The sequence below is a fragment of the Microbacterium sp. ET2 genome (assembly GCF_030347395.1).
Taxonomy (GTDB): domain Bacteria; phylum Actinomycetota; class Actinomycetes; order Actinomycetales; family Microbacteriaceae; genus Microbacterium; species Microbacterium albipurpureum.
Map to the genome: position 1 here is coordinate 57672 of NZ_CP128170.1, position 56971 is coordinate 114642.

At 68.9% G+C, this 56971-nt stretch carries 52 protein-coding genes, 4 tRNA genes and 1 pseudogene (2 of these 57 only partly in view); 21 read left to right on the forward strand and 36 right to left on the reverse strand.

The window, feature by feature from the left end; genetic code table 11:
• Window positions 1-1009 carry the final stretch of a M3 family metallopeptidase gene (locus QSU92_RS00260; protein ID WP_289264032.1) on the forward strand. Its footprint begins 1043 nt before the window's first position, so only the last 1009 of its 2052 coding nucleotides appear in the window; the start codon falls outside the window, past its left edge; its stop codon occupies window positions 1007-1009.
• A 24-nt stretch (window positions 1010-1033) separates the two neighbouring features.
• On the opposite strand, the gene QSU92_RS00265 is transcribed toward QSU92_RS00260, so the two are convergent.
• From QSU92_RS00265 to QSU92_RS00290, 6 genes are all read right to left on the reverse strand, one after another.
• On the reverse strand, window positions 1034-2155 hold the full coding sequence (locus QSU92_RS00265; RefSeq protein WP_289264034.1) for an epoxide hydrolase family protein: 1122 nt from the start codon (window positions 2153-2155) through the stop codon (window positions 1034-1036).
• A 41-nt stretch (window positions 2156-2196) separates the two neighbouring features.
• Complete coding sequence (gene clpX / locus QSU92_RS00270; protein WP_289264036.1) at window positions 2197-3465, reverse strand: ATP-dependent Clp protease ATP-binding subunit ClpX; 1269 nt, start codon at window positions 3463-3465, stop codon at window positions 2197-2199.
• A gap of 146 nt (window positions 3466-3611) precedes the next feature.
• Window positions 3612-4295, reverse strand: a complete 684-nt coding sequence (locus tag QSU92_RS00275) for an ATP-dependent Clp protease proteolytic subunit (protein ID WP_289264038.1) — start codon at window positions 4293-4295, stop codon at window positions 3612-3614.
• A gap of 29 nt (window positions 4296-4324) precedes the next feature.
• Entirely contained in the window at window positions 4325-4915 is a 591-nt protein-coding gene (locus tag QSU92_RS00280; protein WP_248243040.1) for an ATP-dependent Clp protease proteolytic subunit, read from the reverse strand.
• 176 nt (window positions 4916-5091) lie between these two features.
• Window positions 5092-6525 (reverse strand): trigger factor, encoded by a 1434-nt coding sequence (gene tig, locus QSU92_RS00285; protein WP_289264042.1) that lies wholly within the window; start codon window positions 6523-6525, stop codon window positions 5092-5094.
• Window positions 6526-6598: 73 nt separating this feature from the next.
• A tRNA-Pro gene (locus tag QSU92_RS00290) sits at window positions 6599-6672 on the reverse strand.
• 128 nt (window positions 6673-6800) lie between these two features.
• On the opposite strand from QSU92_RS00290, the gene QSU92_RS00295 reads away from it, so the two are divergent.
• Window positions 6801-6874: transfer RNA gene (locus tag QSU92_RS00295), tRNA-Gly, on the forward strand.
• Window positions 6875-6892: 18 nt separating this feature from the next.
• Here QSU92_RS00295 and QSU92_RS00300 read toward each other — a convergent pair.
• Together QSU92_RS00300 and QSU92_RS00305 are read right to left on the reverse strand one after the other, a co-directional pair.
• Window positions 6893-7432, reverse strand: a complete 540-nt coding sequence (locus tag QSU92_RS00300) for a gamma carbonic anhydrase family protein (protein ID WP_289264046.1) — start codon at window positions 7430-7432, stop codon at window positions 6893-6895.
• Window positions 7433-7463: 31 nt separating this feature from the next.
• Window positions 7464-9599 carry an acyltransferase family protein gene (locus QSU92_RS00305; RefSeq protein ID WP_289264047.1) on the reverse strand — a complete coding sequence of 712 codons (2136 nt, stop codon included), beginning with the start codon at window positions 9597-9599 and terminating at the stop codon, window positions 7464-7466.
• A gap of 153 nt (window positions 9600-9752) precedes the next feature.
• Between QSU92_RS00305 and QSU92_RS00310 the strand changes: the two genes are divergently transcribed.
• The gene (locus QSU92_RS00310; RefSeq protein ID WP_289264049.1) at window positions 9753-10238 is read left to right on the forward strand and encodes a Dps family protein; all 486 of its coding nucleotides are present in this window, start codon (window positions 9753-9755) and stop codon (window positions 10236-10238) included.
• Between the two features lie 87 nt (window positions 10239-10325).
• On the opposite strand, the gene QSU92_RS00315 is transcribed toward QSU92_RS00310, so the two are convergent.
• The 5 genes from QSU92_RS00315 to QSU92_RS00335 form a co-directional block, all read right to left on the reverse strand.
• Entirely contained in the window at window positions 10326-11831 is a 1506-nt protein-coding gene (locus tag QSU92_RS00315; protein WP_289264050.1) for an amidohydrolase, read from the reverse strand.
• Complete coding sequence (locus tag QSU92_RS00320; protein ID WP_289264051.1) at window positions 11828-12475, reverse strand: FMN-binding negative transcriptional regulator; 648 nt, start codon at window positions 12473-12475, stop codon at window positions 11828-11830. The genes QSU92_RS00315 and QSU92_RS00320 overlap by 4 nt, the downstream gene beginning before the upstream one ends.
• A gap of 65 nt (window positions 12476-12540) precedes the next feature.
• The gene (locus tag QSU92_RS00325; RefSeq protein ID WP_289264052.1) at window positions 12541-13542 is read right to left on the reverse strand and encodes an Fpg/Nei family DNA glycosylase; all 1002 of its coding nucleotides are present in this window, start codon (window positions 13540-13542) and stop codon (window positions 12541-12543) included.
• Between the two features lie 5 nt (window positions 13543-13547).
• On the reverse strand, window positions 13548-14111 hold the full coding sequence (locus QSU92_RS00330) for a ribose-5-phosphate isomerase (protein WP_289264053.1): 564 nt from the start codon (window positions 14109-14111) through the stop codon (window positions 13548-13550).
• A 61-nt stretch (window positions 14112-14172) separates the two neighbouring features.
• The gene (locus tag QSU92_RS00335) at window positions 14173-15378 is read right to left on the reverse strand and encodes a ferrochelatase (RefSeq protein WP_422880399.1); all 1206 of its coding nucleotides are present in this window, start codon (window positions 15376-15378) and stop codon (window positions 14173-14175) included.
• Window positions 15379-15499: 121 nt separating this feature from the next.
• On the opposite strand from QSU92_RS00335, the gene pepN reads away from it, so the two are divergent.
• The 4 genes from pepN to QSU92_RS00355 all read left to right on the forward strand — a co-directional run bounded on the left by pepN (window position 15500) and on the right by QSU92_RS00355 (window position 21369).
• A complete protein-coding gene (gene pepN / locus QSU92_RS00340) occupies window positions 15500-18046 on the forward strand; it encodes an aminopeptidase N (protein WP_289264054.1) in 2547 nt (848 codons plus the stop codon).
• Window positions 18047-18110: 64 nt separating this feature from the next.
• Window positions 18111-19295, forward strand: a complete 1185-nt coding sequence (locus QSU92_RS00345) for a mechanosensitive ion channel family protein (protein WP_422880400.1) — start codon at window positions 18111-18113, stop codon at window positions 19293-19295.
• A complete protein-coding gene (locus tag QSU92_RS00350; RefSeq protein WP_289264055.1) occupies window positions 19292-19702 on the forward strand; it encodes a globin in 411 nt (136 codons plus the stop codon). Before QSU92_RS00345 ends, QSU92_RS00350 begins: the two co-directional genes overlap by 4 nt.
• Window positions 19702-21369: an FAD-binding dehydrogenase gene (locus QSU92_RS00355; protein ID WP_289265961.1), complete on the forward strand. Its 1668-nt coding sequence runs from the start codon at window positions 19702-19704 to the stop codon at window positions 21367-21369. The genes QSU92_RS00350 and QSU92_RS00355 overlap by 1 nt, the downstream gene beginning before the upstream one ends.
• 18 nt (window positions 21370-21387) lie before the next feature.
• On the opposite strand, the gene QSU92_RS00360 is transcribed toward QSU92_RS00355, so the two are convergent.
• Window positions 21388-22065 carry a DUF8185 domain-containing protein gene (locus QSU92_RS00360; RefSeq protein ID WP_289264056.1) on the reverse strand — a complete coding sequence of 226 codons (678 nt, stop codon included), beginning with the start codon at window positions 22063-22065 and terminating at the stop codon, window positions 21388-21390.
• A gap of 144 nt (window positions 22066-22209) precedes the next feature.
• On the opposite strand from QSU92_RS00360, the gene QSU92_RS00365 reads away from it, so the two are divergent.
• Window positions 22210-23061, forward strand: a complete 852-nt coding sequence (locus tag QSU92_RS00365) for an acyl-CoA thioesterase (RefSeq protein WP_289265962.1) — start codon at window positions 22210-22212, stop codon at window positions 23059-23061.
• A 19-nt stretch (window positions 23062-23080) separates the two neighbouring features.
• On the opposite strand, the gene QSU92_RS00370 is transcribed toward QSU92_RS00365, so the two are convergent.
• From QSU92_RS00370 to ssb, 4 genes are all read right to left on the reverse strand, one after another.
• Window positions 23081-23578 carry an acyl-CoA thioesterase gene (locus tag QSU92_RS00370; protein ID WP_289265963.1) on the reverse strand — a complete coding sequence of 166 codons (498 nt, stop codon included), beginning with the start codon at window positions 23576-23578 and terminating at the stop codon, window positions 23081-23083.
• A gap of 19 nt (window positions 23579-23597) precedes the next feature.
• Window positions 23598-25277, reverse strand: a complete 1680-nt coding sequence (gene ettA, locus QSU92_RS00375) for an energy-dependent translational throttle protein EttA (RefSeq protein WP_289264057.1) — start codon at window positions 25275-25277, stop codon at window positions 23598-23600.
• Between the two features lie 101 nt (window positions 25278-25378).
• The gene (locus QSU92_RS00380; protein ID WP_289264058.1) at window positions 25379-25900 is read right to left on the reverse strand and encodes a DUF6993 domain-containing protein; all 522 of its coding nucleotides are present in this window, start codon (window positions 25898-25900) and stop codon (window positions 25379-25381) included.
• Window positions 25901-25944: 44 nt separating this feature from the next.
• Complete coding sequence (ssb, locus tag QSU92_RS00385) at window positions 25945-26499, reverse strand: single-stranded DNA-binding protein (RefSeq protein ID WP_289264059.1); 555 nt, start codon at window positions 26497-26499, stop codon at window positions 25945-25947.
• A gap of 202 nt (window positions 26500-26701) precedes the next feature.
• Between ssb and QSU92_RS00390 the strand changes: the two genes are divergently transcribed.
• Entirely contained in the window at window positions 26702-26962 is a 261-nt protein-coding gene (locus QSU92_RS00390) for a hypothetical protein (RefSeq protein WP_289264060.1), read from the forward strand.
• A gap of 5 nt (window positions 26963-26967) precedes the next feature.
• On the opposite strand, the gene yczR is transcribed toward QSU92_RS00390, so the two are convergent.
• Complete coding sequence (yczR, locus tag QSU92_RS00395) at window positions 26968-28392, reverse strand: MocR-like transcription factor YczR (protein ID WP_289264061.1); 1425 nt, start codon at window positions 28390-28392, stop codon at window positions 26968-26970.
• Between the two features lie 61 nt (window positions 28393-28453).
• On the opposite strand from yczR, the gene yczE reads away from it, so the two are divergent.
• Window positions 28454-29071: a membrane protein YczE gene (gene yczE / locus QSU92_RS00400; protein ID WP_289264062.1), complete on the forward strand. Its 618-nt coding sequence runs from the start codon at window positions 28454-28456 to the stop codon at window positions 29069-29071.
• 20 nt (window positions 29072-29091) lie between these two features.
• Here the strand turns inward: yczE and QSU92_RS00405 are convergent, their stop codons facing one another.
• A complete protein-coding gene (locus QSU92_RS00405; protein ID WP_289264063.1) occupies window positions 29092-29304 on the reverse strand; it encodes a methyltransferase in 213 nt (70 codons plus the stop codon).
• 108 nt (window positions 29305-29412) lie between these two features.
• On the opposite strand from QSU92_RS00405, the gene QSU92_RS00410 reads away from it, so the two are divergent.
• From QSU92_RS00410 to QSU92_RS00435, 6 genes are all read left to right on the forward strand, one after another.
• Window positions 29413-29485: transfer RNA gene (locus tag QSU92_RS00410), tRNA-Arg, on the forward strand.
• Between the two features lie 52 nt (window positions 29486-29537).
• Window positions 29538-30164 carry an oligoribonuclease gene (gene orn / locus QSU92_RS00415; RefSeq protein ID WP_289264064.1) on the forward strand — a complete coding sequence of 209 codons (627 nt, stop codon included), beginning with the start codon at window positions 29538-29540 and terminating at the stop codon, window positions 30162-30164.
• A 37-nt stretch (window positions 30165-30201) separates the two neighbouring features.
• Window positions 30202-30277, forward strand: a tRNA-His gene (locus QSU92_RS00420).
• Between the two features lie 35 nt (window positions 30278-30312).
• Complete coding sequence (locus QSU92_RS00425) at window positions 30313-30663, forward strand: metallopeptidase family protein (protein ID WP_289264065.1); 351 nt, start codon at window positions 30313-30315, stop codon at window positions 30661-30663.
• Between the two features lie 8 nt (window positions 30664-30671).
• Complete coding sequence (clpS, locus tag QSU92_RS00430; protein ID WP_422880401.1) at window positions 30672-30959, forward strand: ATP-dependent Clp protease adapter ClpS; 288 nt, start codon at window positions 30672-30674, stop codon at window positions 30957-30959.
• The gene (locus QSU92_RS00435; protein WP_289264067.1) at window positions 30956-31456 is read left to right on the forward strand and encodes a DUF2017 family protein; all 501 of its coding nucleotides are present in this window, start codon (window positions 30956-30958) and stop codon (window positions 31454-31456) included. The genes clpS and QSU92_RS00435 overlap by 4 nt, the downstream gene beginning before the upstream one ends.
• A gap of 3 nt (window positions 31457-31459) precedes the next feature.
• Here the strand turns inward: QSU92_RS00435 and QSU92_RS00440 are convergent, their stop codons facing one another.
• The 6 genes from QSU92_RS00440 to gatC all read right to left on the reverse strand — a co-directional run bounded on the left by QSU92_RS00440 (window position 31460) and on the right by gatC (window position 36979).
• Window positions 31460-32053, reverse strand: a complete 594-nt coding sequence (locus QSU92_RS00440) for a nucleoside/nucleotide kinase family protein (RefSeq protein WP_289264068.1) — start codon at window positions 32051-32053, stop codon at window positions 31460-31462.
• A complete protein-coding gene (locus tag QSU92_RS00445) occupies window positions 32028-32348 on the reverse strand; it encodes a hypothetical protein (RefSeq protein WP_124293385.1) in 321 nt (106 codons plus the stop codon). The genes QSU92_RS00440 and QSU92_RS00445 overlap by 26 nt, the downstream gene beginning before the upstream one ends.
• Before the next feature lie 25 nt (window positions 32349-32373).
• Entirely contained in the window at window positions 32374-33612 is a 1239-nt protein-coding gene (dinB, locus tag QSU92_RS00450; protein WP_289264072.1) for a DNA polymerase IV, read from the reverse strand.
• Window positions 33613-33645: 33 nt separating this feature from the next.
• A complete protein-coding gene (gatB, locus tag QSU92_RS00455) occupies window positions 33646-35160 on the reverse strand; it encodes an Asp-tRNA(Asn)/Glu-tRNA(Gln) amidotransferase subunit GatB (protein WP_289264073.1) in 1515 nt (504 codons plus the stop codon).
• On the reverse strand, window positions 35160-36614 hold the full coding sequence (gene gatA, locus QSU92_RS00460; RefSeq protein ID WP_289265965.1) for an Asp-tRNA(Asn)/Glu-tRNA(Gln) amidotransferase subunit GatA: 1455 nt from the start codon (window positions 36612-36614) through the stop codon (window positions 35160-35162). The genes gatB and gatA overlap by 1 nt, the downstream gene beginning before the upstream one ends.
• A 65-nt stretch (window positions 36615-36679) precedes the next feature.
• On the reverse strand, window positions 36680-36979 hold the full coding sequence (gene gatC / locus QSU92_RS00465; protein ID WP_289264075.1) for an Asp-tRNA(Asn)/Glu-tRNA(Gln) amidotransferase subunit GatC: 300 nt from the start codon (window positions 36977-36979) through the stop codon (window positions 36680-36682).
• Between the two features lie 86 nt (window positions 36980-37065).
• Between gatC and QSU92_RS00470 the strand changes: the two genes are divergently transcribed.
• The gene (locus tag QSU92_RS00470; protein ID WP_289264077.1) at window positions 37066-38793 is read left to right on the forward strand and encodes a long-chain-fatty-acid--CoA ligase; all 1728 of its coding nucleotides are present in this window, start codon (window positions 37066-37068) and stop codon (window positions 38791-38793) included.
• Here the strand turns inward: QSU92_RS00470 and ligA are convergent, their stop codons facing one another.
• The 3 genes from ligA to QSU92_RS00485 all read right to left on the reverse strand — a co-directional run bounded on the left by ligA (window position 38794) and on the right by QSU92_RS00485 (window position 43460).
• Window positions 38794-41040 carry an NAD-dependent DNA ligase LigA gene (gene ligA, locus QSU92_RS00475; protein ID WP_289265967.1) on the reverse strand — a complete coding sequence of 749 codons (2247 nt, stop codon included), beginning with the start codon at window positions 41038-41040 and terminating at the stop codon, window positions 38794-38796.
• A gap of 104 nt (window positions 41041-41144) precedes the next feature.
• Complete coding sequence (gene mnmA / locus QSU92_RS00480) at window positions 41145-42251, reverse strand: tRNA 2-thiouridine(34) synthase MnmA (protein WP_289264078.1); 1107 nt, start codon at window positions 42249-42251, stop codon at window positions 41145-41147.
• A gap of 9 nt (window positions 42252-42260) precedes the next feature.
• Window positions 42261-43460 carry a cysteine desulfurase family protein gene (locus tag QSU92_RS00485; protein WP_289264080.1) on the reverse strand — a complete coding sequence of 400 codons (1200 nt, stop codon included), beginning with the start codon at window positions 43458-43460 and terminating at the stop codon, window positions 42261-42263.
• Window positions 43461-43532: 72 nt separating this feature from the next.
• On the opposite strand from QSU92_RS00485, the gene glgX reads away from it, so the two are divergent.
• From glgX to glgB, 3 genes are read left to right on the forward strand one after another with little or no spacing between them, the layout of a single operon-like run.
• Window positions 43533-45620 (forward strand): glycogen debranching protein GlgX, encoded by a 2088-nt coding sequence (gene glgX, locus QSU92_RS00490; protein ID WP_289264083.1) that lies wholly within the window; start codon window positions 43533-43535, stop codon window positions 45618-45620.
• Between the two features lie 57 nt (window positions 45621-45677).
• Window positions 45678-47765, forward strand: a complete 2088-nt coding sequence (locus tag QSU92_RS00495; RefSeq protein WP_422880402.1) for an alpha-1,4-glucan--maltose-1-phosphate maltosyltransferase — start codon at window positions 45678-45680, stop codon at window positions 47763-47765.
• Entirely contained in the window at window positions 47762-49948 is a 2187-nt protein-coding gene (gene glgB / locus QSU92_RS00500; protein ID WP_289264085.1) for a 1,4-alpha-glucan branching protein GlgB, read from the forward strand. Before QSU92_RS00495 ends, glgB begins: the two co-directional genes overlap by 4 nt.
• A gap of 92 nt (window positions 49949-50040) precedes the next feature.
• Here the strand turns inward: glgB and QSU92_RS00505 are convergent.
• Together QSU92_RS00505 and QSU92_RS00510 are read right to left on the reverse strand one after the other, a co-directional pair.
• Window positions 50041-51001, reverse strand: a pseudogene (locus QSU92_RS00505) (tetratricopeptide repeat protein).
• Window positions 50998-52878 carry a DUF8094 domain-containing protein gene (locus QSU92_RS00510; RefSeq protein WP_289264087.1) on the reverse strand — a complete coding sequence of 627 codons (1881 nt, stop codon included), beginning with the start codon at window positions 52876-52878 and terminating at the stop codon, window positions 50998-51000. The pseudogene QSU92_RS00505 and the gene QSU92_RS00510 overlap by 4 nt, the downstream one beginning before the upstream one ends.
• A gap of 192 nt (window positions 52879-53070) precedes the next feature.
• Here QSU92_RS00510 and QSU92_RS00515 point away from each other — a divergent pair, with 192 nt between their 5' ends.
• Window positions 53071-54144 (forward strand): AI-2E family transporter, encoded by a 1074-nt coding sequence (locus QSU92_RS00515; RefSeq protein ID WP_289264088.1) that lies wholly within the window; start codon window positions 53071-53073, stop codon window positions 54142-54144.
• Window positions 54145-54156: 12 nt separating this feature from the next.
• Here QSU92_RS00515 and QSU92_RS00520 read toward each other — a convergent pair whose 3' ends face one another.
• The 5 genes in view from QSU92_RS00520 to QSU92_RS00540 are tightly spaced (at most 48 nt apart) and all read right to left on the reverse strand, a layout consistent with a single transcriptional unit that may run on beyond the window.
• A complete protein-coding gene (locus tag QSU92_RS00520) occupies window positions 54157-54885 on the reverse strand; it encodes an alpha/beta hydrolase (protein WP_289264090.1) in 729 nt (242 codons plus the stop codon).
• Window positions 54885-55169 (reverse strand): hypothetical protein, encoded by a 285-nt coding sequence (locus tag QSU92_RS00525; RefSeq protein ID WP_289264092.1) that lies wholly within the window; start codon window positions 55167-55169, stop codon window positions 54885-54887. Before QSU92_RS00525 ends, QSU92_RS00520 begins: the two co-directional genes overlap by 1 nt.
• Before the next feature lie 4 nt (window positions 55170-55173).
• Window positions 55174-55983 (reverse strand): aggregation-promoting factor C-terminal-like domain-containing protein, encoded by an 810-nt coding sequence (locus QSU92_RS00530; protein WP_422880403.1) that lies wholly within the window; start codon window positions 55981-55983, stop codon window positions 55174-55176.
• A gap of 48 nt (window positions 55984-56031) precedes the next feature.
• A complete protein-coding gene (locus tag QSU92_RS00535) occupies window positions 56032-56625 on the reverse strand; it encodes a DivIVA domain-containing protein (RefSeq protein ID WP_289264094.1) in 594 nt (197 codons plus the stop codon).
• Window positions 56622-56971: the 3' end of a phosphatidate cytidylyltransferase gene (locus QSU92_RS00540; RefSeq protein WP_289264096.1), read on the reverse strand. Its footprint extends 700 nt past the window's final position; only the last 350 of its 1050 coding nucleotides appear in the window; the start codon falls outside the window, past its right edge — the gene reads right to left on this strand; its stop codon occupies window positions 56622-56624. The genes QSU92_RS00535 and QSU92_RS00540 overlap by 4 nt, the downstream gene beginning before the upstream one ends.

The following is a 56971-nucleotide window of genomic DNA, read 5'->3' on the forward strand; positions in this document are numbered from 1 at the left end:
GTACGACCTCGACCGTGCGGCGCTTCGACCGTGGTTCGAGGCGGAGCGCGTTCTGAAGGACGGCGTGTTCCGAGCGGCCGCCGAGCTCTACGGCGTGAGCCTCACCGAGCGGCCCGACCTTCCCGCCTACCACCCGGAGGCGAGGGTGTTCGAAGTCCACGATGCCGACGGCACCCCGGTCGGGCTCTACATCCTCGATCTCTACACCCGCGACACCAAGCGCGGCGGCGCGTGGATGAACTCGATCGCGGTGCAGTCGCGGCTGCGGGAAACGGCGGCCGTGGTGGTGAACAACCTCAACGTGCCCCAGCCCTCCCCCGGCCAGCCGACGCTTCTCACCCTCGACGAGGTCACCACGCTCTTCCACGAGTTCGGCCACGCCCTCCACGGTCTTTTCGCCACCGTGACCTACCCGTCCCTCGGCGGGACCAACGTGTTCCGCGATTTCGTGGAGTTTCCGAGCCAGGTCAATGAGATGTGGATCTACTGGCCGGAGATCCTCAGCACCTACGCCCGGCATGTCGACACCGACGAGCCGCTGCCCGCAGAGGTCGTCGCGAGGCTCCACGCGTCCGAGGCCTTCAACCAGGGCTTCTCGACCAGCGAGTACCTGGCCGCGTCCTGGATCGATCAGGCGTGGCATCGTCTGGGGCCCGAAGAGGCAGGGGCGGACCTCGATGTCGCGAGCTTCGAGACCGGCGCCCTGGCCGAGATCGGCCTCGACAACCCTGCCGTCCCGACGCGCTACTCGTCCACCTACTTCGCCCACGTGTTCTCCGGCGGCTACAGCGCCGGGTACTACTCCTACATCTGGAGCGAGGTGCTCGACGCCGACACCGTCGAATGGTTCCGCGAGAACGGCGGGCTTACCCGTGAGAACGGCGATCGGTTCCGACAGCGGCTGCTGGGAGTCGGCGGGTCGAAGGATCCGCTGGAGGCCTACCGCGACTTCCGCGGCCGGGATGCCGAGATCGCCCCGCTTCTCCGCCGCCGCGGCCTCGACGTCTGAGGTCGCTGCGGATCCGCGCAGGAACTAGGGGACGAGGTCCAGGCTACGCGCGAAGCTCCGCACCCGCACAGCCATGTCTTGGGGGACCTCCGCGACCGTGAAGTGCCCGCCCTCGGTGAGCCGCTCGAAGACCCGGAGATCCCGGTAGAAGCGTCGTGCGAGCGATTCGGGATAGTCGGCCTCGTGACGCTGGATGTGAACGGCAGCCGGCACGCGCACCGGCGGGATCGTGTCCGGCTGATCGGCCCCCTCGTAGTACGGACGGAACGATGTGCCGATGCTCTGGGACACCCAGTAGATCATCGCCTCCGTGAGGATCCGGTCCCGACTGATCCTCCTCTCCACGAGGCTCGGGTCGCCCTCGGGCGTGTCGCTCCACTCCACGAGTTTCTCGCAGAGCCAGGCGAGGAGCCCCGCCGGCGAGTCGTTGAGAGCGACGGCGAGCGTGTCGGGCCGGGTGGCCTGAACGTGTCCGTACGCGCCGTGCAGCTCGTGATCGCGCGCGAGCCGATCGAAGAACGCCCGCTCGCTCGGGTCATCGAGACTGTCGCGCTCGCGACCCGTCGGAAAGTGGGCATGCGTCGCCACCACGCCGCCGACGACCTGTGCGCGTGTGGCAGCGAGGAGATCATTGACGTTCGCAGACACATCCTCGCCGTACGTGAGATACGTCTTGTAGCCGAGGACCTCGGTCATCAGGGTATGCATGGTCGAGGCCAGGCGATGCTCGGTCATCGGTCCCGTCGCGTACGGACGGGAGAAGGCGAAACCCGGCAGGCTCGGGACGACGACGTGGAAGTCGGGAAGCAGCTCGGCGAAGTCGAGTTGCAGCGCGAAGGTGTGCGGCCAGCCGTGCATGACGAGCAGCGCGGGCGCGTCGACTCGATCCGACCGGAGGTGCACGAAGTGGAGTGTGGTGTCCTCCATGTCGACCAGGAACTGGGGGAAACTGTTGAGGCGGGCTTCGTGCGCACGCCAGTCCCACACGCGCCACGAAGCTACCAGATCGGCGAGGTACCCGGCCGTGATGCCCGCTCGCGGTGCACGTGGCGAGTCGGGGAGCAGGCGTGTACGTCCGAGACGATCTCGCAGGTCATCGAGGACGTCGTCGGGAATCTCGATCGCGAAGGGTGTGGGTGCACTCATACCGCGACGGTACGCGGCACCTCGGACAACGACCTCCGCGGTCAGGCGCTCTTGCGCTTCTCGCGCAGCACGAAGGTCGGCGCGGCGCGCTCTTCGACGGCGGCCCGCGTCACGATGACCTTGTCGACATCCTCGCTCGACGGGATCTCGAACATGATCGGCCCGAGCACGTCCTCCAGGATCGCGCGCAGACCGCGCGCTCCCGTCTTTCGTTCCACGGCCAGGTCGGCGATCGCCTGGAGGGCCTCCGCGTCGAACTCCAGCGACACACCGTCCAGCTCGAACATGCGCTGGTACTGCTTGACGAGTGCGTTCTTGGGCTCGGTCAGGATCTCCATCAGAGCCGCCTGATCCAGGGGGTTCACCGAGGCCACGACCGGGAGCCGGCCGATGAACTCGGGGATGAGCCCGAACTTGTGCAGATCCTCTGGACGCACCTCGCTGAAGAGGTTCAGATCCTGGCCCTTGCTGTGCAGTGGTGCGCCGAAGCCGACGCCGTGCTTGCCGACACGGGAGGAGATGATGTCCTCGAGCCCCGCGAAGGCGCCCGCGACGATGAACAGCACATTCGTCGTGTCGATCTGGATGAACTCCTGATGCGGGTGCTTGCGACCGCCCTGCGGGGGGACGGATGCCACCGTTCCCTCGAGGATCTTCAGCAGCGCCTGCTGCACGCCCTCACCGGAGACATCGCGTGTGATCGAGGGGTTCTCGGCCTTGCGCGCGATCTTGTCGACCTCATCGATGTAGATGATGCCGGTCTCTGCCCGCTTGGTGTCGAAGTCGGCTGCCTGCAGGAGCTTCAGCAGGATGTTCTCGACGTCTTCGCCGACGTAACCGGCCTCCGTGAGGGCGGTGGCGTCGGCCACCGCAAACGGAACGTTCAGTCGTTTCGCGAGGGTCTGGGCGAGGTAGGTCTTGCCACAGCCGGTCGGACCGAGCAGCAGGATGTTGCTCTTGGCAATCTCGACCTCATCGGCGCGCTGCTCGGCGGGCTGCAGGGTGCCCTGGGCACGCACGCGCTTGTAGTGGTTGTACACCGCGACCGACAGCGCGCGCTTGGCGTCTTCCTGACCGACGACGTACTCCTCGAGGAAGGAGAAGATCTCCCGGGGCTTGGGGAGGTCGAATTCCGAGACGACACCGGTCGAGGACTCGGCCATCCGCTCTTCGATGATCTCGTTGCACAGCTCGACGCACTCGTCGCAGATGTACACACCAGGGCCGGCGATCAGCTGTTGCACCTGCTTCTGGCTCTTCCCGCAGAAAGAGCACTTGAACAGGTCGGCGCTTTCACCGATGCGTGCCATCACGGCTCCTCTTCGTCGCCTCGGGGTTGCCTCCCCCGTCGTCTCCGTCGAGCCTAACCTCTGCTGGGGACATGCGCGGGGATTGAGTCGGTGCGAACGCGATGACGCCCCCGTCGCGGGAGCGCGGGGGCGTCATCGTCGGTTGCTCAGCGGGTCAGCGCCGGCGCTCCCGCCGTTCGCTTGCGCGTGGTGAGGACCTGGTCGACCAGGCCGTAGGCCACGGCATCCTCCGCCGAGAGGATCTTGTCGCGGTCGATGTCCTTGTTCACCTCGTCGATGGACTTGTTCGAGTGGGCTGCAAGGGTCTGCTCGAGCCACGTGCGCATCCGCATGATCTCCGCGGCCTGGATCTCGATGTCGGAGGCCTGGCCGTGGCCCGCCTCGCCCATCGCCGGCTGGTGGATGAGGATCCGGGCATTGGGCAGGGCCAGGCGCTTGCCCGGTGCACCCGCCGCGAGCAGGACGGCCGCGGCCGACGCCGCCTGACCGAGCACGACCGTCTGGATCTGCGGCGAGACGTACTGCATCGTGTCGTAGATCGCCGTCATGGCCGTGAACGACCCGCCGGGCGAATTGATGTACATCACGATGTCCCGGTCGGGATCCTGGCTCTCGAGCACGAGGAGCTGGGCCATGACGTCATCGGCCGACGCGTCGTCGACCTGGACGCCGAGGAAGATCACACGATCCTCGAAGAGCTTGTTGTACGGGTCCTGACGCTTGTAGCCGTACGCCGTGCGCTCTTCGAACTGGGGCAGGACGTAGCGGCTGCCGGGCATCTGAAGGCCCTGCGGCGCCGACGGGGCGCCTCCGAAGGTGGGGGTCTGCATTCCTACTTCTCTCTCTTTCGCCGTCGAGCTCAGCTGTCGGTGGCGGTTCCGCCGCCACCGACGACGTCCGTGGCGGACTCGCGGATGTGGTCGACGAAGCCGTACTCGAGCGCCTCTTCCGCACCGAACCACCGGTCCCGGTCACCGTCGGCATTGATCTGCTCGACCGTCTTGCCCGTCTGCTTCGCCGTGATCTCGGCGAGGCGCTTCTTCATGTCGAGGATCAGCTGCGCCTGCGTCTGGATGTCGCTCGCCGTGCCGCCGAAGCCACCGTGGGGCTGGTGCAGCAGGACGCGGGCGTTGGGTGTGATGTAGCGCTTGCCCTTCGTGCCCGCCGTCAGGAGCAGCTGGCCCATCGAGGCGGCCATGCCGATGCCGACCGTGACGATGTCGTTGGGCACGAACTGCATGGTGTCGTAGATCGCCATGCCGGCCGTGATCGAGCCGCCGGGCGAGTTGATGTAGAGGTAGATGTCCTTCTCGGAGTCCTCCGCGGCGAGAAGAAGGATCTTCGCGCAGATCTCGTTGGCGTTCTCGTCACGCACCTCCGACCCCAGCCAGATGATGCGGTCCTTGAGCAGTCTGTCGAAGACGCTCGTGGCGACAAGTGGTTCGGCCATGTGTACTCCTGTTTCCGTGGTCGTGTCCTCGAATCTACCGGCGCGCGATTCGCACCCCGCCCGTGTTCGCCGTCGGCAGATCGCGCGCGTCGTACCGGCAGGCGCTCCCGTGAAGCGGGGACGAGAGAGGGACGGATGCCGCGGCATCCGTCCCTCTCATCAGTCGGCGCGTGCGCTTACTCGGCGGCGTCGGCCTTCTTCGCCCGGCTCTTGCGAGCGGGCTTCTTGGGAGCCTCGGCCTCCTCGGCTGCGATGACCTCGTCGGCGTCGGCGGCGGCATCCGCGATCTCCTCAGCCTCTTCGACCACCTCGTCCTCGGCGGTCTCGTCGTCCTCGAGCGCGACGAAGCCGGTCAGGTCGACGGTCTTGCCGTTGGTGTCGACGACGGTGACCTTGCCGAGGGCGACCGCGAGGGCCTTGTTGCGGGCGACCTCGCCGACCATGGCCGGAAGCTGGTTGCCCTGCTGCAGGGCGTTGATGAAGTCCTGCGGCGACATGCCGTACTGCGCAGAGGACTGGATGAGGTACTGGGTGAGCTCTTCCTGCGAGACCTGCACCTCGTATTTCTCCACGACGGCGTCCAGCACCATCTGGGTGCGGAACTGCTTCTCGCTGGCCTCGGTGACCTCGGCGCGGTGGACGTCGTCCTCGAGACGGCCTTCGCCCTCGAGGTGGTTGTGCACCTCGTCCTCGATGAGCTGCTGGGGCACGGGGATCTCGGCGCCGGCGAGCAGAGTCTCGACGAGCTTGTCGCGGGCTGCAGACCCCTGGGTGAACACCGACTGCTCGCCGGCACGCTCGCGCAGGCTGTCACGCAGCTCGGCGATCGTGTCGAACTCCGACGCCATCTGGGCGAAGTCGTCATCGGCCTCGGGAAGCTCCCGCTCCTTGACCGCCTTGACCGTCACCGCGACCTCGGCCTCCTGGCCGGCATTGTCGCCACCGATCAGGGTGGAGCGGAAGGTCGTCTCCTCACCTGCGGTCAGCGAGTCCACGGCCTCGTCGATGCCTTCGAGCAGCTCGCCGGAGCCGACCTCGTATGACACGCCCTCGGCCCGGTCGACCTCGTGGCCGTCGATCGTGGCGACGAGGTCGAGCTCGACGAAGTCACCGGTAGCGGCCGGACGGTCCACGGTCACCAGGGTGCCGAAGCGCGAGCGCAGCTTGTCCAGCTCTGCGTCCACCGCGGTCTCGTCGACCTCGACGGCGTCGACCTCGATGGTCGTGCCCTCGAACGCGGGAAGGTCGAACTCGGGACGAACGTCGACCTCGACGTCGACCAGCAGGTCGCCGCTGAAGTCCTTGGCGTCAGGCCACTCCACGACGTCGGCGCTGGGGCGGCCCATGACGCGGATCTCGCTGGCGGTGACGGCCTCGCGGTAGAACGCGTCGAGCCCTTCGCTCACGGCGTGCTCGAGCACCGCGGTGCGACCGACGCGCTGGTCGATGATCGGTGCGGGCACCTTGCCCTTGCGGAACCCGGGGATCTGCACGTCCTGGGCGATGTGCTCGTAGGCGTGGGTGATGCTGGGCTTCAGCTCTTCCGGGCTGACCGCGATGCGGAGCTTCACGCGAGTCGGGCTCAGCTTCTCGACGGTGGTGGTGACCATGCCTTGTGTCTCTCCTCGTCTGCCACCGCACGCGGACGCGTGGGCGTAGGTCTTCGTGATGGGGGGCCGAATGTCGGGGCGACAGGATTTGAACCTGCGGCCTCCCGCTCCCAAAGCGGGCGCTCTACCAAGCTGAGCTACGCCCCGGGCGGGTGCGCACGCATGCGTGCGCCGATCGGGCCTGTTGCAGTCTAGCCGACACTCCCCGAAGCCTCATCGTCAGGCGGCGCCTCTCGCGTCCATTACACTGGACAGGCTGCGGATCAGTCCGCCGCGGGGATGTAGCTCAATGGTAGAGCCTCAGTCTTCCAAACTGATGGTGCGGGTTCGATTCCCGTCATCCCCTCCATGGCCTTTCGAGGCCGCGTCACCCCATCGATTCGGCCTCCCCGTGTGTCGCCAGATGCCGAAGGTAGATCGCCGCGTTCTGACGGATGCCCTCGCGCTCCTCCTCGGTGAGCGGCCGACGCACCTTCGCCGGTACGCCCGCCACGAGCGACCCGGGCGGCACCACCGTGCCCTGCAGCACGACGGCTCCGGCGGCCACGAGGCAGCCCGCGCCGATCTGCGCACCCGAGAGCACAACGCTTCCCATTCCGATGAGCGAGCCGTCGCCGATCGAGCAGCCGTGGACGACCGCGTTGTGACCGACCGACACGTTCGCACCGACCACGACCGGGTGATCGGCGTCGACGTGCACCGAGACGTTGTCCTGCAGATTGCTCCCCGGGCCGATGCTGATGGAGGCACTGTCGCCGCGCACCACGGCGTTGTACCAGACGCTCGCCCCCTCGCCCAGGGTCACGTCGCCGACCACCCGCGCGCCCGCGGCGAGGAAGGCCGAATCATGGAGCGACGGACGACGGTCGCGGAGGGAGAGGACGGATGCTGCGGGGTCGATGCTCATGCCGGGAGCCTAGACGTCCGGCGGCGCGGGATCAGCGAGCGGCGAGCGCGTCGCGGATGGCCGCCTCGTACCAAGGCTCGAGGGTGTCGGCGAAGGTGACCGTCAGGTGGTCCTGGTCGCGGTAGACGTTCGCTCCCCCCACGACGGGCCTGCACACCTCGTCGTCGCAGAACACGTCGGTGAAGTCCAGCAGGGTGACCCCGGCCATCCCCTCCGCTGCCTCGCGCAACGGATCGTCCGCGACGAGAACGTCGGCGCGCCCACCGTTGCACTCGGCGGCGTCACGCGTGCGCAGACACTTGTTCGGATCGGTCTCCCACACGGGGTTGTCCACCACCGTCACGACGGGGGTGCCGCGGTCGATCATCTCGCTCCACGCCTCGCGGTAGCCCGCGACAGCGGCCTCGCGCGACGAGTCGAAGCCGTCCGACGCGTACGGGGTCGTGGCGAGCGCGGAGGTGAAGACGACATCGACGTCCCGATCGGCGAGAGCGGAGCTCACGCCCTCGCGCCAGTCGGTGCACGCCGCGCCGAAGGCGCCCGGCGTCGACAGCGGTGTGGTGTTCCAGGGGCACGCCCCCTTGAAGAACGTCGTCAGGTGCCAGCCGTTGCGCTCGGCCATCCGCTCGAATGTGGGCAGGAGCTGGAAGGCGTGGCTGTCGCCGATGAGCGCCACGCGCGGGGCGTCATCGGCATCGGACCCGAACTCGCACGAGACCGGGCGCGAATCGTTCAGCTGCACGAAGCACTGATCATCGGATGGTCGGTCCGCCCCCGCGAAGCCCGGTGCGGGCAGGATCGTCTCGGGCGCGGCGGCGTCGTCGCAGGCCGGATCGAGAACAGCTGCCGCGCCGAAGCACTCCGGCGGACTCTCCCGGAGTTCCGCCAAGGCCCGCACGCCGGCGTTGTAGGCGGGAGCGTTCACCGCCCACGCGGCACCCGCGGTGCTCGCCACCAGGATCATCGCCACCAGCGACGCCCACAGGGTGACCCGTGGCGGACGGGAGGTCAGCACTTTCCAGCTGCGGAAGGGATCCTCGACGAGGGTCTTCGTCAGCCACGCGAGCACGAAGCAGAGGACGAGCAGGGCGACGCGGTGGTAGATCGTCAGTCCCCAGAACGGCACCGATGGCGCGATGATGATCAGCGGCCAGTGCCAGAGGTACAGGGAGTAGGAGATTCCGCCGATGAACTGCGCGGGCCGAAGGGACAGCACGCGGGTCGGGTACCACCAGCGGTCGGTGTTCGACGCCGCGATGATGAGTCCGGCGCCGAGCGTCGGCACGAGGGCGGCGTACCCGGGGAAAGGCGTCTGTCCGTCGTAGGCGAAGGTCGCCCAGACCAGGGCCACGACCCCCACCCAGCCCGCCACGAAGCTCGCCCCCGCGGAGCGCAGGCGCAGCAGCGGCACGAGTGCGATGAGGGCGCCGACGCCGAACTGCCACATCCGGCCGAAGGTCACGAAGTACGCCGGCGCCGGGTCTGTGATGGTGTACACGACGCAGAAGACGAAGGATGCTGCGGAGACGACCGCCAGCACCGCGACCACGCTGCGGCGGACCGCGCCGCGCGCCCACTTCACCGCGGCCCACGCGGCGAGGAGCATCAGCAGCGGCCAGATGACGTAGAACTGCTCCTCGAGCGAGAGCGACCAGTAGTGCTGGACGGTGGTGGGATCGCCGCCGTTGTTGAGGTAGTCCGCGGATGTGATCGCGAGGTACCAGTTCTCGACGTAGAAGGTCGACGCGAGGATCTCGCGCACTTCGTTCGGCAGCGCCGAGGTCGGGGTCAGGTACGGCGTCATCGCGACCAGCGCGCAGAAGAGCAGCACGAGAAGGGACGCGGGCAGCAGCCGCCGTGCTCGTCGCGCCCAGAACTGTCCGAGGCGCACGGTGCCGGTCGCGGTGAGCTCGCGCATCAGGTGGGAGGTGATGAGGAAGCCCGAGATGACGAAGAAGATGTCCACGCCGATGTAGCCGCCGGGGAAGCGGCCCGGCCAGAAGTGGTAGAGCACCACGCACAGCACCGCGATGGCGCGCAGACCCTGCACGTGCGGGAGGAATCGAGTGGGCTCGGCGTGCTCGGGTGAGTGCTGTGCGCGACGGCTGCGTCGACCCTCGGCGTCGCCCGGGAGGCGCGGCTCGAGCGCGGGGTCAGCGGATGGCACGGTAAGACGGTAACCCCTGGCGGCAGCCGCCTCGCTCAGCGACCTGCCAGTGTGACGGGTTAGCGGAGCCTTCTCTTGCTTGCGGAATAGGGTGCGCGCACTAGCGTTGGATTCACTGGACCGCCGCGTGGCGGTTCGAAGGGAGCCGACAGAATGACCGACATTCAGACCACCCCCGCCACCGCCGCCGATCCCACGGTCGCCGCCGGCTCGGCGCAGTTCCTCGCCCCGGTCGTGCTGGGCCTGCAGGCTCTCGCCGTGAACGGCAAGCAGGCGCACTGGAATGTGCGGGGCGCGAACTTCATCGCCATCCACGAACTCCTCGATCAGATCGTCGACCACGCCCGACAGGCGGCAGATGACGCCGCCGAGCGGATCGTCGCTCTCGGGCTTCCGGTCGATGCGCGCACGTCGACCATCGCGCAGAAGGTCGCGCCCACAGCGGTGCCCGCCGGGTTCACCCCGTGGCAGGAGATCGTCCGCGACATGATCGCCGACATGGACGCGGTGATCGTCGATGTCAAGGCCGCGATCGAGGGACTCGACGAGGTCGACCTCACCAGTCAGGACGTGGCATTGGCCATCATGCAGACGCTCGAGAAGGACCGCTGGTTCCTCTTCGCACACCTCGCCGAGTGACAGCGCTCGCGTGACGACCAGGGCCCCGGATCCTCTGCGGAGGAATCGGGGCCCTTCGTCGCTGCGGGCGGATCATCCGTCTCAGGCTCAGGCCAGATGCGTGAGTCGCCCCGCGAGAAGGGTCGCCGCGACCGTCATCCCGCGCAGCTCGCTCTCCGTCGCGGTGAGCGGGTCGCTGTCGCACAGCACCAGATCGGCCGGGGCGCCGGGGCGGATCGCCGCCGGATCGGTCGAGCCGCCCCGTGTGGACGCCGCCAACGCCGTCTGCGGATCCAGCGCCTGCTCCGGGCGCCAGGCCGGCCTGCCGTCGCGCGTGCGGTGCACGGCGGCGGCCAGGGCGGCCCACGGGTCCAGAGGCGAGACCGGGGCGTCCGAACCGAACAGCAGTGTGGCGCCGGCATCGGCGAGGGCGCGGAGCGGATAGGGAGTCGCCGTCTGCGCCGCCCAGATCTCGTCGGTGAGATCCCGATCATCCACGGCGTGCTGGGGCTGCACGCTCGCGCCGACCCCGAGTCGCGCGAACCGCGGGATGTCCGAGGCGCTCACGAGCTGCGCGTGCTCGATCGTGCCGGTCGCTCCACTCAGCGCGAAGGCATCCAGTGCGTGCGAGTTGGCGACATCCCCGATCGCATGGATCGCGCAAGACAGGCCCGCCGCGGTAGCCCGTGTCATCATCTCGACCAGAGCATCCGGTGCGACAGTGAGCATCCCGCGGTCGTCGGGAGAGCCGGCGTACGGGTGCGAGCATGCGGCTGTGCGGGTCCCGAGGGAGCCGTCGGTGATGACCTTGAGTGGTCCGACGCGGACGAGGCCGGACCCTTCGCGGACGGGATCACCCGTGCGAAGGCCTGCGGCGATCGCACGTTCGAGGTGTTCGGGATAGATGCCGAACGCCACCTGCAGCGTGTCGAAACCTCTCTCCACGCGCCGGACCCATGCGTCTTCGTTCCAGGCCATGTCGAGATCCACGAGGCCCACCACGCCGCGGGCGGCTGCACGACGCGCCGCCGCTTCGACGAGAACGTCTGCGTGGCGGGCGGGCACGGCATTCAGTCGACGTGACACCTCGAACGCGGTGGTCTCGCGCAGGACGCCGCTGTCATCCGCCGTCAGCGACTCGCGGCGCAGGGCAGCGGAGTTGAGCCACACGCTGTGGACGTCGGCATTGATGAGGTAGGTGGGAACGTCTCCGGCGTGCTGGTCGAGCAGCGCCACAGTCGGCGAGTCCGGCCAGAGCGCATCGCGGAATCCGACCGCCACCCGACGCCCGTCGGGGAGCACCGGCGACGCCGCTGCGCGGCGTGCGGCCTCGACCGCCGTGTTCGCATCGACCACCGATGCCCGCTCCGCGGCGAGGGCCCACTGGGTGACGTGGACGTGGTGATCCCAGAGCCCCGGAATGAGGATGCGCCCGTCGGCCTCGAGCACCGACCCCTTCGGGCGGATGACGCCGGTCGGCGCGATGTCGACGATGGCGCCCTCTTCGAGGAAGACGTCCACGCGGTCGTTCGCATCGGCGACCGGCACAAGCTCGCGGCCAGGGCCCCGGACCCGCGCTCCGCGGACGACAGCGACCGACTCGCCGACGTTCACGCGGTCCGCCCGGATTCCGTCCTTGCCCGCAGTGCCCGCTCCATCTCTGCGGCCAGGGCGGGATTGTGGTGCGGGCCGTCGCCCGCGAGGCCGTCGATCACGGCGCGCACGACCTCTTCCGGCTTGTTCTGGCTGAGCTTTCGCTTGGCCACGACGCGGGTCGGCGTCAGCCGGAACCCGACGGTACCGCGTTCCAGCCGTTCGACGAAGGCGGCGTCGTTGGGTCGCTCCCACATGAGGCGGGGCTCGGGCATACCGGCTTCGAACCGCGCGACCAGTCGATCGAGGACGCGCAGGTTCTCGTCCGCGTCGAGGATCTCAGGGACGCCGGCAAGGTGGACGGCTGCGAAGTTCCACGTGGGAACGGACGGCACATCGCCGTACCAACCGGGCGAGACGTACCCATGAGGACCCTGGATCACGACGAGCATCTCGCGCGTGCCCAGGCCGTGGATGAGGTCATCCGGCTTGCCGACATGGCCGACGATGGTGAGGTCGTCACGGTCGCCCTCGAGCAGCACGACGTAGTGCGAGGCGACCAGTCCTTCGTCGCCGGCGCTCATGACAGTCGCCCAGGGATTGAGGTCGATGAGGCGACGCAGCTCCGCGACATCCGTCATCGCGAAGCTCGGATTCTGACGCATGGTCCAAGCCTAGGACGAGCGGGCGAACCGGCCGTCGCGTCCGCCTGCGGCGGGATGGCGCCCGGTCACGCCTGACAGGACGGACACCAATACAGCTTGCGAGAAGCTGCTTCCTCCACCACGATCGACGTGCCGCAGACCCGACAGGGCAGACCCGCGCGACCGTAGACCCAGTGCCGATGCTCGCGGCGGGCCATCGCACTGCGCCTCTCCTTCGCGGTGAGTCCGTCGCGCGTCATCATCTGACCCGTCTCGACGCCGATGAGCAGGAGCCGCGACCAGTCGCGCCAGATCTCGCGCACAGTCTCCTCAGGCACCTCCCGGCCCGGCGTGTGCGGGTTGAGCCTCGCGCGGAACAGCAGCTCCGCACGGTAGACGTTGCCGATGCCGCTGACCACGCTCTGATCCATGAGAAGCAGTCCGATCGGCGTCACGGTGCGCCGCACCCGTGCGATGAAGCGCTCCTCCCCCTCGTGGGCATCGTCGACGAGGGGGTCGGGTCCGAGCTTCGCCAGAGACTGCTGCACCTCATCGGGGGTCTGGATCACGCATGCGGTCGGACCCCGCAGATCGGCGCAGGTCAGCTCCGTCAGCAATCGCAACCGCACCTGGCCGCGCACCGGCGGAGGCCACTCGGCCGGGTCGCCCTCCCCCGCCAGGCCCGTGGTCTCCTCCGACATGCGCACACGACCGCGCGCGCGACGGGGCGCGCCGATCGAGGTCAGGGAGTTCTCGCCCGCTGCATCGAGGATCGCCTCCTCGGGCGTTCCGCGCTGATTGGTCTGCCCCATCCGACCATTCGAGGCGGCGATGGTCGGGTCGGAGACGATCTCACCGGCGAAGTCCCACGCTCCGTACAGACCAAGGTGCACGCGTAGCCAGAGGTCACCGTCGAAGGCGACGAACATCTGCTTCCCGACGGCGCGGGATTCGATCGCTTCACGCCCGTCGATGAGCGCGGCGCCCTCGGCGAAACGACCCTGGGGGCTCGATGCCGACACCGTTCGCCCGACGAAGTTCTGCGCGATCTGACGGGCGATGCGGTGGACGGAATGGCCCTCCGGCACCGGTGTCAGCCGGCCTCGGGGTCGAACGAGCTGGTGTCGTCGGCCAGGACGTCGGGCTGCACGTCATCCGCCGTCCCCGGACCGGTCGCGCGGGGATCGGGGCCGAGGCTCCCGTCGGTCTCGAACGCCGCGATCTGCGCGATACGGCGCTCATGCCGCTCCTCACGGGAGAACGGCGTCTCGATGAAACGGTCGATGAACGCCGACGCCTCGTCGAACGTGTGCTGCCTTGCACCGATGGCGATCACATTGGCGTCGTTGTGCTCGCGTGCGAGCTCCGCCGTGGCGATACTCCACACCAGCGCCGCGCGGATGCCGTCGACCTTGTTCGCGGCGATCTGCTCGCCGTTGCCCGAGCCCCCGAACACCACCCCGAGCGCCTCGAGTCCCGCTGCCTGGTCACGCACGACGGCCTGAGCGGCGCGGATGCAGAAGGCGGGGTAGTCGTCGAGCGCGTCGTATTCGATCGGACCGTGATCGATGACCTGATGCCCCTGCGCGGCGAGGTGATGCTGAAGCTGCGTGGAGAACTCGAGACCGGCGTGATCGGTGGCGATGTGGATGCGCATGGCCTTCATCCTAGGGAGGCGGGATCGGGCGTCGGGATCCGACGGGGACGGCGGCGCCAGGTCAGGGCGCGATGCCCGAGACCGCAGGCTTGAAGCCGGCTCGGACGTTCTCGCAGCACCCCGGGCGACACACGTCGAACCAGGGCCCGAGATCGGTCCGATGCGGCCGGTCAGCTGCGGGCATGCCCGTCAGTCGCTCCTCGATGAGGTCGACGAGCCCGCGCACGTACGCCGGATCGATGCCCGGTGTCTGCGTCCGCACCGCGCGGAGCCCCGCCTCCTCGGCGGCTTCCATCGCTTCGGTGTCGAGGTCCCACATGACCTCCATGTGGTCGCTGACGAACCCGAGCGGGACGATCACCACCGCCTGCGCTCCGGCGTCGGGGAGCCCTTCGATGACGTCGACGACGTCCGGCTCGAGCCAGGGCTGGGTCGGCGGGCCCGACCGCGACTGGTACACGAGCTGCCAGGGGACCTCTGCCGCCGCCGGGATCTCGGCAGCGATATCGGCCATCACGACCTCGGCGACCGCGAGGTGCTGTGCTTCGTAGGCGCCTCCCGGACCGAAATCACGGTCTCGGGGGCCTGAACGCTCGGCATCGGCGGTGGGGATGCTGTGCGTGGAGAACAGCACCCGGATTCGCGACGGGTCGATCCCGTCCTCGAGCAGCTGCGAGACGGCCCTGTGCACTCCATCGACGAACGGCCGGACGAACCCGGGGTGGTCGAAGAACTGGCGCACCTTGTCGATGGTCACGGTGTCACCCAGGCCCGTCTCCTCGAGTGCCCGGGCGAAGTCCTCGCGGTACTGCCGGCAGCTGGAGAAGGAGCTGTACGCGCTGGTCGCAAGTCCGAGGAGGGTCGTGTGCCCGGCGTCTGCCGCCTGACAAACCGCCTCGTCGAGGTAGGGTGCCCAGTTCCGGTTGCCCCAGTACACCGGCAGGTCGATGCCCCGCGAGGCGAGCTCTGCTTCGAGGGCGGCCTTCAGTGCGCGATTCTGGGCGTTGATCGGACTGACACCGCCGAAGTGGCGGTAGTGGTGAGCGACTTCCTCGAGACGCTCGTCGGGGATGCCGCGACCGCGCGTGACGTTGCGCAGGAACGGGATGACGTCGTCCTGCCCCTCGGGGCCGCCGAAGCCGGCGAGCAGCACGGCGTCGTAGGCCACGGGTGTCTCGACGTGCGGCGATCCCGAGGCGGCGGCCGGGGAGGCGAACAGAACCGTGGGCGTGTCGGAGGCGGCATCCTGGGGGGCGAGATCGGTCACCCTGCCATCCTCGCACCGCGCGACGGCACTGGCGCCGGGCGTAGGCTGGTGCAGTTGTCAGCGGTGCCGGTGCCACAGGGCCGCGCCGTTTCGCTACCCCCACAACCCCGGGAGAACAGCCGTGCCAGGAGAGAACCTCACCCGCCTCGAGGCGCAGGAGCGTCGTGCCGCCGTCGACACCGACTCCTACGAGGTCGACCTCGACCTCACGCGGGGTGCCGAGATCTTCGGTTCCCGCACCGTCGTCCGCTTCCGCGGGCAGTCGGGGAGCTCGACCTTCATCGACCTCATCGCGCGCGAGGTCCGTGAGATCACCCTCAACGGCCGCTCGATCGATCCCGCCACGGCATTCGCCGACTCGCGCATCGCGCTGGATGCTCTCGCCGAGCACAACGAACTGGTCATCGACGCCGATTGCGCCTACACCAACACCGGTGAGGGTCTGCACCGCTTCGTCGATCCTGTCGACGGCGAGGTCTACCTGTACTCCCAGTTCGAGGTTCCCGACTCTCGCCGCATGTTCGCCGTCTTCGAGCAGCCCGACCTCAAAGCCACCTTCCGATTCACGGTGACTGCTCCCGAGACCTGGGAGGTCGTCTCCAACTCGCCCACCCCCGAACCGGCCCGTCACGACGACGGGACAGCGACCTGGGAGTTCGAGCCGACACCTCGCATCTCCTCGTACATCACCGCTCTCATCGCCGGACCCTACGAGAAGACCTTCTCCGAGCTCACCAGTTCATCGGGTCGGGTCATCCCGCTCGGCGTCTACGCCCGCAAGAGCCTGTGGAACCACCTCGACGCCGACTACGTCTTTGACAAGACGCGACAGGGCTTCGCCTACTTCGAGGAGAAGTTCGACTACCCCTACCCGTTCGCCAAGTACGACCAGCTCTTCGTTCCGGAGTTCAACGCCGGCGCCATGGAGAACGCGGGCGCGGTGACCTTCACCGAGACCTACGTGTTCCGCAGCAAGGTGACCGACGCCGTCCGCGAGCGCCGTGTGGTCACGATCCTCCACGAGCTCGCACACATGTGGTTCGGCGACCTCGTCACGATGAAGTGGTGGAACGACCTCTGGCTGAACGAATCGTTCGCCGAGTGGGCCTCCACGATCGCCACCGCCGAGGCGACCGAATGGACAGAGGCCTGGACGACCTTCAACGCCATGGAGAAGACCTGGGCGTACCGGCAGGATCAGCTCCCCTCCACCCACCCGGTCGTCGCCGAGATCAACGACCTCGAGGACGTCCAGGTCAATTTCGACGGCATCACCTATGCCAAGGGCGGATCGGTTCTCAAGCAGCTCGCCGCATGGGTCGGTATCGAGGCGTTCTTCGCCGGGGTGGCGGCCTACTTCACGAAGCACGAATGGTCCAACACCGAGCTGTCGGATCTTCTGACCGAGCTCGAGGCGACGAGCGGTCGGGAGCTGACCACCTGGTCGAAGAAGTGGCTCGAGACCGCCGGGGTGAACACCCTCTCCCCCGTCATCGACGAATCCCCCGACGGCACGATCCGTCGATTCGCGATCATCCAGACCGCCCCGGCGGACTACCCCACGATCCGCCCGCACCGTCTCGGCGTCGGCTTCTACTCCCTCCGGGGCGACGACCTGGTGCGCACCCACGCGGTGGAGCTGGACGTCGACGGCGACCGCACCGAGGTGCCGGAACTGGCGGGCATCGTCCGCCCTGACCTGGTGCTGCTCAACGACGGAGACCTCGCCTACGCGAAGATCCGGTTGGACGAGCGTTCCCTCCAGACCGCCATCGACCACCTCTCGAAGATCTCCGATCCGCTGGCGCGATCGCTGGTGTGGGGCGCGGCGTGGGACCAGACTCGGGATGCCGAGGCCTCAGCCACCGACTACGTCGATCTCGTCCTGCGCAACATCGCCTCCGAGACCGAGTCGACCACAGTGCGCACGACCCTGGCGCAGCTGCTGCTGGCCGCGACGTCGTACGTCGCGCCAGAGAAGCGCGACGACACCCGTCGCCGGGTCGCCGGACACCTGTGGGCTCTGGCGCAGAATGCCGCGGCCGGCAGCGACAGCCAGCTGCAGTTCGTCACCTCCTTCGCGGCGGCGGCCTGTACCGACGAGCAGTGGGCGGCGGTGAAGACCCTCCGCGAGGGCGACGTCGTGCTCGACGGTCTGCAGATCGACACCGACCTCTCCTGGCAGCTTCTGGTCTCCCTCGCCGCCGGCGGGGTCGCCTCCGTCGGCGACATCGAGACCGCCCTGGCCGCGGACAACACCGCCAAGGGCGGCGAGTTCGCCGCCCAAGCCCGCGCCGCCCTGCCCTTCCCCGAGGCCAAGCGTGCCGCGTGGGCGTCATTGATCGACCGTGACGACCTTCCCAACACGGTCGTGCGGTCCGCCTCCCTCGGATTCGTCAACCCCGCCGGCCGCGACCTCCTCACCGATTACGTGCAGCCCTACTTCGAGATGCTGCTGCCGGTCTGGGAGTCGCGCACCTACAAGATCGCGGAGTACCTGATCTCGGGGCTCTACCCGGCGCCGCTGGCAGACGCCGCCCTTCGCGACGCCACCCGCGCGTGGCTCGCCGACCACGCGGACGCCCCGGCCGCTCTTCGCCGACTGGTGCAGGAGAACCTCGCCGGCGTCGAGCGGGCATTGGCTGTCCAGGAGCGCGACGCGCAGTAAGCAGCATCCCTGACGACGCGGCCCCCAGGAGATCCTGGCGGCCGCGTCGTTAGGATCTGGGACGATGACCTTCACCGCTGTCTCCGAGAACGACGCATCCGTCGAAGAGCCTCCCGCCCTTCCTGCGCCCTGGGACGCGATCGTCCCCGTCCTCCAGGAGGTCGGGTGGCGCGCCCTCCAGGTCGCGATCATCGTCGTGGCCGCGCTGCTCATCGCCATCATCCTCCGCGCCGTCATCCGCAGGGTCGTCGATCGCATCGTCTCGGGGGCGAAGAACCGCGCCCGCGTCGATGACACGCAGGCGCTGGAGCGCTCTCCCGTCGCTCAGGTGCGCGTCGTCCAGCGGACCCGCACGCTGGGGTCCATCCTGCAGAACATCGTCGGGGTCACGATCATCATCGTGGCACTGCTGCTCATCGTCTCGGTCATCAACCCGGACATCCTCGGGTCGCTCACCCTCCTCACCGCCGCCATCGGCGCAGGCCTGGGCTTCGGCGCCCAGAACATCGTCAAAGATGTCCTCAACGGCATCTTCATCGTCGCCGAGGATCAGGTGGGGATCGGCGACGTCGTGGATGTGGGGCTCGCCACCGGCATCGTGGAGTACGTCAGCGTGCGAGTCACACACGTACGCGACGTCAACGGCACCCTGTGGTACGTCCGCAACGGCGAGATCACCCGCATCGGCAACCTGTCGCAGGGATGGTCGCGGATCATCGTCGACGTCGGGGTTCCCGTCGACTCCGACGTCGACGAGGTCGAGCATGCTCTGCAGGATGCCGCGGCGGGCCTCGCGAAGGACCCGAAGTGGCGCTCGCGGATCGTCGACCGTCCGGAGGTCTGGGGGTTGGAGGCCGTCACCGGCGAAACCCTGGTCCTGCGCGTGGTGATCCGAACCCGGGCCCACTCGAAGGACGATGTCGCCAAGGAGCCTGCGTGTGCGCGTGAAGCGGGCGACCGACGACCTGGGACTGGCCGCCACCATCTCCTCGGTGCGGCTCGAGGGCCACGACGGCGCACACCGCGTACGCGGCGCGAATCCGCCCAAGACGAAGCCCACCCCGGTGCCGATCGCGACGGAGCGGCCTGTCTGGCGCCCGAAGCTGCGCCCCCGCCGGTCGCGGGAGAACCCGCCGCCGCCGGGCACGACACCGCGCCCCGACCCCACGACCGGCCCCGATGCGGACGCGTAGATTGGAGGTCGGCGCCGCGGAGGGCGCCGCCCGCGGAAGGAGTGCCGAGCCGGTGAGTGACGCCGAGACATCGCCACGGTCGTTCTACGACGAGGTGGGCGGTCATCCCACCTTCGTCCGACTCGTAGACGTCTTCTATCGCGAGGTGGCCGCCGACGAGGTCCTGCGGCCGATGTACCCGGAGGAGGACCTCGGGCCGGCCAAGGAGCGCCTGACGTTGTTCCTCGAGCAGTACTGGGGCGGCCCGCCGACATACAGTCAGCAGCGTGGCCACCCGCGCCTGAGGATGCGGCACTCCCCGTTCCACGTCAACCCGGACGCGCGGGACCGGTGGCTGCGCCACATGCGGACCGCCGTCGACGAGCTCCGCCTGCCTCCCCTGCACGAGGAGACGCTCTGGGACTACCTCCACCGGGCAGCCTTCGCGATGGTGAACACCTTCGAACAGACTCGGGGGTCGTGATGGCAGCGGCGTCGACGATCCAGACCGATGTCCTGGTGATCGGGTGGGGCCTGGCGGGCCTGGTCGCCACCGCCGAGGCGGTCACCGCCGGAAAGCACGTGATCCTGCTGGACCAGGAGCCGCGCACCAATGTCGGCGGTCAGGCCTGGTGGTCCTTCGGCGGGCTCTTCCTGGTCGACACCCCCGAGCAGCGGCGGATGGGAGTGCGGGACTCCCTCGCCCTTGCCGAACAGGACTGGTGGGGAACCGCCGGCTTCGACAGACCCGAAGACCTGTGGCCGAGGCGCTGGGCACAGGCCTACCTCGACTTCGCCGCGGGCGAGAAGCGCGCGTGGTTGCGCGGCAAAGGGATGTCTTTCTTCCCGGTGGTCGGCTGGGCCGAACGCGGCGGGTACGGCGCGACCGGCCCCGGCAATTCGGTTCCGCGCTTCCACATCACGTGGGGCACGGGGCCCGGCGTCGTGGCGCCCTTCCTCCGAGACGTCGAACGCGCGGAGTCGGAGGGTCGGGTGACGATCCTGCCCCGCCACCGGGTCACGGGGCTCATCGCCCGCGAGGGAGGGATTTGTGGGGCGGAGGGCGAGATACTCGCACCCTCAGGCGCGGCTCGCGGGCGCCTGAGTTCGCGCGAGGTGGTCGGCGACTTCCAGATCACAGCCGGTGCAACCATCGTCTCGTCGGGAGGGATCGGCGGCAACCACGATCTCGTCCGTCAGGCGTGGCCGGATCGCCTGGGCGCCCCGCCGCAGCGGATGCTCGCAGGCGTCCCCGCCTACGTCGACGGTTCGATGATGCACACAGCCACCGCCGCGGGTGCGCGCGTGATCAATCGCGATCGGATGTGGCACTACGTCGAGGGACTTCACAACGTCGAGCCGGTCTGGCCGGGCCACGGGATCCGCATCCTGCCCGGGCCCTCGTCGCTGTGGCTGGACGCCCGCGGAACCCGCCTTCCCGTGCCCCTCTACCCCGGATTCGACACCCTGGGGACGCTCGCCCACCTGCGCCGGACAGGATTCGACCATTCCTGGTTCGTGCTCTCGTCCCGCATCGTGGAGAAGGAGTTCACACTGTCGGGAAGCGAGCAGAATCCCGACCTGACCGGCAAGGACCTCCCGCTTCTGATCCGATCGCGTCTGGGCAAGGGTGCCGCCGGGCCGGTGAAGGCGTTCCTCGATCGCGGTGAGGACTTCGTGGTACGCGACACCCTCGACGATCTGATCGCAGGCATGCAGGCCCTTCCCGGCGGCGATGTCCTGGATGGCGCACAGGTGCGGCGCGAGGTCGAAGCCCGCGACCGCGAGGTCGAGAACGCCTTCACCAAGGACGCGCAGATCGCATTGCTGCGCTCCGCTCGCGCATTCCGCGGTGACCGGCTTATCCGCACCGCCGCACCGCACCGACTCCTCGACCCCAAGGCCGGTCCCCTCATCGCGGTGCGTCTCGGTATCGTCACGCGGAAGACCCTCGGTGGGATCGAGACGGATCTGGATGGACGCGCCCTGGGCGAGCACGGTGCCGCCGTGCCGGGCCTGTTCGCCGCGGGCGAGGCGAGCGGCTTCGGCGGGGGCGGCGTCCACGGATACCGGGCGCTCGAGGGAACCTTCCTGGGCGGATGCCTCTTCAGCGGCCGGGCGGCGGGACGGGGCGCCGCCGCCGCAGTGTAAGGGAAGGCGCTCAGCCGTTCAGCCGTCTGCGCGCCCAGTGGGCCGGACAGCGGTGAGTCCTTCGCGAGGTGGGCGACGCACGAGCACATGCCCGCGCCGAAGGCTCAGACGCGTCCAGGACGGTGCCGTGAAGAGGCGAACCGTCTCCTCGCCTCCGATGAAGCCCAGGCCGAACGCGGCGAAGGCGACGCCGAGCGGCAGGTCGGCCAGTTCCTCCGCAGGGGCGCCCCAGACATCCGATCTGACCACGCGCACCACGTCGTCGCCGGCGTCCGCCGGAAGCTTGTTCGCAACCGCCGCCATCCCCCACTGCGCGCGGGACGCGAGTTCGGATGCCGCGATTTCCTCCCCGGGGACCCACCCGGTCTGAGGTGGCGAGATGCCTGCCCATGAAGGGGCGAGAGCCGTCTCCGGCAGAGCGAGGGCCGTGTCGTCGTCGGCGTCGGCTGTGAGTGCGGTCGCGTCCACGACGAGATCGCACTCCAGTTCCGGATCGGCGCGGACCGCACGCATTCCGAGGATCGTCGGCGTGCTGTCGAACAGTCCTCGCGGCGCCAGCACGGCCGCCCACATCGTCAAGGTTCCCGCCGACGAACGCAGGCGCACCGCGCCGTCGCCGAGTCGGGCGGCGCGTCCGGCGAAGGTCAGGGCATCGGCGGCGGCGTCGCGATCTGCGAGGAGGAGGCGCTCGGGCATCCGACCTAAACTACCAACGAACGGGCGCCGCGCCCGGACAGGAGGAACAGGCGCGTGACCGACCCCGCCCACCCGGCGCCCCCCGCCCACCCGGCTCAGCGCGATCCGGGACACCCCGTGTCAGACGCCGACCCCGTCGCCTCGATGCTCGCCGTGCTCGATCTGAAGGATTCGTCGGCTCGGACCACGGAGGACATCTTCACCGGGGTGTCGCAGCGGATGCCACTGGGCCGCGTGTACGGCGGCCAGGTGCTCGCGCAGTCGCTCGTCGCAGCAGAGCGCACGATCCCCGAGGTCCGAACGGTCCATTCGATGCACGGCTACTTCCTTCGTCCCGGCGACGCAGGTCAGGGCATCACCTTCTCGGTGGACCGCATCCACGACGGCAGATCCTTCTCCACGCGACGCACCCAGGCCTTCCAGTCGGGAGTGCCCATCTTCTCCGCGATCGCCTCCTTCCAGGATGACGATCCCGGCCTCGAGCACCAGGCGGCTCTTCCCGACGACCTTCCCGCACCGGAGGATCTGCCCGACATCGAGGAGCAGCTGACCGGGCTTCACCCGATGTCCAAGCGGCTGTTCACCGACCGACCCGTGGACGTGCGCCATGTGCCGTCGTCGATCTACCTGCGGGTGGAGGGCGAGAGGGTGCCGCGACAGGCGGTGTGGCTGCGCACCCGCCGCCCGCTGCCGGAAGCACCGGCACTGCACCGGGCCGTCCTCGCCTACGTCAGCGACCTCACCATCCAGGAGTCCATCCTGCGGGCTCATGGGGTCGCCTGGGCGACGCCCGGCCTGAAGGTGGCGAGCCTCGATCACGCGATGTGGTGGCATCGTCCGGCGCGGGTCGACGAGTGGCTGGTGTACGTCCAGGAGTCCCCGAGCGCCCGCGGCGGGAGGGGCCTGGCTCAAGGCAGGATCTTCACCCGCGAGGGTGTCCTCGTCGCGAGCGTTGCCCAGGAGGTCATGGTTCGGGTTCCGACCACGGAGGGATGACCTCGCCGCACGAAGTGGTCTAACGGCGGTGCGCGTAGATCAGCGGAGGGCCGACGTACGGTTCCCACGCCGCGCGCTCCTCAGCGCTCAGCCGGAGCGGTGCGCCGGAGCGGGCATCGACTTTGACCACGACCGTGGTCGCGCGGGCATACACCGTCTGGGTTCCGTCCGGCGCGGCGCTCTCGCGAGGGCTGCACACCTCGTAGCAGACCTCGATGCTCGAGCCGCCCAGCCGGCCGAACCACATCTGGACATCCAGGGGGTGGCGCTGGTACGGCACGGGCGTCAGATACTCGATCTCCTGGCGGGCGATGAGCGTGAGGATGCCGGCGGAGATGCCGGAGGACAGCACCGCGGTGTCGGGGGCGGTCTCACCGGCGTCGGGAAGCCAGAAGGCGCGAACGCGCGCCTCTTCGAGAAGCTTCAGCATCGCCGTGTTGTTGACATGGTTGAAGGCATCGAGATCGCCCCAGCGCAGGGGAATGGGGATGTGCAGCCGACGCCCGAGCGGTGTCATCTCAGTCGCGACGACAGGGTCAGTCACGGGTGAGCTTGCGGTAGGCGGAGCGGTGCGGGGTGGCCGCGTCGGGTCCGAGCCGTTCGATCTTGTTCTGCTCGTAGGCATCGAAGTTGCCCTCGAACCAGTACCACTTGTCCGGGTGTTCGTCGGTGCCCTCGTAGGCGAGGATGTGGGTGGCGATCCGGTCGAGGAACCACCGGTCGTGCGTGATCACCACGGCGCAACCGGGGAACTCGAGCAGAGCGTTCTCCAGCGACTGGAGCGTCTCGACATCGAGGTCGTTGGTCGGCTCGTCGAGGAGGAGGAGGTTGCCGCCCTCCTTGAGCGTCAGTGCGAGGTTCAATCGGTTCCGCTCGCCTCCGGAGAGCACACCGGCCTTCTTCTGCTGGTCGGGCCCCTTGAACCCGAACTTCGACACGTACGCGCGGGAGGGGATCTCGGTCTTTCCCACGGTGATGATGTCCAGGCCGTCTGAGACGACCTCCCACAGCGTCTTCTCCGGATCGATGTTGCCGCGGGACTGGTCGACGTAGCTGATCTTCACCGTCTCGCCGATCTTCAAAGTCCCGCCATCGAGCGGCTCCAGTCCGACGATCGTCTTGAAGAGGGTCGTCTTGCCGACGCCGTTGGGACCGATCACGCCGACGATGCCGTTGGGCGGAAGGCTGAAACCCAGTCCGTCGATGAGCGACCGGTCCCCGAACCGCTTCTGCAGGTTCTTCGCCTCGATCACGATGCCGCCCAGGCGCGGTCCCGGCGGAATCTGGATCTCCTCGAAGTCGAGCTTCCGGGTGCGATCGGCCTCCGCGGCCATCTCCTCGTAGCGAGCGAGACGGGCCTTGGACTTGGCCTGACGGCCCTTGGCGTTCGACCGGACCCACTCGAGCTCCTCCTTGAGGCGCTTGGCGAGCTTGGCGTCCTTCTTGCCCTGGACCTCCAGTCGCTCGCCCTTCTTCTCGAGATAGGTCGAGTAGTTGCCCTCGTACCCGATGAGCCGGCCGCGGTCGACCTCGGCGATCCACTCGGCGACATTGTCGAGGAAGTAACGATCGTGGGTGATGGCGATGACGGCGCCGGGATACTTCTGAAGGTGCTGCTCCAGCCAGAGCACGCTCTCGGCGTCGAGGTGGTTGGTCGGCTCGTCCAGCAGCAGGAGATCAGGCTTCTGCAGCAGAAGCTTCGTCAGCGCCACACGACGCTTCTCACCACCCGACAGAGGCGCGATCGCGGCGTCTCCGGGCGGAGTCCGAAGCGCATCCATGGCTTGCTCGAGCTGGGAGTCGAGGTCCCAGGCATCAGCGGCATCGATCTCCTCCTGGAGCGTGCCCATCTCGGCCAGGAGAGCGTCGAAGTCGGCGTCGGGATCGGCCATCAGTGCGGAGATCTCGTTGAACCGATCGAGCTTGCCCTTGATGGCGATTCCGTCCTGGATGTTCTCCAGCACGGTCTTGGACTCGTCCAGCTCGGGCTCCTGCATGAGGATCCCGACCGAGAATCCAGGGCTGAGCTTGGCCTCGCCGTTCGAGGGGGTGTCCAGACCCGCCATGATCTTCAGGATCGTGGACTTCCCCGCTCCGTTGGGACCGACCATTCCGATCTTCGCCCCGGGGAGGAAGGCCATCGTCACGTCGTCGAGAATCAGCTTGTCGCCGACCGCCTTGCGAGCTCGGACCATCGAATAGATGTATTCAGCCATACCGTTCGCAGCTTCCCTTCGCGTCCCGACTCCAGCGTCCCAGCCTAGCCGGTCGGTCATCCCGCCCCTCGATCACTCGACGCCGGGGGTCGGCCGGCCACTCACCAATCGATCGGGCGCGTCTCGCCCAACAGGCAGGCTCCGTCCGGGAGCGCCCCGACCACGGTCGCAACCGGCTCGCCGGTCGCGTCACCGACCTGACCGATCAGGCACTGCTCCCCCCATCGAACCGACACCTGGATGCTCTCAGCGGGGTTGCCGACGGTGGACGTGTCGGCGGTGATCTGCATCGCGCTCTTGTCGAAACCGCCGGCCACCAGCGCGTCGACGTACGCTCGGCCGGCGCCGCGGCCGTCGCCGTTCCACACCGATCGGATGATCTGCGCGAAGAACGCGAGGTTGTCCTCCGCCGACCCCTCGGGGACCAACGCCGGGCCGACCGGGGTGGGTTCAGCCGATGGCGTCGGTTCCGCAGCGGACTGCGTCGGGGTGGGAGGGGGCGTCGGAGTCGGCGCGCACCCCGTCAGCAGGAGCATGATGGCCCCGCCGAGAAGTACCGCGTGGGCCCGCGGGGATCGAAGGGGGCTACGGCGGGCGTGGTGGTCCGGTTTCCGCAGAGGCACCCGCCGAGTCTACGTCGTGGCGACATCGCCTCCCCGAGCCGACGTCAGAAGGGCCTCTCTCCGGCGACCGACAGAACCGAGGCGGGGGAATCCGCGTCGGCGGCGTCGCTCTCGGCCGAGCCCTCGCCGGATCCGGGGACGCTCGTGGCCCACCCATCGGTCGGGGGCTCTGCCGTCGTCTCGGCCGGAACACCGGGTGCGGCCCATCCCTCCGCCGAGGCCGCGTCGCCCGCGGGTCGGGACGCCGTGGAGCGGGTGAAGCGCGACGTGCCGAATTTCAAGTCGTGGCCGATCGCATCCGCCTCGAGCTCCACCGTCGTTCCCCGGCGGGTTCCGTTGTCCCACTCGCGCACCTTCAGCCTCCCGGTGACGATGACGCGGTCGCCGCGGCTGAGCGAGAGCACGGCGTGCTCGGCCAGTTGTCGGAAAAGCTGAACGGTGTAGTAGCTGGTCTCGCCGTCCACCCACTGACCCGTCGCCCTGTCCAGGCGCCGGTGCGACGTGGCCAGACGGAAGGAGGTCACGGGCACTCCTTCCAGGATCTTCTTGTGCTCGGGGATCGTGGCGATGTTGCCGGTGAGGGTGATCGTGTCGGTCATGATGCTCCTTGGTCGTGCGGATGTTCGGTTGTGCCGGTGCTCGGGTGCCCGGCGAGCACCGGCACCGCTCCATCGTCGCGTCGACGACCTCGCACGCGATGCCCGGCCACGCGATCGGTGGAGAACTGATGATCAGCCACACCTGTGCAGGAGACGACGGCGATGTCGGAGGCCGCACCTATCTTCGACAGCGGAGGTAGCCATGACCACTCTCACCGACCCCACGTTCCCCCCCACCGCCTCGACCTCGCGCCACGGGTTACGTCTCGTCGACGCCGGCGCGCGCATGTGGCGGGTCGTCGATCGTGCCGGACGCATCGTGGGGCACGTTCGAACATCGCCGGACGCGGAGGCGCGGCAATTCCACGCACTGCGCTACTCGGCACGGTTGACACGCTTCTTCGAGCTGGGACGGTTCTGGACCCTCGATGACGCGGTGTCGTGCCTCCACTACGCCAGATGACGGGCTCAGACCATGACCTCTTCGCGCAGCAGAGTCGGCGGCGCGGCGCGAGAGACGGTCGACCACGATTCAACCAGGATGTCGGCCGCATGAACGAGCGTCTCCGGGGCTGCGGTGAAGGGCACCCGGAGGTACCTGTCGTGACCCCCGTCGACCGAGAACCGGGGCCCCGACGTCAGCAACAGTCCGCGGTGGCGGGCATCCATGACCAGCGCCGCGCTGAGGGGCGCATCCATCTCGATCCAGAGGGAGACCCCGCCCTGCGGTCGGGGGACACTCCAGCGGGGCAACCGCTCACGCAGAGCGGCGATGACCACATCACGCCCGTCCCGCAACATATGCCGGCGCTGGGTGATCACCTCATCGAAGCGATCCAGCACAGCTGTCGCGATGACCTGCTCCAGCTCGGGGGTTCCGAGATCCTGCGCGCTGCGCAGCGCCACGAGACGACGGATCAACTCCGGTGCCGCGCGGATCCACCCGACTCGGAGCCCGCCCCACACGGTCTTGCCGAGCGAACCGATGCGGATCACCAGTCCGGGATCGATCCGGTCGAATCCGCGGTCGAGAGGTCCTCGGTCGATGTCCAGATCCCCCGTGGTCTCGTCGAGGATCAACGTGGTCCCCGCGCGCTCGGCCCCGCGCGCCAGGGCGTTGCGTTCTGCCGTGCTCATCGAGCGACCCGTCGGGTTGTGGAAGTCGGGCATCACGTACGCCACCACGGGCAGCGTCCGCTGCGAGACCTGTTCGGCTCGTTCGATGTCCCATCCCTCTCGGACGGTGACGGGAACCGCGGTCAGGCGCGCCCCCGCCTGTCGCAGCGCTTCAGCCGCATGCGGGTAAGTGGGCGTCTCGATGAGCACGCGGTCGCCGCGTGAGATGAGAGCGCGGGCGAGGAGGTGGATCGCGCTCTGCGCACCGGTGGTGATCAGGATCTCATCCGGCGAGGTCTCAAGGCCACGCGCAGTGTACTGCTCCGCCACGTGACGCCGAAGCTCGTGACGCCCCACGATGTCGTAGCCGGTCCGGGCGACGATCGTGGGCGCGTCGCCCACCGTTTCGGCGATGAGACCGGCCAGTCCCGGCCATGCGGCCGGACTCGCCTGCTGGAGGTCGATGTCATCGCGGTGCACGTCGGAGGTGATGCCCGGGTCCCTCCTGACGAGAGGGAGGGTGACACTGCCCGATCCGCGCACACTCTGGATGTGACCGGTGTCGCGCAGGCTTCGGTAGGCAGCGGCGACCGTGCTGCGGCTCAACCCCAGAGCCCCGGCCAATTCCCGCTCAGCCGGCAGAGACGTCCGCGGCGCCAGGCGATTGTCCAGGCACAGGAGCCGGATGCCGTCGGCGAGTGCTTCGTAGGTGGGCTCTCGTGTGCGCCACCCACCCAGGGCGCGGGAGAGCGAGCGCGCGGAGATGCGGGAGTCCATCCATCCACTTTAGGTCGATTGGCATGCCGACCGCAGTCCAATGGGCTGGTGGAATGACAGCGTGACGAATCGCGTGATCCGGCTCTTCGCCGGCCTCGTCCTCTACGGCGTCGGCTGCGCCCTCACGATCGAGGCGGGTCTCGGTGTCGACCCGTGGACCGTGTTCGCTGAGGGGCTCTCGCGCCAGTCCGGTCTCGGGATCGGGTGGGTGACCAATCTCGTCGGCCTCGGCGTGCTCCTGCTGTGGATCCCGCTGCGCCAGCGACCGGGGGTCGGGACCATCGCCAACATCCTGCTCGTCGGCACCAGCATGCAGGTCGCCCTCGGACTCATACCGCCTGCGCCGGAACATGTCGCGGCGCAGGCAGGCCTGCTCGTCGGCGGCATCCTCACCGTGGCGGTCGGGTGCGGCCTCTACATCGGCGCCCGCTTCGGGCCAGGGCCTCGCGATGGTCTCATGACGGGTATGCACGCGCGGTACGGCTGGCCCATCTGGGCGTGTCGCGGCGGCGTGGAACTCACCGTCCTGCTGATCGGCTGGCTGCTGGGCGGCACGGTGGGCATCGGCACGGTGGTCTTCGCCGTGGCGATCGGACCGCTCGTCCACATCACCCTGCCCATGTTCGACACCGGGCCCCGGCTGCGCGCGAGGCGCGAACAGGTGTCCACCCGCGCGTAGACGGTCGGGGTCGTCGAGACTCAATGCTCCTCGAACGTCGGCCAGGCGCTCCCCGGCCGCATCCGAGCGTGCAGGGCGTTCTTTGCGACGTCCATGGTCGGGTAGGTGCCGGCAGTCTCCTCCGCCCCCGCCATCGTCACGGTGTAGCCCTCACCGGACTTGCGGATGGTTCCCACGACCCCGCCCGTTCCATAGGCCACCCAGAGCGTCGAGTGCGTGTCGGTTGCGCTCATCGTCGAACTCCTTCCGATCCTTCGACGCTACGCCTCCCCCGGCCCCGCCGCCAGATGCCGGGCGTTGATTCCCGCCCCTCTCCCCCTGCCGCTACCCTTGTGAGGCGACCCCCAGTAGCTCAGTGGATAGAGCAGCGGCCTTCTAATCCGCCGGTCGCACGTTCGAATCGTGCCTGGGGGACCGACCGACCGCGAATCGGAGCGAGGTCTGCGCCCGTCGTTAGGATGGGCCCATGGTGGGTGCTTCCGAGAATGACCGGCTCGTGTGGATCGACTGCGAGATGACCGGGCTCGACCTTGCTGTCGACGAGCTGGTCGAGATCGCCATCGTGGTCACGGACTTCGAGCTGCGGCCGTTGGACCCCGGATTCCACGTCGTCATCAAGCCGGACGCCTCCGCGATGGAGAACATGAGCGATTTCGTGCGCACCATGCACGAGACCTCCGGCCTTCTGGAGGAGATCCCCGGCGGTGTGACGGTCGCCGACGCCGAGTTCCAGGCATTGGAGTACATCCAGCGCTTCGCCCCCCAGGAGGGCAAAGCGCCCCTGGCCGGGAACACCATCGGGACGGACAGGATGTTCCTGGCCAAGTACATGCCGCGGGTCGATCGATGGCTGCACTATCGCAACGTCGACGTCTCCAGCATCAAGGAGCTTTCGCGTCGCTGGTACCCTCGCGCCTACATCCACGCACCGGCGAAGAACGGTGGCCACCGCGCGCTCGCCGACATCCGCGAGTCCATCACCGAGTTGGCCTACTATCGCCAGGCGGTCTTCGTCCCCGAACCCGGACCGACCAGCGACGGAGCCCGTGCGGCTGCAGCATCCGTGGTGTCCGCGTTCTCCCCCGGCGTGTGAGAGAATCGTTGGGTTGTCCCGCCGTTGCGGGGCCACGGTGGCTGTAGCTCAGTCGGTAGAGCACCTGGTTGTGGTCCAGGGGGCCGCGGGTTCAAGTCCCGTCAGCCACCCCAATCTCGCAGGCCCGCGCGGCCCGTATCGTGGAGTCATGCTCGAGATGGATGCGGACGCTTTCGAGCGTCTCGTGATCGAAGAGCTCGACCTCCTGCCCGATGACATGGTCGATGGTCTCGACAACGTCGTCTTCGTGGTCGAGGATCAGCCCGAGGATCCCGCGCAGGATCTGTTCGGCCTGTACGAGGGCTGGGCGCTGACCGAGCGTGATCGGTACGGCATGGGAGAACTCCCCGACCGCATCGTGCTGTATCGCCGACCCCACCTCGCGGCGTGCGCCGACGAGCAGGCCCTGCGACATGAGGTGCACACGACGCTCGTCCATGAGATCGCGCACTTCTACGGTATCGATGACGAGAAGCTGCACGAGCTCGGGTGGGCATGATGGCGTCGATGACGCAAACCGAGGAGTTCCTCGATCAGATGAGCGAGGAGACGACGAGCGGGCGGTGGCAGACGGTCGTCTGGAATGATCCTGTCAACCTCATGAGCTACGTCACCCACGTCTTCCGAGAGTATTTCGGCTTCCCCGCCGGCACCGCCGAACGCCTCATGCTGGCCGTCCATCACGACGGCCATGCCGTCGTGGCCGAAGGCGCGCGGGAGCAGATGGAATTGCACACGCAGGCGATGCACGACTACGGCCTGTGGGCCACCGTACGAAGGGCTCCCGCCACGTGAACACCGTCCCTCTCCTCCTTCAGATCACCCGCCTGGAGGCGACTCACCTCGGCGACCTCATCGATCAGTTCGCAGAACTCCTCACTGACGACGCGAGCGATGACCCCGCCGTGCTTCGGCTCGTCCCCGATGCGTACACCGACGACCCGGAGGCGGCACGGGAGTTCCGCGACGTCACGGAACGAGATCTGCTTCGTCGTCGTCGTCGAGACGCGCAGCTCGTGCGCACCAGCCTGTCTCCTGCGGCGACACTGTCATCCGTCGCCACGGCCGGAGCCGAGGGCCGGGAAGAGGTCGACCTGGTCCTGGACCCCGACACCGTCCAGGCGTGGCTGCGCACCCTCGCGGCGGTGAGACTCGTCATCGCGTCCCGGCTCGGCATCACCGACGAGGATCAGCACGACGACGATCCGCGATTCGGCGTATACGACTGGCTGGGATATCGCCTCGAGGGCCTCATCCGGGCCATCGAAGCCGCGGGGACCGCCGATCGCTGACCCTCAGGGGATCGCGAACACGTGCGTGGCCAGCTGGGCCGGCCCGTCCTCGACCAGATGCCGCTCCTCCTGGCGCGCCCACCGGTCCCAGTGCGGCCGGTAGGTGTCACCGTCGCGCGTGAGAGCGCGATCTCGGCGAGCACGCGCCGGGGACTCCAACCAGATGCGGATGTCACCGAGCGGCGCGGTTCCCGCGGTCAGGAGTCCTGATCCTTCGATGATGAGCGGAAGCGACGGATCGACGGCGTGTGCCTCGGCGTACTTTCCCCGCTCCCAGTCCCAGCGCTGCCAGACGCCGATCAGACCGCGGGCGTGCGGCCGGAGTATCGCCTCCTGCGCCGTGCGCACCCCCTCCGCCAGTCCGTCCCAACCGGGATAGATCGCATCGAGCGCGACCGATTGGACCCGACCGCGAAGGGGCCAGGCCGCGATGAGCTCTCGCGCGAGCGAGGTCTTCCCCGCGCCGCTGCGTCCGTCGATCAGGATGACCGGGTTGGCTGCAGCGACGAAGGCGACGGCGTCGCGCGTATGCTCGACCGCCGCCCTCAGCGCCCGCGCGACCGGGTCGGACTCACTTCTTGAGCGCGCGGATGACACGGCTGAGCGCGCGACCGGCCACCCAGACGAAGGGGATCCCGACCGCCAGGAGCGATACGACGTTCGGCTCGAACCGCAGATCGTCGCCGCGACGGATGTAGGCACCGAGCGGAATCGCATACCCGCCGCCCCCGCCGCCGCCGTTGCCCGCCTCGTCGGATCCACCGCCGAAGGCGGTCCAGGTCAGGGCGACCGGCACCAGGCGGACGCCGTCGACGTCCTGCTGCTCGCCGTAGACGGATGTGACGCCGAAGTCCGCGGACTGCTTGCCGAGGTCGAGTGCGATGTTTGGCATGCCCCCACGCTACTCGGCGCCACCGTCATTGCCCAGCCTTGCCCCGGTCCTTGACCTGGGCGCCGAGAAGTGTCGCACGAGTGATGCTTCCGCGGCCGAACTTCGCGGCAGCACCGTCGAGGACGCCCTCGACCCGTCGCCAATCCTCGTCGTCGTCCCACAGCGTCGACGCGGCGAGGGCGGAGGGGCGGAGCTTCTCCGCCCGGACGCCGACCAGACGGATCGGAAGGCGACGATCGAGAGCATCGAACAGGTCGATGGCGGCTGCTCCGATCCGCTGGCCCACCGCCGTCGGCTCCGGCAGGGACTGCGCACGCGTCACCGTGCTGAAGTCGGCGAAGCGCACTTTGATCGACACGGTCGCGGCTTCCCAGCCGGATTCCCGCAGACGCGCACCGACCCGGTCCGCGAGGCGGCGCAGCTCGACCCTCAGCACGCCGGGGTCGTCGATGTCGTCGACGAAGGTCTCCTCGTGTCCGACGCTCTTCTCGACCCGTGTGGTCTCGACCTCACGCGGATCGACCCCACGGGCCAGCTGGCGAACCCGCGCACCGAGCGCGGCACCGAGGACGCGATCGATCACCGCCGGAGGGGAGTCGATGATGTCGGCGACCGTGCGGATACCCCGCGCCGTCAGCGCCTCGGTGGCCTTGGGACCGACCCCCCACAGTTCACTCACTCTGCGACCTGCGAGAAACCGCGCCGTCGCAGCCTCGGGAACGATGAGGAGGCCGTCCGGTTTGCTCAGTGTGGAGGCCATCTTCGCCACGTGCTTGGTCGCTGCCGCTCCCACGGAGCAGGGAAGCCCGACCTCGTCGCGCACGCGGGAACGCAGGAGGCGCGCGACATCCCCCGGGCTCCCCCACAGTCGTCGCACCCCGCGCACATCGAGGAAGGCTTCGTCGATGGACAGCGGCTCCACCAGCGGGGTGATCTCGCGGAAGAGCGCCATGACCTGAGCCGAAAGCTCCGAATATCGCGGGAACCGCGGTGGGACCACCACCGCTGCCGGGCACAGTCGGAGCGCCTGCGAGACCGGCATGGCCGACCGCACGCCGAACCGCCGCGCTTCGTAGGACGCGCTGGAGACGACGGAGCGGCTCTCGGGCGCCCCGATGATCAGCGGCTTGCCGCGCAGGGCCGGGTCATCCAGCACCTCGACGGAGGCGTAGAACGCATCCATATCGACGTGGAGGATGCCGGCTCCCGCGTCATCTGCACCCTCCGGCGAGACGAGCCGGCCGCTGCCGTCACCGCGACCCATGCGTCCATTGTCGGCCGAGTCGCCGACATCCGGTCACTGGGACGCGCGCTCGAGGATCAGCTCGCGCACGCGCGCGGCATCCGCCTGTCCGCGCATCGCCTTCATCACCGCACCGATCACCGCTCCGGCGGCCTGGACCTTGCCGTCTCGGATCTTGTCCAGCACGTCCGGCTGGGCAGCCAGCGCCTCGTCGATCGCCGCGATCAACGCGGTGTCGTCCGAGACGACCGCGAGTCCCCGCGAGGCGACGACCTGCGCCGGGTCGCCTTCGCCGACGATGACCCCCTCGAGCACCTGGCGCGCGAGCTTGTCGGTCAGCGTCCCCTCATCGACGAGCCGCTGGAGCTCGGCGACCTGCGCAGGGGTGACGAGCTCGCCAGGTTCACGGCCGTCGGCATTGGCGATGCGGCTGATCTCGCTCATCCACCACTTCCGGGCGGCGGCAGGGGTGGCGCCGGCTGCGACGGTGGCCTCCACTTCGCTCAGGAGCCCGGCGTTCACCACCCCCCGGAACTCGATGTCGGCGAAACCCCAGTCCGACTTCAGACGCCGCCGGCGCACGACCGGCTGCTCCGGCAGGGCCGTCCGCAGCTCCTCGACGAGGGAGTCCGCGGGGGCGACGGGGAGCAGGTCGGGTTCCGGGAAGTAGCGGTAGTCGTCCGCGTCGGACTTCGGCCGACCCGGCGAGGTCGTGCCGGTGTCCTCGTGCCAGTGGCGCGTCTCCTGCGTGATCGTCCCGCCTGCGGCGAGGATCGCCGCTTGACGCTGGATCTCGTAGCGGACGGCCCGCTCGACAGACCGCATCGAGTTGACGTTCTTCGTCTCGGTGCGCGTTCCGAGTTTCTCCTGACCACGAGGACGCAGCGACACGTTGGCGTCGCAGCGCAGGTTTCCGCGCTCCATCCGCGCGTCCGAGATACCGAGTGCCAGCACGATGTCACGGATGGTCTGAACGTAGGCCTTGGCGATGTCGGGCGCCCGGTGCTCCGCTCCGAAGATCGGCTTGGTGACGATCTCCACCAGGGGCACGCCGGCGCGGTTGTAGTCGACGAGGGAGTATTCCGCACCCTGGATGCGACCGGTCGAACCACCGACGTGCGTGAGCTTGCCGGCGTCCTCCTCCATGTGAGCGCGCTCGATCGGGACGGTCACAACAGTTCCGTCCTCCAGCTCGACCTCGACCGACCCTTCGAACGCGATCGGCTCGTCGTACTGGGAGATTTGGTAGTTCTTGCCGAGGTCGGGGTAGAAGTAGTTCTTCCGCGCGAACCGGCTCGAGGGCGCGATCCGGCATCCGAGGGCGAGCCCGAGGCTGATCGAGGCGCGCACGGCCTCCTCGTTGACGACGGGCAGGGCCCCGGGAAGACCCATGTCGACCGGAGCGACCAGCGTGTTGGGCGCGGCGTCATGGTTGGCGCTGTGCGCCGGGTTGGGTGCCGCCGAGAACATCTTCGTGCGGGTGTTCAGTTCGACATGGACCTCGAACCCGAGCACAGGCTCGAAACGCTCGAGGGCTTCGTCGAAGTCCATCAGCTTGTCGCGACCCATCAGGCGACCCCTCCCCGCAGCGGCATGCGGTCCAGCAGCGGGCCGCCCCATTTCTCGACCAGCAGCGCCTCCACTGCCGCTCCCACCCGGTAGAGCCTGGCGTCCTCGCGCGCGGGGGCGAGGAACTGGATCCCCACCGGCAGCCCGTCCTCCGGCGCGAGGCCCGCGGGAATCGAGATGCCGGGGACGCCCGCGAGGTTCGCCGGAATGGTGGTGACGTCGTTGAGGTACATCTGCAGCGGATCGTCGACCTTCTCACCCAGCCGGAAGGCGGTCGTGGGAGCCGAGGGCGTGGCCAGCACGTCGACCTGCGCGAAGGCGGCGTCGAAGTCGGACTGGATGAGGGTGCGCACCTTCTGGGCGCTGCCGTAGTAGGCGTCGTAGTAGCCCGCGGACAGCGCATAGGTCCCGAGGATGACGCGTCGCTTCACCTCGTCGCCGAAGCCTGCCTCGCGCGTGGCCGCCATGACCTCTTCGACGGTCGCCCCGGCGTGGGGGATCACGCGCATACCGAACCGCACCGAGTCGAATTTCGCCAGATTGCTCGATGCCTCTGCGGGAAGGATGAGGTAGTAGGCGGCGACTCCGTACTCGAAATGCGGAGCGCTGACCTCCACGATCTCGGCGCCCTGCGCCGCCATGGCGTCGAGGGCGGCGCGGAAGCGCGACGAGACGCCCGTCTGGAATCCGCTGTCGGGGAGCTCGGAGATGACACCGACCCGGAGTCCGCGCAGGACCTCGCCCGACGCGCCGTCGCGCGCCGCGGCGGCGAAGGACGGCCAGCTCTCCTCGAGAGACGTGGCATCGTGCGGGTCGTGACCGCCGATGACGTCGTGGAGGAGGCCGGCGTCGAGAACCGTCCGCGTCACGGGGCCGACCTGGTCGAGGCTCGACGCCAACGCGATGGCGCCGTATCGGGACACTCCTCCGTAGGTCGGCTTCATCCCCACCGTTCCGGTGACGTGCGCGGGCTGGCGGATCGAGCCGCCGGTATCGGATCCGAGGGCCAGGGGCGCCTCGAACGCCGCGACCGCTGCGGCCGAGCCGCCACCGGACCCGCCGGGAATCCGCTCGAGATCCCAGGGATTGCGCGTGGGTCCGTACGCGGAGTGCTCCGTGGAGGAGCCCATCGCGAACTCGTCCATGTTCGTCTTGCCGAGGGGGACCAGGCCGGCGGCACGGGAGCGCGCCACCACCGTGGCGTCGTACGGGGACATGTACCCCTCGAGGATCCGCGATCCGCTGGTCGAGGGCATGTCGGTCGTCACCAGGACGTCCTTGATCGCCAGGGGCACACCCGCCAGCGGGCCGAGCTCCTCGCCCGCGGCTCGCCGACGGTCGATGTCGGCTGCCACCTCGAGAGCGCGATCGTTGACGTGGAGGAAGGCGTGCACATCCCCGTCGACCTCGCGGATGCGGTCGAGATGCGCGCTGGTCGCCTCGACGCTGGACATCTCGCCGGTGCTCAGCCGCGACGCCAGATCAGCGGCGGTGAGACGGATGATCTCTCCGGCGGCGCTCACTGCTCCTCCCCCAGGATGGCGGTGACCCGGAAGCGGTTGTCCGCGGCCTCAGGGGCGTTCTGCAGGACCTGTTCGATGGTCAGGACGTCGGCGGGGGCATCCTTCCGGAAGACGTTCTGCAGGGGAATGGGGTGGCTGGTGGCCACGACATCGGCGGTCGCGACCTCGGACACCTTCGCGATGTTGTCGACGATCACGTCGAGCTGGCCGGTGAGGCGCGCCACCTCCCCTTCACTCAGCTGGATGCGGGCGAGCACGCCGAGGTGGCGGACGAGATCGGGTGTGATTTCAGACACCCGATCAGTTTAGGTGCTCGCCCCGCCGGCCTCCGGCCCACGACGGACGACCGGAGGTGCCGTCACACGGCCGTAGAGTGTCGGGCGTGACGACGTACGACCCGCCCCGTCCGTGGATCGCCAGCTACGCCGAGGGGGTTCCCTCCGACCTCTCCGACGTCTCGGGGTCGCTGGTCGACATCATCGACACCGCTGCACGGGAGAACCCGGATGCGCCGGCGCTGGAGTTCTTCGGCCGAGAGACGACCTACCGGCAGCTCCACGGGCAGATCGTCGCAGCCGCCGAAGGATTGCGTCGCCGCGGGGTGAAAGCAGGCGATGCGGTGGCGATCGTGCTGCCGAACTGCCCGCAGCACATCGTCGCCTTCTATGCCGTCCTGCGGCTGGGTGCGGTCGTCGTGGAACACAACCCGCTCTACACCGCGCGAGAGCTGCGCACCCAGTTCCAGGATCACGGAGCTCGCCACGCGATCGTCTGGAGCAAGGTCGTCGACACCGTTCGGGCGTTCCCCGACGACCTCAGGGTCCAGACGCTGGTGTCGGTCGAGATCCGTCGCGCCATGCCGTGGCGCACCCGTGTCGCCCTGCGCCTCCCCATCGCGCGAGCGCGTGAGGCGCGGAAGGCTCTGGATTCCCCCGTCTCCCGGCGAACAGCGTCGGTGGATCGATGGGAAGACCTGACCACCGCCGGTCCGCTCGCCCCCGATCACGCGGGGCCCGCCACCGACGATCTCGCGATCCTGCAGTACACCAGCGGAACGACCGGCTCGCCCAAGGGCGTGCGACTCACTCACCGCAACCTCCTCGCCAATGCGACGCAGGCGCGCGCCTGGGTGCCGGGGATCACCCGCGGAGAGGGATGCGTCGTCTACGCCGTCCTTCCGATGTTCCACGCGTACGGTCTCACGCTGTGTGTGACCTTCGCCATGTCGATGGCCGCGCGGCTGGTCCTGTTCCCCCGATTCGATCCCCAGCTCGTGCTGGAGGTGACCAAGAAGCGTCCCGCGACCTTCCTTCCCCTCGTTCCCCCGATCGCCGAGCGGCTGCTCTCGGCCGCCGAGGCGGCAGGCATCTCCCTGGAGGGGACACAGGTCGCCATCTCGGGAGCGATGGCGCTCCCGCACGACCTGGTCGTGCCCTTCGAGCGCGCGAGCGGCGGCTACCTCGTCGAAGGCTACGGACTCAGCGAGTGCTCCCCGGTCCTCATGGCCAACCCCGTCGCGACCTACCGCAAGCCTGGAACCGTCGGTCTTCCCCTGCCGGGAACCGAGTGCCGGGTGGTGGATCCCGACGACCCTCACACCGATGTACCGCACGGCCAGCCGGGCGAGCTCGTCGTGCGTGGACCACAGGTGTTCGACGGGTACCACGGACGACCGGAGGAGACCGAGCAGGTCTTCGTCGACGGCTGGTTCCGCACCGGTGACATCGTCGAGATCGACGACGAGGGCTTCGTCAGGATCGTCGACCGGATCAAGGAGCTCATCATCACCGGCGGTTTCAACGTGGCCCCCACGGAGGTCGAGAACGTCCTGCGCCAGCATCCGCGGGTGAGCGACGCGGCCGTGGTCGGTCTTCCCTCACGTCACTCGGGCGAGGATGTCGTCGCCGCGGTCGTCGTGTCGGGTGAGGCCCCTCTCGACCCCGAAGAGGTTCGCGACTTCGCGCGGGGGATCCTCACCGCATACAAGGTGCCGCGCCGGGTGGTCGTCGTCGAGGAGCTGCCGCGATCGCTCATCGGCAAAGTTCAGCGTCGCCAGGTGCGGGCGCAGCTTCTCGAGGCGTCGGAGGCCGGTCGAGCCGACGCCGTCTGATCACGACGAGGAGTCATCCGCGTCCGGGAGCGCGGCGGGCCCTTCGGTCACGAGCAGATGGAACTGCTCGGCGTCGATGATCCGCACGCCGAGTTCCTCGGCCTTCGCCAGCTTCGACCCGGCGCCCGGACCGGCTGCCACGAAATCGGTCTTCTTCGACACCGACGACGCCGCCTTTCCTCCGGCGCGCAGGATCGCTTCTTGCGCGCCCTCCCGCGTGTAGCCCTCGAGAGCCCCGGTGGCGACGACGGTGACACCGTCCAGGACGCCGCCGGCGGCGGCCGCGGCTCCCGGACCCGGATGACCCGGGGTTGCGAGCTGAGCGCCCGCCGCCTCCCAGCGCTCGACGATGTCGCGGTGCCAGTCGACGGCGAACCACTCCGTCACCGCGTCCGCGATGATGCCGCCGACGCCATCGACGGCGGCGAGGTCATCGCGCGATGCTTCCCGGATGGCGCGGATCGAACCGAACCACTGCGCCAGGGCGCGCGCCGCGACCGGACCGACGTGGCGGATGCTGAGGGCCACGAGAAAACGCCAGAGCTCCTTCGTCTTGGCGCGTTCGAGATTGACCAGGAGTTCCTGGGCTGCCCGCGAGATGATCTGGCCGGCATCTCCGTCGAACTCGCCGTCGGGATCGAACGGCGGATCGGACTTCTTGCGCTGACGGCGGAACGGCGACCGGGTGTCGGCTGTCCCGTCTTCCAGCAGGCGCGGCAGTCCCGTCTCCGCATCGCGCACCACGACGTCGATCGGGAAGAGATCGGCGGCCGTGAGGTCGAACAGGCCGGCCTCGGTGACAAGCGGCGGGATCTCCGGTCGGACGGGCTGGGTGAGCGCGGCCGCGGAGACCTCCCCCAGCCCCTCGATGTCCAGGGCGCCCCGGGACCCGATGTGCTCGACACGTCCCCTCACCTGCGCAGGGCAGGATCGCGAGTTCGGGCAGCGCAGATCGATGTCCCCCTCCTTGGCGGGCGCGAGAGGCGAGCCGCACTCGGGACACCGCTGCGGCATCACGAACTCCCGCTCGCTGCCGTCGCGAAGCTCCACTACAGGACCGAGCACCTCGGGGATGACGTCCCCCGCCTTGCGCAGCACGACGGTGTCGCCGATCAGCACACCCTTCGCCTTGACGACGTCCTGGTTGTGCAGCGTCGCCTGCCGAACGACCGAGCCGGCGACCTGCGCCGGCGCCATCACGGCGAACGGCGTGGCCCGACCGGTGCGGCCGACCGACACCACGATGTCGAGCAGCGTGGTGTTGACCTGTTCGGGGGGGTACTTGTACGCGATGGCCCAGCGCGGGGCGCGGCTGGTGGCGCCCAGCTCGTCGTGGAGAGCGAGGTCGTCGACCTTGACCACGATCCCGTCGATCTCGTGCTCCACGTCATGGCGGTGCTCGCCGTAGTGGCGGATGAACGCGGCGGCCTCCGCGGCGTCATCCGCGACCCGGAAATAACTGCTGACGGGGAGCCCCCAGCCCTCCAGCAGGCGGTAGACCTCGCTCTGCGCGGCCACCGGCGGGTCGGCCCAGGCGCCGATGCCGTGCACCGTCATCCGCAGTCGACTCAGGCGCTCGGTCATGGCGCGCAGCTGACGCTCGGACTTCCCCTCGGCCTTCTGCCGCAGCGATCCCGATGCCGCATTGCGGGGATTGGCGAAGAGGCGGTCGCCCTGCGCCTGCTGGAACGCGTTGAGCGCGGTGAAATCGGCGACCGTGAAGAAGACCTCGCCGCGGACCTCGACGAGGTCGGGGTGCCCGGTGCCGGACAGCACGGCGGGGATCGTACCGATGCGGCGCACGTTCTCGGTGACGTCCTCGCCGACACGTCCATCGCCGCGGGTGGCGGCGCTGGTGAGCCTGCCCCGTTCGTACCGGAGCGACAGCGCGAGGCCGTCGATCTTCAACTCGCAGAGGTATCGGACGCCGCGTCCGGCGTCGCGCTCGACCCGTGTGGTCCAGGCGAGGAACTCCTCCTCGCTGAAGACGTTGTCCAGACTCAGCATGCGCTCGGCGTGGGTGACGGGATCGAAGAGGGTCGCCGAAGCCGCACCGACGCTCTGGGTGGGCGAATCCTGGCCCTGGAGCTCGGGATGGAGCCGCTCGATCTGCTCCAGCTCGTGCATCCACGCGTCGTAGGTGGCATCGTCGACGACCTGGGCTTCCTCGCCGTAGTAGGCGTCGCGGGCCCGGAGGATCTGGTCCGTCAGCTCCTCGGCCCGTGCCCGTGCCGCCGCCGGCGTCATCGACACCTGATCCTCGTCGACACGGAGGGGGTCTTCCGGGCTGCTCACCGCGTCTGTCACGCCGTCAGTCTAGGCAGTGCCTCCGACACCCCAGCGGAGATCCGTCAGGAGACGACCGTCTCGACGGGAGCCGCCGAGACCGTGCGCGCGATGGTGAACTGCCCGATGACCCGAGTGCCTTCGTAGAGCACAGCGGTCTGTCCGGGCGCGACGCCGTCGAACGGCTGATCCGGCGTGACCTCGATCTCCCTGCCGTCGAAGCGGGCGCCTGCCGGAACCGGGTCGGCATGCGCACGGATCTGCACGTGGCACGCGAACTCTCCCGTCACCGGCGGCCGGGTGGCCCAGCTGAGACGGTCGCCGGCGATGCGGGCGGTGGCCAGCGCCTCCTTCGGCCCCACGACGACGGTGTTCGAAACGGGCCGCACCTCCAGGACGAATCGGGGCTTGCCGTCCGCAGCGGGGACACCCAGCGCCAGCCCTCGTCGCTGACCGACCGTGTAGGCGTGGGCGCCGTCGTGCCGACCGACCACGTCGCCTGAGCGGTCGACGATGTCGCCGGCGGTCGCCCCGACCCGCTCGGCGAGCCAGCCGCGCGTGTCGCCGTCGGGGATGAAGCAGATGTCGTAACTGTCGGGCTTCTGCGCCACCGTCAAACCGCGGCGCTCCGCTTCGGCGCGCACGACGGCCTTGGACGGAGTGTCGCCGAGGGGGAAGAGCGAGTGAGCGAGCTGGTCGGGGGTGAGAACCCCGAGCACGTACGACTGATCCTTGGCGGCATCCGAGGCTCGGTGAAGCTCCCGCCCCGACGGGGTGTCGACGAGCCGCGCGTAGTGCCCCGTGCACACCGCGTCGAACCCGAGTTCGACGGCCCGCTCGAGCAGCGCGGCGAACTTTATGCGCTCGTTGCACCGCATGCAGGGGTTCGGTGTGCGACCGGCCCGGTACTCCGTCACGAAATCCTCGATCACGTCCTCGCGGAACCGCTCGGAGAAGTCCCATACGTAGAACGGGAATCCGAGCAGATCCGCGGCGCGGCGGGCGTCCATCGCATCCTCGATGGTGCAGCAGCCCCGACTCCCGGTGCGGAGGGTGCCCCCCGCCCGTGAGAGCGCCAGGTGCACACCGACGACGTCGTGCCCCGCATCGACCATGCGGGCCGCAGCGACGGCGGAATCCACGCCCCCGCTCATCGCCGCCAGTACTCGCATCCCTCCAGTCTACGAAGGAGTCGCTGAGCGGAGTCCGGATGCCGCTCGCGCGCGTTCGACCGCCTCGGGCAGGTGCCGGAGCACCGCGTCGACATCGGAGGCGGTGCTCGTCGTCCCGAGCGAGAATCGCAGGACCTGGCGCGCCTCGACGGGGGACCGGCCGAGGGCCAGGACGACGTGCGACGGCTCGGCGACCCCGGCCTGGCAGGCCGATCCGGTCGACACCGCGATCCCCGACCGATCCAGGAGGAACAGCAGCGTCTCCCCCGCCGCTCCGGGGAAGAGCACATGGACGTTCCCCGCGAGCCGCGGGGTCGATCCGTCCGCGGGCGGGCCGAGGACCTCCGCGCCGGTGACTGTCGCGCGGATGCCGCGGACCAGGCGGTCGGACAGTTCGCGCACCCGCTCCTGCTCGTGCTCACGCTCCGCCTCAGCAGCATCCAACGCCGCGGCGAAGGCGACGCTGCCGGCGACGTCCTGGGTACCGGCCCGAAGCCCCCGCTGCTGGCCGCCGCCGTGAAGGAGCGGCTCGATCCGCGCGTGGCGCGAGACCACGAGGGCGCCCACGCCGACCGGGCCCCCCACCTTGTGCGCGGCGACGCTGAGTGCCACCAGCCCCGCCGAACCGGTCACCGCGCCTCGCCAGGCGTGGAAGGACACCGGCACGCGTCCGAGCGCCGCGACCGCGTCCACGTGGAAGGGGACACCAGCCGCGGAGGCCGCGGCAGCGAGGGCGGCGACGTCGTTGACGGCGCCGACCTCGTTGTTCGCCGCGAGCGCCGTCGCCACCGCCGCGCCTTCGGCGGCGACGGCGAACTCCGTCACATCGATGCGCCCGATCCCATCGAGCGGCACGGCCCGCACCTGGGCGCCCGCGAACCGCGACAGCCAATCGACGGCATCGAGGGTCGCGTGGTGCTCGCCGTCGGGCAGGACGACGGCCTCGGCACCGGCGGGCCTTGCCCACCACAATCCCTTCAGGGCCAGATTCACCGCTTCGGTCCCACCCGATGTGAACACGATCTCGATGGGATCGGCATCGAGAAGAGCCGCCACGCGCTCCCTGGCATCCTCGAGAAGGCGACGGGCAGCCTGTCCGGCGCCGTGGATGGAGGACGGATTGCCGACGGCCTCGTGCGCGCGCAGCCACGCCTCGCGCGCTTCGGGACGCAGAGGGCTCGTCGCCGCGTGATCGAGGTACACCGTCATCGCCGAGCACCTCCCTCCCCGTCAGGACGAGCCGTCATCGTCGGGTTACATGCGCTTACTATCGTAGATCGCATGGTCAGCATCGACCCCCTCGCCCCCACTTCCACCCCCGCCGCCCTGCTGAGCCCGCATCTGGACGATCTGGGGGTGACGCAGGGACCCGACGGAGGAACCCTCCGGGTCTGGTCCGCACACGCCGACGCCGTCGAGCTCGTGCTCTTCGACCGCGACGACATCGACTGGATCGTCGCGACCGCCTCCCTCCTTCCCGAAGGGGGTGGCGTGTGGTCGGTGACCACTCCGCTGCTTCACCCGGGCGCCCGGTACGCCCTGCGCGTGGACGGTCCTGTCGCACCGGGCAGCGTCTTCAACAGCGCCACCCTGCTGACCGATCCGTACGCGCGCGGGGTCGTCGGAAGCGGCCTGGAGGACTGGCGCTGCGTCGTCATCGACGGCGGCTTCGACTGGGGCGGCGTGCCCAAGCCCGGCATCCCCCTCGACCGCACCGTCATCTACGAGGGTCATGTCAAGGGGCTGACCAAGCGTCATCCGGGTATCCCCGCCGCCCTCCACGGCACGTATGCGGGGCTCGCCCACCCCGCGATGATCGAGCACCTGCTCAGCCTGGGGGTGACGAGTGTCGAGCTGCTCCCGATCCACGCCTTCGCCTCCGAGCCGCGCCTGCTGCAGCACGGTCTTTCGAACTACTGGGGCTACAACACCGTCAACTTCTTCAGCCCGCATGCCGCCTACGCCACCCTCGAGGCTCAGCGCCAGGGTCCCGAAGCGGTGCTCCGCGAAGTGAAGGGCATGGTGCGGCTGCTGCACGAGGCCGGCATCGAAGTGCTCCTCGATGTCGTGTACAACCACACCGCCGAAGAGGGCATCGGCGGTCCCCGGTCGAGTCTGCGCGGCATCGACAACCGGTCGTACTACCGGCAGCAGGACGACGGCACCTACATCGATGTGACCGGATGCGGCAACAGCGTGAACACCGCGACGGATGCCGCGGCTCGCCTGGTGCTCGATTCCCTCCGGTACTGGGCCCGCGACGTGCAGATCGACGGATTCCGCTTCGACCTGGCGGTCACCCTGGGGCGCGATGCCGGGCACGCCTTCACACCCGACCATCCGCTCCTCCAAGCCATCGTCGACGATCCGGCGCTGGCGGATGTCAAGAAGATCGTCGAGCCATGGGACGTCGGTCTGGGCGGCTGGCAGACGGGCAATTTCGCTCCCGGCTGGCACGAATGGAACGACCGCTACCGCGACCGCGTGCGCAATTTCTGGCTGAGCGACATCGACTACGCCCGACGGGCCTCGACGTCGCCGGTCGGCATCGGCGGGTTCGCCACCCGGCTGGCCGGATCGTCGAACACCTTCAGCGAGGAACGCGGACCTCTCGCGAGCGTCAACTTCGTCACCGCGCACGACGGTTTCACCCTTCGCGACCTGGTGTCGTACGACGTCAAGCACAACCTCGGCAACGGGGAGCAGAACCGGGACGGCGCCGACACGAACCGCTCGTTCAACCACGGGGCGGAAGGGCGCACCGACGACCAGACGATCCTCGCCACCCGCCGTCGCGCGATGCGCAACCTCCTCGGCACCCTGCTGCTGTCGGCGGGGATCCCGATGCTGACGGCAGGCGACGAGTTCGGCCGCACGCAGCGAGGGAACAACAACGCCTACTGCCACGACTCGCCGCTGACCTGGCTGTCCTGGGAGCACGCCCCCTGGCAGGAAGACCTCCTCTCGCACGTGCAGACCCTCACGAGGCTGCGTCGGGAGAACCCTGCGCTGCGTCCGATCCGGTTCGCCCGGCTGGGCGAGCGCATCCCTTCGGCCACCGTGATGGAGTGGTACGACGAAACCGGGCAGACCATGTCGCCCGAGCGGTGGACCGACCCCGGCCACCGCACGCTTCAGTACGTCGCTGCCTCGACCCCCGAGAACGAGCCGTTCAACCGGGTGCTCCTCGTCGTCCATGGTGTGGAGCGCCCGACAACGGTCACCCTTCCCGAACTCGAACAGGCCGAGCGCTTCGTCTCGCTGTGGTCGAGCGCCGATGAGGATCCTTCCGCGCATGAAGGTGTCTTCGCACCCGGTGACGTTCTGGAGATCCCCCCGACGAGCATGCGGCTGTTTCGCGTTGAATGATCTGCGGCCCAAGCGCAAGCCCTGGGGTCCGCTGATGGTGCGCGGTAGGTTCGAGTGGTGGCCACGACGACTCGTTCCCCCCGCTCCCGTCCCTGGCGCTCGGCATCGGCGATCCCGGTGCGCGCCGTCCTCCCCGCCACCGCGCCAGCGCCCACGGTGACGCCGCGCATCCCCCTGGCGCTCCCCTCTCCCAGCGTTCCGGGCGGCCGGTACCGGCCGTCCGCGTACGTCGGCGACGCCGTCCCGTTCACTGTGACCGCCTTCCGTGAAGGACACGATGCGATCGGCGTGCAGGTGAGGCTCTTCTCCCCCTCGGAGGAGGAGTCCCTTCACCGGCTCACACCGCTGAACGACGGCTTCGACCGCTGGACGACAACGATCGCCCCCCTCGAGACCGGGGTCTGGCGCTTCCGGTTCGAGGCCTTCAGCGACGACTTCGCCACCTGGCGGCACGCCGCCGACATCAAGCTCGCCGCCGGCCTCGACCCCTTCGTCATGCGCGAGTCCGGTGCGCGCCTTTTCGACACCGCCGCCGCCGAGAAGGACCGCAGCGCAGCCGAGCGCAAGCTGCTCGCAGCCTCCGCCGCGCGGATGCGCGACGCCGACGTCTCCGACGCGCAGGCCTTGGAGATCGTCCGCGATGAGCGGATCGCCGCGCTGTTCGCCTCCCGTCCGACCTCTGCGATCGTCAGCGCCGGGGAGGAGATGGAACTGCTCGTCGAGCGCGAGCGAGCCGGTGTCGGGGCGTGGTACGAGTTCTTCCCGCGCTCCGAGGGCGCCACGCGCAACGACGACGGCTCGGTCACCAGCGGAACGCTGCGAACCGCCATCGAACGACTCCCGGGCGTGGCCGGGATGGGGTTCGACGTCATCTACCTCCCGCCCATCCACCCGATCGGAACCACCAACCGTAAGGGCAGGAACAACAGCCTCACCTCCGAGCCGGGCGACCCCGGCTCTCCGTACGCCATCGGATCCCCTGAGGGCGGACACGACGCCATCCACCCCGATTTGGGCACCGAGTCCGACTTCGTCGCCTTCGTCGAGGCCGCGCGGGGGCACGGCCTCGAAGTCGCGCTCGACCTCGCGCTGAACGCCTCTCCGGATCATCCGTGGGTCACCGAGCACCCGGAGTGGTTCACCACCCTCCCCGACGGCTCGATCGCCTTCGCAGAGAACCCGCCGAAGAAGTACCAGGACATCTATCCGCCGAACTTTGACAACGACCCTGCGGGGATCTATGCGGAGATCCTGCGCGTCGTGCAGCACTGGGTGGGACTCGGGGTGAAGATCTTCCGGGTCGACAACCCCCACACCAAGCCCGTGCAGTTCTGGGAGTGGCTGATCGGAACGGTCAATCAGGCCGACCCCGACGTCATCTTCCTCTCCGAGGCCTTCACCCGTCCGGCGATGATGCGGGGCCTGGCGATGGCCGGGTTCCAGCAGAGCTACACCTACTTCACCTGGCGCAACAGCAAGACGGAGCTGGAGGAGTTCTTCACGTCGATCTCGCATGAGACGTCGGACTTCATGCGGCCGAACCTGTTTGTCAACACCCATGACATCCTCACCGAGTACCTGCAGTACGGCGGACGACCGGGATACCGGATCCGCGCCGCCCTCGCGGCGACGGCGTCACCGACCTGGGGGGTCTACGCCGGGTACGAGCTGTTCGAGAACGTGGCCCGTCCGGGCTCGGAGGAGAACATCGACAACGAGAAGTACGAGTACAAGTTCCGAGACTGGGACGGCGCCGAGGCCCGTGGCGACTCCCTCGCGCCGTGGCTCCGGCGCCTCAACGAGATCCGGCGCGCGCACCCGGCGCTCCGGCAGCTGCGCAACCTCGACGTGCACTGGAGCGATGACGAGGCGATCCTGGTGTATTCCAAGCATCTGGATGCCGCGCTGTCGCCGACGGGCGAATCCGACACCATCCTGGTGGTGGTCAACGTCGACCCGCACTCCACCCGTCAGACCATGGTCCACCTCGACACCCGTGTGTGGGGCGTGGCGCCCGGAGACCCCTTCGAGGTCGAGGACCTCGTGACCGGGGCCCGCTGGACGTGGTCGGATCACAACTTCGTGCGCCTGGACGCCTTCACCGAACCGGTGCACATCCTCCACATCGCAAAGGACCGCGCATGACCGCCACTCCCCCGCCCCTCGACACCGGCCTTCTCGACGCCGTCTCCCACGGCGCGCACCACGATCCGCATTCGGTGCTCGGAATCCACACACTGGGGACCGAGGGAAGGGGGGCGGTCATCAGAACCCGCCGCCCCCTGGCCGAGAGCGTCATCGCCGTGTTCGACGACGGTACCCGTGTGCCGTTGACCCATCGCCACGCCGGCATCTGGGAGGGCGTGTGCACCTCGCGACCGGCCGGATACGTCATCACCGCCACGTACCCGGACGGCTCGGAGTACACCGCCGACGACCCCTACCGGCACGGTCCGACGATCGGCGAACTCGATCTCCATCTCGTCGGTGAGGGCCGCCACGAGGAACTGTGGAACGCCCTCGGAGCGCATCTTCGCACCCACGACGGCGTCGCCGGTGCGTCCTTCGCCGTGTGGGCGCCGAACGCGCAGGCCGTCCGGGTGGTGGGCGATTTCAACAACTGGGACGGCACCGGCCACGCGATGCGGTCGATGGGCGGCAGCGGGGTCTGGGAGCTGTTCGTTCCCGACCTGGTCGCCGGCGTCCGCTACAAGTTCGAGATCCTCTCCCGTCACGGCGCCTGGGTGATGAAGGCAGACCCGATGGCGCGTCGCGCGGAGATCGCTCCCGGCACGGCCTCGATCATCGAGGACTCCTCCTTCTCGTGGGGCGACGGCGCGTGGATGAAGGAGCGTGCCGCATCCCGCCCCGCGGAGAGCGCGATGTCGATCTACGAGCTTCACTTCGGCTCGTGGCGTCCCGGGCTGTCGTATCGCGAGGCCGCCGATCCGCTCATCGCCTATCTGACCGAGCAGGGCTTCACGCATGTCGAGTTCATGCCCCTCGCGGAGCACCCTTTCGGCGGATCCTGGGGATATCAGGTCACCGGCTATTTCGCCCCGACGGGTCGCTTCGGCACGCCGGATGACCTTCGGTATCTGATCGACCGCCTGCATCAGGCGAACATCGGCGTCATCATGGACTGGGTTCCCGGCCACTTCCCCAAGGACGATTGGGCTCTGGCGCGCTTCGACGGCGAGCCCCTGTACGAGCACGCCGACCCGCGGCGCGGCGAGCACAAGGACTGGGGCACCTACATCTTCGACTACGGCCGGCGCGAGGTGCGCAACTTCCTGGTCGCCAACGCGCTCTACTGGCTGCAGGAGTTCCATGTCGACGGCCTCCGTGTCGACGCGGTCGCCTCGATGCTGTACCTGGACTATTCGCGGAACGAAGGCGAGTGGCTCCCCAACATCTACGGCGGCCGCGAGAACCTCGACGCCATCGCGTTCCTGCAGGAGGTCAACGCCACCGCCTACCGGCGCTATCCCGGAATCTCGATGATCGCCGAGGAGTCCACCAGCTTCCCGGGCGTGACCGCGCCCACCAGCCACGCCGGTCTCGGGTTCGGATTCAAGTGGAACATGGGGTGGATGAACGACTCGTTGCAGTACATCGGCCGGGATCCGATGTACCGCAGCCACCACGAGGGCGAGATGTCGTTCTCGTTCGTCTACGCGTTCAGCGAGAACTACATCCTGCCGATCAGCCACGACGAGGTCGTCCACGGCAAGGGCAGCCTCTTCCAGCGCATGCCGGGTGATCACTGGCAGAAGCTGGCGAACATGCGCGCCTACCTCGCATACATGTGGGGCCACCCCGGCAAGCAGCTGCTGTTCATGGGCCAGGAGTTCGGTCAGCTGTCCGAGTGGTCGGAGTCACGGGGTCTGGATTGGTGGCTGCTCGAGCAGCCACCGCACCGGCAGCTGCAGGACTTCGTCGCCCAGCTGAATCGGCAGTACCGTGCCCACTCGGCCCTGTGGTCGCGGGATGCCGACGGGTCGGCGTTCCACCGCCTGGGGGCGCCGTCGTGGGATCCCAACGTCATCGCGTTCTCGCGCCGCGACCACCATGGCAACACCGTCGCAGTGATCGCCAACTTCTCCGGTGTTCCGGTTCAGCCGTTCACGCTCGATCTGCCGGCCGCCGGTGTGTGGGAGGAGGTCCTCAACTCCGACGCCGCTGAGTACGGCGGTTCGGGCGTGGGAAACATGGGCGTCGTGCATGCCGATGACAACGGCCGCGCGTCCATGGTCCTTCCCCCTCTCGGCGTGCTCTGGCTGCGCCACCGCACTCCCGCGCACATCCCCTCCCCGACCCGGGGCTGACATGACGGAGGGGGCGGGCAGCAGCTCGCCCCCTCCGTCATGTCGATCGCGTCGCTTACGTCAGAGGACCCTCGCCGTGCAAGAGCGCCGCCTCAGAAGAGCAGGGACGCGAGGCGCCCGCGCGCGCGGATGACGCGGGGGTCGGCGTCACCGATCACGCCGAACAGTTCGAGCAGACGCTCGCGCACCGGTGCGCGCTCATCGTCGGGGAGGACCGCGAAAAGGTCCAGGAGACGCGCGAAGGCATCGTCGACGTGGCCGCCGGCGACATCCAGGTCAGCCACGGCGAACTGGGCGTCGAGATCTTGCGGAGCCTGCGGCAGCGGCGTCGCGGGCGGCCACGAGGTCGACACCCTGCACACGCTGAAGAAGGCGCACCTGGCCCAGCGCAGCGCGCGCATCGGCGTCGCGCGGGTTCTCGGCCAGAGCGCGCTCGTAGGCGCTGACCGCCGTGGCGTAGTCGCCCGCCTCGATCGCGGCAGCCGCTTCGGCGTGAAGCGGTGGAACCTCCGGCTCGGCCGGCCCGTCGGGATCGGCGACGTCCGCATCCGCCGCAACGGTTCCGGTGACACCGTTCTGGGCGGCCAGCTGCAAGAACTGGGCGAAGACCTCGCGCACCTGCTGCTCGGGGACCGCGCCGGTGAACAACGGCACCGGCTGACCGGCGACGACCCCCACGACCATCGGGATCGACTGCGCCCGGAACGCCTGCGCCAACTGCGGATTGGCGTCGACGTCGACTTTGGCGAGCACGATCCGACCATCCAGCTCCGTGACGACGCGCTCCAGCGCGGGACTCAGCTGCTTGCAGGGACCGCACCACTCGGCCCAGAGGTCCACGACGACGGGAACCGTGCGTGACAGCTCCAGCACCTGGCCGAACGTCGCGTCCGTGACGTCCATCACGAGAGACGCCACGCGCCCCGCCGGGGATGGCGCGACGCCGTCACCGGTCGGCCCGGCTGAACCGGCGGGCGGCGCAGCGGGACGGTTTCGAAGAGAGGACAGGTCGACGGCGCCCCGCAGGGTCGCACCAGGAGAGACGTCGGTCACGGAATCACCTTCGCGTTGAGGATGTCGGATGCGTATCCGAGCAGGCGGATCTTCTCCGTGGATCCCTGGCCGGGCACGTAGAAGAAGAGCTGATCGGTGTAGGTCGTTGTGAAACCCGTCGACGACTGCTCGGCTCCGGAGAGCGTGCGCACCGTGGGATTGTTCTCGAGCTTGATCACCGCGTCGGGATTGGTGGGCTTGACGGTGTCGATCTCGTCGATGTTCACCGCGACGATCGCACCGCTCTCGAGCGTCGCGAGAGCCAGCGGGTCGTACGCGCCGGGCGCGGCCTGGAAGGTCAGCTCGCCCGTGGACGCGCCGGTCTGGTTGAACTCGTCCAGGCGCTTCTGCCGGTCCCCGGCCACGCTCACGCGGAACTGGTCGCTCGCGACGTCGAAGAGGTCGTAGTACTCGCTCTCCTCGCCGCTGTTCAAGATGTCGGCGTAAGCCTCAGCGAGCTGCGCGGGAGGCAGCAGGAGGAAGGGAGAATCCGGTGCAGGCTGGACGGCGCCGATGTAGGCCGGCGCCACGACCGGAAGCTCCGTGGCCGCTTCGAGGCTCGCCAGATACGTCAGCCGGTACGGCGACCACTGGTCCTGCTGCGTGAGCATCATGATGCTGGAGGTGTTGGAGTCGGTGTCATCGACGACCCCCACGATCGAACGCGGCCATTCGTCGTACGCCTGGGGCAGCACGAGTGTCAGCGGCTCTGCCGGCAGTGCGGCGGGAGCGGGATAGTCGCTGATCGCCGCGCGCAGCGCGTAGTTGGTCGCACGCGCGGCGAGCACGGCGCCGTCCAGCCGCGTGGCGGCCAGCGCTTCATCCGCCGCCTCGTCGGCGGACGCGACAGTCTCGGCGACCCGTGTCCAGATGCGATCCGCCTGGGCTTCGGTGACCGCCGGCGCCTGCTGGCCCTCGGGAACGATGACCGACGCGGACGGCGAGGGCGTCGGCGAAGGGGCGAACTGCGGCCATGCCTCGGACGAGCATCCGGCGAACAGGAGCGCGGACACCGCGACGGCCGGGATGACGACGAGGCGGCGGCGGCCCGCGGCGAGGGCGCGCCGACCGCTCGCACTGATCACGCCTTTGCTCCTGCCTTCGACGGCGAGGTCGATCGGCTCGGTGACCGGGACGGGGAGACCCTTGCGGCGAGGGCCGCGCGAACGTCGGAGATGACGGATCGCGAGGATGTAGAGGAACACGCCTACGGCCATGATGAGACCGCCGGCGACGATGAGCGGCCCGGCCCACGGGGTGGCGTTGGCGATCGGCCACGACACCGTGATGTCGGCCGGTGCAGGCTCGACACCGTCCGCCGCGACGAGCACACTCATGTCCTCCGGCAGCTGCAGCGGGGCGATGAGCACATCCTCCTGCTGGAACTCATCCAGCCACAGATCCGAGCCCACCGGGCTGCGGACGTCGTCCGTGCTCCCCTCATCGCCGGTGGTGGCTTCGTCGGCGGGCACCTCGGATTCCGTGCCTTCGACGGGTGCGGACTCCTCGGGCGTCGGCGTCGCGTCCTCCCCGGTCTCCTCCGAGACGGCGAGACTCGGGGTGATCTCCTCTGCGTCGAGAGCCCCCTCCGGGTCGACCGTCACCCGGGTGTAAGCCGTGTCCGAGAGCCAGGCCTCGAGATCAGCGGTCCGACCGTACGCCGCGAAGATGGTTCCCTCACCCTGTGCGCGAAGGGTCTGAGCTCCCGGGCGGCTGTTCAGCACGTCGCCCTCGACCAGCACGTAGGGCGTGTCCTCCTCGAGGGAGACGGCGGCGGTCTCGGTGTCCGGCCCCTGGAAGACCGTGCGCTGGGCGATTCCCGCGCCGATCATCAGGGCGGCCAGGACGAAGGCCGCGACAGCCCACACGAAACGCACGAATGCCTCACCTCTCCTCGCTCCGATACCGCTCCAGGACGCGGTGGAGCGCAAAACTCGACGTTCCAGACTACCGAAGGGCGCCTGGATGTCGCCCGGGAGCGCGTGATGCCGGGAGTGACGACCGCCTATCAGTATCCTGACAAGGCCGGACGTCGATGCGCCGGTTCAGCCGAGAGAGGGCGCGCACCGATGAAGATCCACAATCCGTTCCGCGTGGCGCTCGTCGCCACTCTCGGGGTGGGTCTGGGACTCCTGCTCATCGCGAGCATTCAGACTCTCTCGACGATCCTGCTGTACGTCGGCACGGCGCTGTTCCTGTCCCTCGGCCTCGACCCGATCATCTCGTGGCTCGAGCGCCGCGGGCTCCCCCGCTGGGCGGCCGTGCTCATCACCATCCTCGGAGTGCTCGGCATCTTCGCGGGGATCATCCTCATGGTGGTGCCGATCATCGTCGCCCAGGTGGCGCAGCTGATCGCGGCCATCCAAGACCTGTTCTCAACCATGACCTGGGAAGAGTTCATCGGCGGAGTCCTCACCTGGGCGCAGGACGCGTTCCCGGGGATCCGAGTGGACGAGGTGTGGAACTACATCGAGGACTGGTACACCTCGCTCGACCTCGGGTCCATCGGCAGCACGATCGGCGAGGGCGTCCTCGGGACCGTGGGCGCCGTGGTCGCCGGGTTCGGCGGCGCGTTCATCGTCCTCATCCTGACCATCTACTTCACCGCATCCACCCCGAACCTCAAGAGGGCCGTCTACCAGCTGGTGCCGGCCTCGAAGCGCCCCCGCTTCATCGACCTGGCCGAGCAGATCACCGCCTCCGTGGGGTTCTACGTCATCGGTCAGCTGAGCCTCGGCGTGACCAACGGCATTCTGAGCTTCATCTTCCTGTCGATCATCCAGGCCCCCTTCCCCGCCGTCCTCGCGGTCATCGCCTTCTTCTTCTCGCTGATCCCGCTCGTGGGCACCCTCACCGGATCGACCATCATCGTGCTCACGTGCCTGATCCCCGGGCTCGGGTCCCCGACGACGGCGCTCGTCGCGGCGATCTACTACCTCATCTACATGCAGATCGAGGCGTACGTCGTCGCCCCGCGCATCATGAACCGTGCGGTGTCGATCCCCGGGGCTGTCGTGGTCATCGCGGCGCTCGCCGGAGGCTCGCTCCTGGGCCTTCTCGGCGCCCTTGTCGCAATCCCGGTCGCCGCCAGCATCCTCATCATCTATCGACAGGTGATCATCCCGCGACAGAACGAGCTGTGACCGGCGTTCCGATCAGGCAGGGTCGGCGAGAGGGCCGTCCCATTCCACGGGCAACGGCAGCGCGTCGGGGTTGACCACGGCCACGATCTCGGTGAGGACGCGACGCGTCTGGTTCTCGCCGACCCAGAGGTGCTTCCCGCCCTCCACGTCGATGAGGGTCGCGTGAGGGATCGTGGCGAACCGCTCGCGGGCAGCATCCGGACGCAGATAGTCGTCGAGCTCGGGGATGAGCGCGATGACCGGCCGCAGATCTCCGGCCCAGCCCGCGAGGTCATCCTCGGTCGCACGATGCAACGGCGGCGAGAGGAGGATGATGCCTTCGACCTCGTGGTCGCGTCCGTACTTCAGTGCCAGCTCGGTGCCGAAGGACCATCCCATGAGCCAGGGCCGAGGCAGCCCGCGTTCCCGGACGAAGTCCATCGCCGCGGCGACGTCGAAAGCCTCGGTGCGACCACCGTCGAAACTCCCCTCGCTCGTGCCGCGAGCAGAGCTGGTCCCCCGGGTGTTGAACCTCAGCACAGCGAGGTCGGCCAGCGCGGGCAGGCGTCCGGCGGCTTTTCGCAGGATATGCGAATCCATGAACCCGCCCGCCGTCGGGAGGGGATGAAGCGTCACGAGCGTTGCCACCGGCGCCGCGCCCTCCGGGACCGCCAGCTCTCCGACCAGGGTCAGGCCGTCCACGGTGCGAAGCTCGATGTCCTCCCGGCGCGCAGGGAGCAGGACGGGTCCGCGAATCTCCATCAGCCGATCCTCCAGCAATGCGTGTGCCAATGGCGACGGTCGGCAAGGGCGGCAGCATCGCCGAGGATGCCGTCGGCGCGCCACACTACGACGTGAGCAGTCGCCGGCGGGATTTCCTGCGAGCACCCCGGACAGATGTACGACTTCGCAGCCTGCCCCGCCGATACCGGCTGGACGGTCCACGTCGCGCCGCGGCGCTCCTCGGTGCGCTTCCAGCCGGCGAGCAGCCGTTCGAAGGAGTCGTCGCGGGCAGGATCCGGGCGACGACGATGCGAGCGCGGCATCAGGTCAGTACCACCCGGTACGGGTCGAGTGATCCCACGCCCCGCACGGCGTGCCGTAGCGCCCCGCGATGTAGCCCAGTCCCCAGGTGATCTGCGTCGCGGGGTTGGTCTCCCAGTCGGCGCCGGCGGAGGCCATCTTGTTGCCGGGGAGGGACTGGGGAATCCCGTACGCACCGCTGGAGGCGTTGTACGCGTTCACGCGCCATCCGGATTCCTTGTTCCACAGAGCGACCAGGCAGCTGAACTGGTCATCGCCCCACCCGCGCGCCCTGACCACGTCGTACGCGATCGCCTGGGCGCTCCCCGGATCGGGCGTGACGAACGGTGGCACCCAGCCGCCCGAACCCGAGGAGGACGACGACGCGGTCGACCGCGCCGTCGTGGGGGTCGGCGTCGGTGTGGGTGTCGGCGTCGGGGTGACGTAGACGGTGTAACCGCTGCGATCGAGTGACGAGGCTTCGGCGCCGGTGCGGGCCTCCGCGGTCACCGACTGCACGTCGCCGAGGGTGCTGGCGTACAACGAGATGGGCGGCACCTCCTCGGCGCTCGCGCTGGACAGTGCCGCCCCGGTGGGACCGATCCAGGCGGCAGCGAACGCCACAGCGGCGAAGGCGGCGAATGTCGCCGAGGTGCTCCGTCGCCGAGACCACCGCGCGGCCGGAGGCGGCGGACTGCGTCGAGCCATTCCGCGCCGGGCGGGTGCCCGTTCGACAGCGGCGACGTCGCGCCGTCGGGTCGGTACGACGGCAGGCGTCGGTCCGGCATCCTCGTTCGGTGCCGGCGTGTCGTGCGCAACGGGGCCTTCGGGAGTCACAGTGCCGCCGAGTCTACCGACGTCCCGCCACGAGCGTCGAGAGGGGCGTCACGACACCGCGAGCATGACTTCGACGACGGCGTCGAGCACGGCGTCGACCTGCTGCTCACGGTACCCGCCGCGCTGCATGCGGAAGGCCACCGCGCGCACCTGCTCGACCGTCACCGTCTGGCCGGATTCCAGATAGCGGCAGATGCGGTCGGCCACCAGGTCCACCTCATCGACCCGGTAGCCGAAGCGGAGGACGCTGACGCGGTCGAAGCGCCGGCCCTCCGGGCGCGACAGCCGATCCAGGACCTCCTGAGCAAGATCACGGGTACGCCCCACCCACCCGGCGGCGCCGAGCCGGCCGACTTCGGCCTCGCGTTCACGGGCGGCGAAGGCGTCCTCGATCCGGCCGAGGGCCGAATCGACGGCGTCGATGACGTAGCCGCCGCGCATGAGGGCGAACGCGGCGTGGCGAACGTCCCACGAGGTCACGGGATCGGCCGCCCGTCCTTCGAAGGACTCGCGGGCGCGCACGAGGAATTCGTCCACCGCGTCGCGGTCGTAGCCCTTCTCGCGGCCGGGCGCGATCGGGAAGGCCGTCCGGGAGTGCGGGTCGTCCGAAGCAGCCGTGTCTGATGGTCGAAGATCGGTCATGAGACTCCCAGGGGCGAGAGCAGGTAGTAGAGCGCGAGCGCCGCCGTCGTGGAGGGGAGGATCGAGTCGAGGCGGTCGAGGACGCCTCCGTGACCGGGGAGCCACGAGCTCATGTCCTTGATCCCGAGATCGCGTTTGATCATCGATTCGCCGAGGTCTCCGGCCGTGGCAGTGCCGAGGATCACCAGTCCGATGATGACCCCCGTCCAGACCGGCAGACCGAGCATCAACGGAGCGAGCAGGAGACCGGCGATGACCGCGGCTGCGGCGGCCCCCGCGAACCCCTCCCACGTCTTCTTCGGACTGACGCGGGGCGCCATCGGGTGACGGCCGCCCCGTCCGAGGG

Coding starts and splice junctions, on each gene's coding strand:
- QSU92_RS00300 (WP_289264046.1), bottom strand. CDS start 7,432: ATGAGCATCGACCCCGCAGCATCCGTCCTCTCCCTCCGCGACCGTCGT.
- QSU92_RS00515 (WP_289264088.1), top strand. CDS start 53,071: ATGAAGATCCACAATCCGTTCCGCGTGGCGCTCGTCGCCACTCTCGGG.
- QSU92_RS00360 (WP_289264056.1), bottom strand. CDS start 22,065: ATGCCCGAGCGCCTCCTCCTCGCAGATCGCGACGCCGCCGCCGATGCC.
- yczR (WP_289264061.1), bottom strand. CDS start 28,392: ATGGACTCCCGCATCTCCGCGCGCTCGCTCTCCCGCGCCCTGGGTGGG.
- mnmA (WP_289264078.1), bottom strand. CDS start 42,251: ATGCGAGTACTGGCGGCGATGAGCGGGGGCGTGGATTCCGCCGTCGCT.
- glgX (WP_289264083.1), top strand. CDS start 43,533: ATGGTCAGCATCGACCCCCTCGCCCCCACTTCCACCCCCGCCGCCCTG.
- QSU92_RS00330 (WP_289264053.1), bottom strand. CDS start 14,111: ATGCGCATCCACATCGCCACCGATCACGCCGGTCTCGAGTTCTCCACG.
- QSU92_RS00485 (WP_289264080.1), bottom strand. CDS start 43,460: ATGACGGTGTACCTCGATCACGCGGCGACGAGCCCTCTGCGTCCCGAA.
- QSU92_RS00405 (WP_289264063.1), bottom strand. CDS start 29,304: ATGAGCGCAACCGACACGCACTCGACGCTCTGGGTGGCCTATGGAACG.
- QSU92_RS00370 (WP_289265963.1), bottom strand. CDS start 23,578: ATGACACCGCTCGGGCGTCGGCTGCACATCCCCATTCCCCTGCGCTGG.
- orn (WP_289264064.1), top strand. CDS start 29,538: ATGGTGGGTGCTTCCGAGAATGACCGGCTCGTGTGGATCGACTGCGAG.
- QSU92_RS00275 (WP_289264038.1), bottom strand. CDS start 4,295: ATGCAGACCCCCACCTTCGGAGGCGCCCCGTCGGCGCCGCAGGGCCTT.
- QSU92_RS00365 (WP_289265962.1), top strand. CDS start 22,210: ATGCTCGCCGTGCTCGATCTGAAGGATTCGTCGGCTCGGACCACGGAG.
- QSU92_RS00320 (WP_289264051.1), bottom strand. CDS start 12,475: ATGCGTCAGAATCCGAGCTTCGCGATGACGGATGTCGCGGAGCTGCGT.
- QSU92_RS00310 (WP_289264049.1), top strand. CDS start 9,753: ATGACCGACATTCAGACCACCCCCGCCACCGCCGCCGATCCCACGGTC.
- ligA (WP_289265967.1), bottom strand. CDS start 41,040: ATGACGCCGGCGGCGGCACGGGCACGGGCCGAGGAGCTGACGGACCAG.
- clpX (WP_289264036.1), bottom strand. CDS start 3,465: ATGGCACGCATCGGTGAAAGCGCCGACCTGTTCAAGTGCTCTTTCTGC.
- QSU92_RS00345 (WP_422880400.1), top strand. CDS start 18,111: ATGACCTTCACCGCTGTCTCCGAGAACGACGCATCCGTCGAAGAGCCT.
- tig (WP_289264042.1), bottom strand. CDS start 6,525: ATGGTCACCACCACCGTCGAGAAGCTGAGCCCGACTCGCGTGAAGCTC.
- QSU92_RS00390 (WP_289264060.1), top strand. CDS start 26,702: ATGACCACTCTCACCGACCCCACGTTCCCCCCCACCGCCTCGACCTCG.
- QSU92_RS00520 (WP_289264090.1), bottom strand. CDS start 54,885: ATGGAGATTCGCGGACCCGTCCTGCTCCCTGCGCGCCGGGAGGACATC.
- QSU92_RS00535 (WP_289264094.1), bottom strand. CDS start 56,625: ATGACCGATCTTCGACCATCAGACACGGCTGCTTCGGACGACCCGCAC.
- QSU92_RS00280 (WP_248243040.1), bottom strand. CDS start 4,915: ATGGCCGAACCACTTGTCGCCACGAGCGTCTTCGACAGACTGCTCAAG.
- QSU92_RS00425 (WP_289264065.1), top strand. CDS start 30,313: ATGCTCGAGATGGATGCGGACGCTTTCGAGCGTCTCGTGATCGAAGAG.
- QSU92_RS00265 (WP_289264034.1), bottom strand. CDS start 2,155: ATGAGTGCACCCACACCCTTCGCGATCGAGATTCCCGACGACGTCCTC.
- gatA (WP_289265965.1), bottom strand. CDS start 36,614: ATGTCCAGCGTCGAGGCGACCAGCGCGCATCTCGACCGCATCCGCGAG.
- glgB (WP_289264085.1), top strand. CDS start 47,762: ATGACCGCCACTCCCCCGCCCCTCGACACCGGCCTTCTCGACGCCGTC.
- QSU92_RS00355 (WP_289265961.1), top strand. CDS start 19,702: ATGGCAGCGGCGTCGACGATCCAGACCGATGTCCTGGTGATCGGGTGG.
- ettA (WP_289264057.1), bottom strand. CDS start 25,277: ATGGCTGAATACATCTATTCGATGGTCCGAGCTCGCAAGGCGGTCGGC.
- QSU92_RS00525 (WP_289264092.1), bottom strand. CDS start 55,169: ATGCCGCGCTCGCATCGTCGTCGCCCGGATCCTGCCCGCGACGACTCC.
- gatB (WP_289264073.1), bottom strand. CDS start 35,160: ATGGGTCGCGACAAGCTGATGGACTTCGACGAAGCCCTCGAGCGTTTC.
- dinB (WP_289264072.1), bottom strand. CDS start 33,612: ATGGGTCGCGGTGACGGCAGCGGCCGGCTCGTCTCGCCGGAGGGTGCA.
- clpS (WP_422880401.1), top strand. CDS start 30,672: ATGACGCAAACCGAGGAGTTCCTCGATCAGATGAGCGAGGAGACGACG.
- ssb (WP_289264059.1), bottom strand. CDS start 26,499: ATGACCGACACGATCACCCTCACCGGCAACATCGCCACGATCCCCGAG.
- QSU92_RS00445 (WP_124293385.1), bottom strand. CDS start 32,348: ATGCCAAACATCGCACTCGACCTCGGCAAGCAGTCCGCGGACTTCGGC.